Source organism: Bradyrhizobium sp. Kon58 (assembly GCF_055807455.1).
This window is the reverse complement of the sequence record NZ_JBVVOT010000027.1, coordinates 55847-97620: the sequence shown is the minus strand read 5'-3', so window position 1 is coordinate 97620 and position 41774 is coordinate 55847. Positions and strand designations below refer to the sequence as shown.

Sequence of the window (41774 nt, the reverse complement as noted above, 5' to 3'; positions counted from 1 at the left end):
CAGACCGCCGCCACCGACATCGGCCAGGTCAACCGCGGCGCCGCCGAAACCGGCTCGGCCTCGGAAGAGGTGCTGCACTCGGCCAAGACGCTGTCGTCCGAAAGCACCCGCCTGCGCGCCGAGCTCGACCGCTTCATGGGGAATATCCGGGCGGCGTAAGCTCGAAGCGCGCCACGCACTCCGTCGTCGTCCTGGCGAAAGCCAGGACCCATTACCCGAAGTAGCAGTTATCGGGCGACTGCTAACTCCGAGTCATCGCCAAATTGCTCCCTGGGGTGATGGGTCCTGGATCGGCGCTCCGCTCCGCTGCGCTTGTCCAGGACGACGTGGCACTCACTCCCTCCCGAATGCCCGCTTCAGCTCCACCTTTGCCCGCTCCAACCGCGTGCGCTGCGTCTGCGGCAGCGTCTTGCCGGCGCGATTGATGTAGAACGTCAGCATCGACAGCGCCGAGCGGTAGGCGCCGGTCTTGCGGCGCGCGCTGTGCTCGGCCGAGCGCTTCAGCGAAGTCGCGATCTTCTTCGCGCTGGTCAGCTTGAACACGCCTTGTTTGAGGTCGAGCGCGTCGCTCTCCTTCGTCACGCGCTGTGACCAGCGCTTCGGTGCGGCGCGTTTGGTGCTCTTGCGCGCCGCTGTTTTGCGAGCATGTGTCGTCTTTCTGAAATGTGTCGTCTTTCTGGCATGAGCCATGCGTCAACTCCTTGCGGCTCCACCGAAACCAGCGGCGCGAACGGTCGTTCCACGAGGAACCTGCCCTCGCCGCAGACGTTGTCGCAGGTGGCAGGCGGAATGCCGCACCCCCTTTGATCGGATCGCCCCCGTCCACGCCATGTGAACCGGGGCCATGTCCATTGGTCAGATGCAACAACGCGATGGAATTGCAGCGAAGCCCAGCGCCGGACGATGGACCTGTGGTCTCCACGGCGCACGCGGCCGATCGCATCATCGAAACCAGCATTCCCGCACGGCTTGACGCGCTGCCGTGGAGCGGGTTTCACACCCGCGTCGTGCTCGCGCTCGGCATCACCTGGATTCTGGATGGTCTCGAGGTGACGTTGGCCGGCGCGCTCTCCGGCGCGCTGAAACAGAGTCCCACCCTGCATTTCTCCAATCTCGATCTCGGTATTGCCAATTCCGCCTATCTCGCGGGTGCCGTGCTCGGCGCGCTCGGTTTCGGCTGGCTGACCGACCGCATCGGCCGAAAGAAGCTGTTCTTTATCACGCTCGCGCTCTATCTCTCGGCGACGGCCGCGACCGCTCTGTCATGGAATGTCGCGAGCTACGCGCTGTTTCGCTTCCTCACCGGCGCCGGCATCGGCGGCGAATATACCGCGATCAATTCGACCATCCAGGAATTGGTGCCGGCGCGCTATCGCGGCTGGACCGATCTCGTCATCAACGGTAGCTTCTGGATCGGTGCCGCGATGGGAGCCGTGGCGGCCATCGTGCTGCTCGATCCCGCGGTGATCGGCCCCGATCTCGGCTGGCGTCTCGCTTATCTCATCGGCGCGGCCATCGGCCTCGTCGTGCTCTTGATGCGGATGTGGATTCCGGAGAGTCCGCGCTGGCTGATGATCCACGGCCGTCCCGACCAGGCCCACGCCATCGTCGACGAGATCGAGCGCTCGGTGCTCGGACACGACCAGGACATGAGCGACGGGCGCTTCGCCAAGATCCGCCTGAAAATGCGGAGTCACACGCCGATCCGGGAGGTCGTGCACACGCTGTTCTCGGTCTACCGCCAGCGGGCGATGGTCGGTCTCGTGCTGATGATCGCGCAGGCTTTCTTCTACAACGCCATCTTCTTCACCTTTGCGCTGGTGTTGACCGATTTTTACGGCATCAGCGCCGATCATGTCGGCTGGTATCTGCTCCCCTTCGCCGCCGGCAATTTCCTCGGTCCGCTGCTGCTCGGGCGCCTGTTCGATACGCTCGGCCGCCGGACCATGATCATGTTCACCTATGGGACGTCGGGCCTGTTGCTGGCGCTGTCGGGTTATCTGTTTTCGATTGGCGCCTTGAGCGCGCAAGGGCAGACCATCGCCTGGATGGTGATCTTCTTCTTTGCCTCGCCCGCCGCGAGCGCCGCCTATCTCACCGTCAGCGAGACGTTTCCCTTGGAAGTCCGCGCGCTTGCGATCGCGGTGTTTTATGCGGTCGGCACCGGCATCGGCGGCGTGATCGGCCCCGCATTGTTCGGTGCGCTGATCGACACGGGATCACGCACCAGCGTGTTCGCAGGCTATTTGCTGGGGGCGTTCCTGATGATCGCGGCCGCGATCGTGGCGTGGCGCTATGCCGTCTCGGCGGAACGCAGATCGCTCGAAGAAATCGCGCGGCCGCTTGCTTCCATGGAGTAGACTATGAAATCGGAACTGGCTGAATTGGATCAAGAGCGCGCCATGGTCGACGATGATGCACCCGATGCGGTGCCGGTGCCCCACGCGCTCGTGCCGCATCTCAATGAAACAGCGATCCTGCTCGACATCGACGGGACGCTGCTCGACCTGATGCCGACGCCGCGTGAGGTGTGGGTGCCGCCCGGCCTGTCGGAAACACTGAACCGGTTGACGGAGCGCACCTCGGGCGCGCTGGCGATGGTCAGCGGCCGTTCGCTCAACGACATCGACCTGATCTTCGCGCCGGATGTCTTTCGCGCCGTCGCCGGCCACGGCGCGGAGATGCGGCTTTCGGTGGACAACGAAGCGGATGCCGTCAGCGCGCCGCCGCTGGACAAGGAGCTGAAGCGGCGGCTCGCGGCGGTTGCCAAGCTCAGTCCCGGCATTCTGCTCGAAGACAAGGGCTATTCGCTGGCGCTGCATTACCGCCTTGCGCCGCATGCGGAGAAGGCGATCTATGAATCCGTCTCGTTGATCCGCGCCGACCTGCCCAACGCGCCGATCGAGGTGCTGCCCGGCAAGTTCGTTTGCGAGATCAAGCATTCCGGTTTCACCAAGGCGACCGGCGTGCGCGAGTTGATGAAGCACGAGCCTTTCAAGGGACGCCGTCCGATCTTCATCGGCGACGACGTCACCGACGAGACCGTGTTCGCGATCATGCCCGACATGAACGGGCTCGCCTTCTCGGTCGGCCGCCGCGCCATGGGTGTCAACGGGCACTTCGACGCGCCGAACGACGTTCGCGCGTTCCTTGCGCGGCTGCTCGACGACTCAAGGTTAGAATAAGGCGCCGACATCTCGAAGCCACATATCGCGCGCGTAATTCCCCAGCGCGTCGGCTTCATGCTGCGCGTGCCACGGTTCCAAAGCCGACTTTGTGTAGCGAAATCGTCGGGTTGCCTTGAGGTAAACCGGTTCCAACGCGCGCGCCCGAGTTTGGTTTCAATTGGTGCAAAGGATGATCAGGAACCATATTGATGAACGGCAGTTAAATGGGGTGGAATGAAACAGGAGGGGACGACCTGTGAACTTAGTCGTCGTTTCGAATCGCGTCGCGCGCGGCAAGCCCAACGAGCCCATGACGGGCGGTCTCGCGGCGGCGTTATTACCTGTCGTGGAACATTCGGGCGCGATCTGGGTGGGTTCCTCGGGCCGTGTGCGTGACGGTCATCAAAAGGAGCCTTTTGCCGAGATCGAAGCATTGGGTTCGGGCGCGATCGCGACGCTGGATCTGCCGGCGGCGCACTATGGCGGCTATTACGAAGGCTTTGCCAATTCGGCGCTATGGCCGGCGCTGCACTCGCGCAGCGATCTGATCCGCGTCTCGCGTGACGACTATGTCAGCTATCGCGAGGTGAACGCCTTCATGGCGCGCGCCTTGATGCGCTTCCGGAAAGCACAAACCGCGTTCTGGGTGCAGGATTATCATTTCCTCGCGCTCGGCGCGGAGCTGCGCGAGCTCGGCGTCGACGACCCGATCGGCTTCTTCCTCCATACGCCGTGGCCGGTCGCGGCGGTGATGCAAGGTGTGCCCAATCATCGCGAGCTGATCACGGCGATGCTGGCCTACGATCTGATCGGCTTCCAGACCCATGACGATTGCCAGAATTTTCTCGGCTATGTTGCGAGCGAACTCGGCCTCGCCGTCGAAGACGGCGTTGCGATCTCGCAGCATGGCCGGACGCGCTGCGAGGTGTTTCCGATCGGTATCGACGCCGAGAAGTTCGCGCAATACGCGGCGAAATCGGCGTCGCATCCGGACGTCTCGCGGCTGCGCCGCAGCCTCAATGGTGAGCGGCTCGCGATCGGCGTCGACCGGCTCGACTATTCCAAGGGCCTCGTCAACCGCATCAGCGCGTTCGACCGGCTCTGGACCGATCATCCGCACTTTGCGCGCAGCATCTCGCTGTTGCAGATCGCAAATCCCTCACGCGGTGCCATCGAAGCCTATGGCAATTTGCAGAACGAGGTCGCGCGGCTCGTGTCCGACGTCAACGGCCGTCACGGCGAGGCCGACTGGACACCAATCCGCTATCTCAACAAGGGTTTTAGCCAGGCCGTGCTGGCGGGTCTCTACCGCACCGCGCAGATTGGCGTGGTGACGCCGCTGCACGACGGCATGAATCTTGTCGCCAAGGAATACGTCGCCGCGCAAAATCCGGCCGATCCCGGCGTGCTGGTGCTGTCGAAATTCGCCGGCGCGGCCAACGAGCTCGACGCCGCGCTGCTGGTCAATCCGCACGACATCGACGGCATGGCGCGCGCGATCGCGGTCGCGGCCGCGATGCCGCTCACCGAGCGCAAGATGCGCTGGGATGCGATGATGAAGAAGCTGCGCGGCCACACCATCCAGCAATGGTCGGCGGATTTCGTCGCTGAACTGGAGAAGTGCCGGACGGAGAAGGCCGCGGTCGCGCCGCTCGCCAACCAGCCGCCGCAGGCGCTGCGCTGGCTCAAGTCGGCGATATCAGGTGTGCGGTTGATTTAGTCTCCTTCTCCCCGTTCTTGACGGGGAGGGCAGGGCGAAGACGAGAGCCTCAATAGCAATACGACACGCCCTCCAGAATCGCGCACTGCCGTTTGTTCGGCGCGTTCGGATCGTCGAGCGGCACCATGCCCTTGCCTTGGCCGACGAACACGCCGGGCCCGACATGCACCGAACTCTTGTTGCCGATGATGACGCTTTGATGCGGCGTCGCGCTTGAGCGCGTGCCGTCGGGCCAGAGGATGGCATCGCCCGAAAGCATCCCGCGCCGTCCGTCGTCACAGCTGACGTCGACCCCTTGCCGGGTGCAGACCTGTGCGGCGGCCGGCACGGCGAAGGCGGCGGCAAGGGCCGAAATCAGGCTTAGCGCGGCGATGGTGTGGCGGATGGTCATGGAGCCCCTGGTCTTGTTTGGCGGTCTTGAGTGAATCGTCGCACCAAACCCGCCGCCGGTTCAGCCGGCAGGCGGTTCCAGGCGTCGGCGTCGCGACTGATATTGTCTATAAAATACAATATCTTACCGAAAAATCACCCGATTTCCCCGCGATCCCTTGCAAAATCATCGGCGCGCCTTCAAGAGAGTGCGCTCCGGAGAGATGGCCGAGTGGCTTAAGGCGCACGCTTGGAAAGCGTGTGTGCGGGAAACCGTACCGTGGGTTCGAATCCCACTCTCTCCGCCATCAAACGTCTTTAACGCACTGAAGTAATAGGTATTTTCGACTAAAAAGGCGTGTTAGTCCCCAAGTTGGTCCCCAGCTTGTGGTTGATTGTCGTCACGGACGGTTGCGTCCTATAAAAAGTGCCAGGCCGGGAATGCAGTACATCAATACTGTTACACAGTTCGAGCAATTGCACTTCGATTCATCAAGCGTCACCATTTCCGCGCCCCTGCCCGATACCAAGGCTCTGCTCGGCCTCCGCCTTTCATCCGATCAAATAATCGGCCTCTCTGGAGCGCCCCGCGGCTCTACAATCTCGTTCAGCGTTTTGACCAATGCGACCACCTCCGGCAGCGAAGATGTTCCACCCGGGGTGTACTTCAATGTCGAAAACACTACATACCTACGGTCCGCAAACGTTATCGGGGTTTTTCGCGATGGCACGTCAACTTTTGGCGTTTACATCAAAACCGTTGACCTGCTGGCTGGAGGCCCCAAGGGCCTGGCTGCCCGGATGTTGGCGGTCATAGTTCGGCAAGCACTGGCAGTGGGCGGTTTCTCAAAGCTTAGGCTTTTTGCGGCGGGCGGGCGAAATTGGCCGGATATGAATCCGAGCACCGGCGAACGATGGGGCGGGTTTGTCGCGTGGCCCACGTACGGCTTCGATATGGATTTGCTGCCAGGAACCCTAGCCATAGCAAGCTCGTTTCCCCACTACCCCAAGGGCTTGCTTTCTCGACAGAAAGTGAGCGGAGTGCTAAGTCTACCGGGAGGCCGCGAGTACTGGAAATCCGTGGGGGACGGGTTTTATATGGATTTTGACCTTTCTACGCCCTCAACGGAGTCTGTTAAGACTTTGGACTCTTTTCTAGGAAAGGCTGGGTTATGAACTTCAAAGGAACCATTGTTAGCCTTGTCCGCTCCGCCGCGGACACTTTGAGCCATGGCCAGGCGTCGCATCGGGATCAACGGCCCGAGCCCACTATTCCGGTGTATGCTCCCAAGCAGATCACTGACGCGGGCAAGCACATTGATGAGCTGGCTGCTACAAAGCAGCCCTACGCCAACGTACATATCGAGTCCATTGGATAACGCGTGCTCCTATCGCGGCTTGTTGGGGGCGTGGCTCGTTTGTGCTTATGAGTATGATCTAAGTTTTCACCAGGGCTAGGTTTGATTCTCCAATATCATCCGCATCCGTCCATCTCATGGACTGCCTCGACGCCTAGAAATAACCGCCCTGAGTCCCTCGATTGTCAGTGCCGGCTTTTGCTGATGCAACATCGCATGGCAGTTTGGGCAGACCGGTCGCAAGTCTTGGATAGGGTCAAGGGAATAAGCCTCGCCCATCTCGCCCAGAGGCTTGAGGTGATGCACATGAATAAAACCATGGCCAAGATTTCCATAAGTGACGCCAAAATCAAATTCGCAAACTTGGCAGATCGGTTTCCAATGAGAAATACACTTCTTTCGGGCCGTGGGATTACGCTCATAGACATTTACAAGGACTGATCTTCGCTCCCCCTCCACTACAGTCGTATCTTCATCATCGAGTTCTTCCGGCAAAACGTATTCTTGACGGCGGCCATCAACCGAACGAAAGCGCCACCGAACCTTTACCGGCGTGGTGTCCAATACCTCCACTGGTCGTGCTGAACCGGCGAACGTGAATGGATCGCGCTGCCCTTCACGGTAAAACAGGTACACTCGTCCGGTAGGGGTTAGGAGTTTTCGGATATCGGGCTGACGAAGATGCGTGTTGGTTTTTGCGGACCACACTAGGTCGTCACCGACGAAACGATTTTCATAATCGTGCCCGGTGCGACCACTCGTTCCGACATTACAAAAAATAAACCAGTCCGGGCCGTGAGAAGTGTAGCCCGTGTACCATGGGCCGCCAGAATGCTTCGGTATGCCCACTGCGGCGAAGACATCGTTCCTGGTGTAGTAGGCCCCTATGCGGAACGGAAATGGCATCACTCCTTCTCGCTGCGCTGCGTTGCTTGCCACGTAATTCTCTGCGAATGCGATGAGACCGGCTAGGTCTTGAGCGGGATGAGGCGTTCCTTGTCTAGGAGCCCCTTCTTTGGTCGTTGCTGCACTGCGGATATATTCCTCGTGCAAAGGATCTATTCGATCCTTAGCGGAACGATATTCAGCGACACCGCCTGTGAAAGCACAATTCGGCCCGTGTATGGACGCATACGCAGAAGCGGAAACTGACAAACCCGCAAGACGACTGTCCGAGTTCGCGGTCGCTAACATAATCCGAAAGCGTTCATCAACGAAAGTAAAGGTCTCTACCTGGCCTACGTTCAGCCGGAATCCATTGTCCCAAACAGTTGCGGCCAAAGCAGCTGGTGCAATGCTCGAAGCGAGCTGTACCGAATGAATGAAGCGACTCAGAACGATGAGCCTATGGTCAGCATCGGGCAGAATAGACTCGATAACATCCCGTACAGCGAATGAATTCCCAACCATGCTACATCCCCTCTCCGCATCTCGAGCAAAATAATCTACCGGGCTTTTTCGGAGATTGGGACGACTTCCCGTTCCAAGTTCGCCTTCTTAAGCCGCTTTGCGCACCGCATATCAAGAGCACGGGTTGATTTTCCAACTTCGGCTGTACCCCACCCCTCCCTGCAAGTCGCGCTGGACGGTGACTTTCTGTTGCAGTTTGCGCGGTGCCGCGCGGACTAGCTGCGATATCTCTGTCACGGCGTGATTGCCTGTGCCGGTGCCAGATGAAGAGGAGCTTGCGCGGAAACTCCAGCCGCGTCTTAAGAACCTCCGACATCGCCCGGCCCATCCACCGGCACGATTTCAAAGGTCACCGCCTCGCCGTCCGCATTGATGTTGTGGTTTTGCTGGACTGGCTTCCCTTCGAGGGCTTCTCGGTAAGCCTGTGCGGCCTTCCAGTCCTTCATCGCCTCGGCCGCCCATTTGGCGACCATAAGCTCCTGAACGGTCATATCGGCGAGCTGGGTACTATCGAGAGGATGGAGCTGGTTTCTAATCACCACGTCCAGCATCTCACGCATCAAGGTGCTGGTGTTCTTGCTACGTTTTGGACGCCCAGCGGGGTTACCGGACTCGCCTTTCTGAACTGTGTATCGGGATTTGGAAATGGCATTAAGCCACCTGCAAATCACCTGTTGCTCTTTTGTGGATGGGGCCATGATAACACGGCGATTATCTCGGGTGAATCCGCTTCGTATTGAAGTCATTCATCCCCTTCGGTCGCGGATACCCGGTCACGTCGAAGATGCTTTCAAACAACTCGCCGAGAAATGCGTCTTCAGCCTCACGGGTGTTCTCCTGAAGCATCAGCTCCACCTCAACATCGTCCTCCATGAAGTGCCCATGCGTGTTCAGGGTGGCGCCGGAGCGAACCATGCGAAGACCCTTCACCTTGTGCACACCGCCGATGACCTTGTATGGCAGTTCGGCCTTGGCGACATCCCTCATGTATTCGAGCGCGAGGTTCAGGGTTTCAGCGAACACCCGCTCAGCTTCAAGGACGGTGTACCACTTGTCGTCGTCTCGATCGCCGTCCACAATGACTTCAGCATTGATGGCCCACACCTCGCCATTGGCGAAATACTGAGTGATGGCGTGAATATCGCGGGTGCTACCCCTGGGCGACACCACGGCGACACCGTATTCATTCGCCAGTGGATGCAGTTTCAGGTCGTTCGAGCCCGCCGCACCGTACTTGTACACGCTATCCATCATCACGCGCTGGGCCATCGGACGCACCAGGCGCTTCGTGGGGATGACCCGAAGATACAGCACCTTCTCAAAAGGCATTTTCAGGCTGCCACCCAGCTGCCGCGACGTGCCGATAACCTTTGTACGCTCGGCAAAGAACGGCGGTGCCCCCACCCAGGGCGTTTGCTTGAAGGTCGCATTCACCGGCTGGGGGTTGTCCAGGTATCCCCTTAGCGCCTCCACCAGCTTGGCGGCCAGCTTGGGCAGCTCCTGCTTGATTTCTTCCTTCGTCGCCTCCGGATGCAGCCGGTAGGTTATAGGCCAGCGCTTGTGCACGATGTCGAACGGCAGTTCCTCCCGTTTCCCATAGTGCAGGTTCATCACCGCGATGACGGCGGCGTCGCCGAGCTTGCCCATGGCGTAGCCGTATTCAATGGCCACGTTCGGATTGACCAGCTTGCGGGTGGGCAGCTCCCCCTCGCTGCCCTGGACGACGGGCGTGGCGCCGACAGGGGTGATGTCCGCCACAAACACCTTCGCGGCTGCGATTTTGTCCAGGATCGAGGCGGCGATGTCAGGCGAACCGGTCAACCCCTTCGTATCATGGTCAACCTCAAGGTCGGCTTTCCGGGATTCCTCGGGCGCCTCTGCGATCTCTCGGGTCGCCTTGATCTCATCAATCGCCGCCTCCAGTGCGGTCAGGATGAAATCCTTTGCGATGCGACGGGGGTGGTCAGACTGCCAAGCCCAAAAGACCTTCATGGATTCCTCAACAAAAAAGCGCCGGTGGTTCGGCGCTTATCATACCATAGCCGGGATGTGGCGGAAGATTTCGTCAGAAATCCAACGCTTTGGGAAATACCCCGAGGCGCACCAGCCACGCCTCCCGGCAAGGCAGTATCCGCAGTATAAGGATGGCGAGAACGTAGCGCATCAGCGGACCTTGCGCTTTGCGCCCTTGCTCTCCAGCCGCTTCAGCTCTGCCAGGAGCCGCCGGCACTCATTCCGACCATCGACAAAGGCGGATGCCTTGGTGTAGTCGCACGGCGGGATGACGTAACCAGCATCTCGCGCCATGTAGTCGGTGGTGACCCGCCGCTGCTGCAAGCTTCACATGCTTGATGACCGTGCTGCGGTTAAGGCCAGATTCCTTTGCGATGGTTGAGTAGCACGAGCAGCTCGTGGTCATTGCGGCGCCAGCTCTACGGGCACCGCCAGGAGATGCGCTGCTGCAGTTGGAAATCCGAATTCAGTTTGTGGAGTTGGGTTATGTCCAGTACGATCGAGATGATCGTGGACGGTTAGACGATAGTGCGGACCCAGTCCGGTTGAACAGCGAGATCGAGTTGTGTAGAGTTCTGACCTCAACTGGCCGGGGGGCCCAAGATGAAACGTATTTTGCAAGTCGCGGCGGTATTTGCTTTTTGCCTGTTTCCTGCCGCCGTCTTCGCTCAGCAGGGGCCCAGCGATCAGTTTGGGGTTGAAATCAAGAAGCTTGATTGGAAGGTAGGTCCCACGCAGGGCGATATCGCGAGCGTGGCTACCATTGGCGTTGCGAAAGATTCGCTGTTTCTCGGATCAGCAGGAAGTCGGAGGTTTCTGGAACTTAATGGGAATTTGGGCCACGATGGCAACTATACTTTTGCACCCAAAAGCCTGAGCTGGTTCGCCGTATTCAGCTATGATTCGTCCGGTTACGTCAAAGACGATGAGACCCTCGACCCGGATGAGCTCCTAAGCATCTTGAAGAAGACCAACGTCTCCGGGAACGAGGAGCGGAAGCGGCGCGGCTTACAAACTCTGTTGCTCGAAGACTGGTACGTCGTGCCTCACTATGACATCCAAACTAAGCGCCTGGAGTGGGCTACGAAGCTTCGGGAAGAATCTGGGGATGTCACCGTCAACTATACGATCCGATTGCTTGGACGGACTGGAGTAATGAACGCCGTCTTAGTGTCGAGTCCGTCCTCGCTAGACAACGACATCAGGACTTTCAAAACGTCGCTCTCCAACTTTTCGTTTAACCCCGGGCAGCGCTATTCGGAGTTTCGCAACGGTGACAAAATTGCAGAATACGGTCTTGCTGCCCTGATTGTTGGTGGGGCTGCGGCTGCCGCAGCGAAAACAGGTGCGTTCAAGGCCCTTGGAAAGTTTCTTGTGTTTGGCGTGTTCGGCGGGATCGCTGCTGTTTGGGCAGGTGTCCGCCGTTTTTTTGCCAGAAGACCGGCTTGAGCCGGAATGTTCGAAGACCTTGCTGCCTCAACGTTCGGCTTTTGGGTAGTTGCGTGGATTATCGTTTTGGCCGACTCGGCCTTTCTTTTGGAGCCGGGCAAGTTCATGTTCACGGTCCCACGTAGCTTGCGTCCCAAGCTCAGGTCAGCGTCGGTGCCATTTACGCTGAAGAACAAAGAGTTGATTTTCACAATCTGCTCCGTTCCGTTTCGTCTCTTCATCGTTTCAGGCGTCTCGGCTGCGGACCGTGGTGCGCGGGATACGTTGAAGATGCTGTCAACCACCTATAGGCGGGAGCGGCGTGCTCGCTCTCTTGCCGTAGTTGGCTCGGTTGCGTTGGCTTTCCTGATCGCAGGACCTGTGATGGCGGCTGTATGGGGAGTGCAGTTTTCGATCATCGCGTTCTTGCCTCCACTGTACGTATCAGGCATGGCGGCGTCCGTCCTGCTATGGATCGGACGAAAGAGTTTCGGTCTTTCAACGGGTGCAGCGCTAAAAATTTCGGCAGAGTTAGTTGTGTGTCCGGTGTGCGTAGTAAACGTTTTGAAGCGGATATCTTTGGCGCAGAGCTGGCACCCAAATACGTTTTCGGTGGCGCACCTATGCTCTTCGCCTAAGGAAGCTCTGAGCGCTATCAGCGAAAACTTGCAATTTCACGGAGAACAGGTCCATGGATTTGGGTTGGATTGAGTTCGCCGTTATCATTGGGTGTGGGCTGATCGGCTTCCTGCTAGTAAATGCGTTCCTCGAACGTCGCCGAGTAACCGAAGAGAGTTTAGAACGGAAAAGGTCGGAAGCTGAACCCGAGCAGTCAAAAGCAGAAAAAAAGGAGCCATCCGCACCCCAGCGGTTTTGGTGGGAAATATTGGGAGTTAGCCAAGATGCTTCGCCCGACGCCATTAAGACAGCATTCCGGAAGGAGATCGCGCGGTATCATCCTGATCGCGTCGAAGGCCTTGGCAGGGAGCTGCGCGAATTGGCTGAACAGAAGGCGAAGGAGATCAACTTGGCCTATTCCGCAGCGAAAACAGAGCGACGATTTACTTAGTCTGATGAAAGCGCCTGTCCGAACCCAAAATGTCGCCCGATGTCATCGGAGTATGGCTGGGGCGCGAGCCGCATCGCTCTGAGCGCTCCATGATCGGCACAGTCCTAGTGGTGCTGATGCTGGCGATGTCCGGGCACGGCTGTGCAGTGTCGGTGTAGAAGTAACACCGTGAGCCTTGCAATTGATCATGTGGGTGGAAGAGGTGCGGGAACGAACGTGTCGCTATTTGGCCCTGCCAGACTCACTGATGCTGGTTCCGAAGCCGGGCGGCTAAGTCGCGCTCTGCGAGCTGCGCGCGTGAGCGACCGCCGCAAGGCGAGCATGCCCTGCGCGCGACCGGCGGGCTTCATCGAATCGTTCTAAATGGAGAATGCAACAAGCTCGGCACCCGGGCCTGACGCCGAACACGGCGGTCGGAGGCCAGAGCTTGAGCTCCTCCGACCGGCAAATCGATTGTTGGTGACAAGGGGCACCACAGGTGAGGTGTGACCAAAGATAGCGCTGCATCTGCTTGCTGTTGGTCCGGAACCTGGGCCTTCCAAATATTCAACAGTTGAGACCATAAAAGGGGAAAAGGGGGGGCAGCATCACGATGGAAGAGGTGCGTGGGCAACTCAAGCCGAGCCCGCGTTCTCCTGGCGATAGGGCTCTTCTGCGTTGAAATTCCTACGAGCATGCTCGGCTTCTGATACCGCCACGTTAGCGCACTTGAATACGCCAACTCGGAACACTGTGTTCGTCCCAATTGGCGTAGCTGCTGTCAGGTCTATCATCCGGGTTAAAGCTTGGATCGGCAAACAGGCTCAGCTGGCGGCCAATTAACCATATGGACAAGGCAAGCGTCCTTTCTTGGCCGTTCACCTAAAAAGTGTAATAGATTTTTAACTATCGAAGATCGTTGCAAAAAGGGGGTTGCGTTGCAGCGTTGGCTGGCTCTCGTGGCCCTATTGATCAGCGTGCACGCCGCAGGCGCCGGAGAGGTGCACGGCGTCGCGCAAATTGTTGATGCGGACACTATCTACATCGGTAAGACCAAGATCCGCTTCAACGGTGTCGACGCCCCGGAAACGGAGCAGGTCTGCCTTGATGGGGCGGGCAAGACATGGACGTGCGGCATCGAAGCCCGTGAGCGCCTGCGATCCTTCAGTAAAGACCGCGAGTGGTCCTGCCAGCTGAGTGGCACCGACATTTACCGGCGGTCACTCGGTTCCTGCGCCATCGGCGGTGAGAATGTATCTCGATGGCTTGTTCAGAATGGCTGGGCTTTGGCGTTTCGCAAGTATTCTACAGAATTCGTCCCCGATGAAGACTCGGCGCGCCAAAATCAGCGCGGTCTTTGGGGCGGCGCGTTCATCGCGCCATGGGATTGGCGACATCGCAGCAGTTCGACAGTGATTTTTGGGGCGCTCTCCGTTCCTTCGACGGCACAACGAGCTCTGATCTCGAATATGGCGGCGGATACGCAACCGCCGGCGGGCAATTGTTTGATAAAAGGTAATTTGAGCAGTGTGCCGCGATGCATATATCACGTGCCGGGTGGCCGCTTTTACGAACGACTGAGCATGCAGCCGAGCTCTTCGCGCCGCTGGTTCTGCACCGAGACGGAAGCGCAGGCCGCTGGCTGCCGAAAATCGAAGCTTTAGTTGCGGATCACGATGGACCGTTCCCGAACCCGGCTTTCCCCAATCGCGCGGCTCTGGGCCTTGCTGAACAAGCCTCCGCACGACTATCGACCGGCCACAACCGTCTTCATCGATCTAAATGTCGACCGTGTGGCGGACGAACTAAAGCTCACCGAGCTCGGCAAGGAGCGTGGCGCACAGAACTGGCCGGCATCTGATGAACAGACCCTGGACCAAGTCGAACATCTGATTGTGGAGCGGATCGAGGCCCATAAGCAGGATTCCCACTCAGTCTACCAGGACCATCTACATACCTATGACGAAAGGATGACCTCGCTCAGCTTCGAGGAACGCTTCGCCGTCATCCAGCAGACCGCGCCGGAAGCCGTGGGCGATTTCGAAGCGGAAGCGACGATGGGACGCGACGAGCTGTTCGTCCATCGCCGCCGTCTCCATGAATCCGAGCTGGAACGCGAGGCGTTTCGCAAGCGGCATCGTCTGCAGCGGCCGGCACGGCTGGCAACCCCGGGAAAGATCATCCTGAAGGTCGGGCTTCTTGCGATCCTCTTTGTCATTGAGGTCGCAGTTAACGCCGGTTTCTTGGCCAAAGCCAACATGGGCGGCTATATCGGGGCGGCCATCCAGGCCACCACGTTTGCAGCATTGAACATCCTTGCGAGCTTCCTTTGGGGATTGGTCCTCATCAGGCCGATCTACCACCGCAATCTTCTGCTTAAGCTGATCGGAGCGATGTTTTTCGTCGGTTATCTAGGCTTCGCAGTTGCCCTGAACCTTACTCTTGCTCACCTGCGCGAGATGAAACCCAGCCTGGGTGGCGACGTGGGCCAGGAGGTGTTGCATCGCCTCCTGACCGCGCCCTTCGATCTGACCGATGTCAATTCGTGGGTGTTCATCAGCATCGGCCTGGTGTTCTCGCTTGTCGCAATGGCGGACGGTCTCACGTTTTTCGATCCCTACATCGGCTATGCCGGCCTGGAGCGACGCTGGAACGACGCCAGCAGGCAATTCACGGATCTCAAGAGCGATCTGATTGAGAGGCTCAGAGACATTCGGCAGGACGCCACCGAGGTCATGAACGAGGCCTCGGCCGATCTATCCAAACGGCGAACCGAATACGATTCCATTCTTCAGGGCCGCAGCCGGCTCAACCAGCGCTTCGTGCAGCAACAGAATCAGATCGAGACGGCGGGCCGAACTCTCCTCGGCCTGTACCGCGAGGCGAACCGCAAAGCTCGATCAACCCCAGCACCCGCCTCCTTCTCCAGGCCGTTCGTCCTCGAACGCATCGTGTATGCCAATGCCGAGCCCGACTCGACCGCCCGTGATCGGCTGCGCCAGATGATCGACGAAACCCAAGGCCTGTTGAAGGAGCAAATCAAAGCCATCAACGAGGCGTTCGAACGGGCGATGCGCTCGTACCGTGAGATCGATCAGTTCTTCCCGGAGAAGGATAGCAAGAGTGGCTAGACCCAGGCCCCGGCGGCGCGGCTCGCCCGGCATCGGCTGGGCAGGATACCTCGGCATCACACTCTTCCTAGTTGCGGTCTGTTGTGGCGCGGCACTTACATATTTCGCGTTCTTCACCGAGCGGCCGCCGACTGTCGTCCAAGAGACCCTTTGTCCGGTAGACGGACCACGCGGCGTGGCTGTCGTACTGATCGATACTTCCGATGACCTGCCTGACGCTACCCGCCGAGAGGTTCTCGGACTCCTTGAGGAGATCGTCACGACCCTGCCGCCCTACCACAAGCTCGATATCCGGGTTCTCGATGTTGCGGGCCTGCGCAGCCGCCCGCTTTTCGCCAAGTGTAATCCCGGCAATGGGACGGGTCTAAGCGAGTGGACCAACAACATCGAGGTGGCGCGTAAGCGCTGGATCGAGAGTTTTCGTAAGCCGGCATTGGAGGCAATCGATAAGAGTGTCACGCCGGCGCGGGCTACCGCTTCGCCGATCATGGGTGCAATCCAAGATATCGCGATCAGCGACTTTTCCGGCGGCGCCAGCCAAAACATGAAAAAGACCCTCTACGTCATCTCCGACATGATCGAGTCCACGAAGGACTACAGCCAATATCCCCGATCCGGCGACCTGTCCTATCAACGTTTCAGGCAATCCCCCGCCTATCTGAAGTATCGGACCGAGCTCCATGATGCGACAGTTTTCGTACGCCTAGTCAGCCGCCAACTGAACGGCAAGCCTGTTGTGGACGACACGCAGCTCATGGGCTTCTGGCGAGAATGGATCACGGACAATCGTGGCCTAGTCGGCAGCCTCAAGCGCCTGCAGGGAGCATAGCTGATGGCGGCCAGCAATAAAGATAGGCTCTTGCCGCCAGGATTGGTGAGTGGGTTGCTGTTCTTCGCGGTCGTGCTCGTCGGCAGCGGATATATCGTCTTTTCGAAATTTCACGACTTCGCTCCTGTGTTGGTTACGTCGGTTCCGGTCCTGATCATGGTCGGGTATGCGCTCGTCCTCGGCCTGGCCCGGCTCTTTCGTCTCAGGGACGACCAGTCCGGCGACAACCTGTACTACATGGGCTTCCTATTCACGCTGACCAGCCTAGGTGTGTCGCTCTATCAGTTCTCACCGGACAGCGGGTCCGAGCTGATCGTCAGGAATTTCGGCATCGCCATAGCTTCGACCATTGCCGGGGTCGCCCTGCGCATCTTCTTCAACCAGATGCGCCGAGATCCGATTGAAGTCGAGGCGACGGCCCGCCTGGAGCTTGCCGAGGCCTCCCGCAAAGTGAAAGTGGAGCTCGAAAGCACGATCCTTGAGTTCAGCTCCTTCCGCAGGATGACCCAGCAGTCCCTGGGAGATGCGCTCGACGAGCTGAAGGAAACTCTCGGTGAGACCCGGAAGGAACTTGCGGGCGAGATCAAGGACTTCGCCGTCACCGCGCGCCAACCACTTGAGGATGCTTCGAAGCGTTCCGGCGAAGCCCTCAATATGATGAACAGCCAGGCGACGCGAACGTTCGAAGCTATGTCCAAGCAGCTGGTTGAGCAAGGAGACCGGCTGACGAGAAGCACGACCACCATGATAAAGGCCATCGACGCCGTAGTCGGCAAGCTCGCATCGCTGCAGACCCCCGAGCAGATCATCGAGATCAAGCTCGCGCCGATGATCCAGGGCCTTTCCCGCGCGGTAAATTCATTCAACAAGAGCGCCGAGACACAGGCGAAGGCAATGGATGAGAACCTGCGGCAGACGCAAGCTCTCGCGGCTGCTCTGAACGAGCTGATGAACGAGATCCGCGCCGAAAATGCGGAACGGTTTGCTACGGGCCCTTGGGCAGGCCGCGGGCACAACACGTAGGTGGCGAGCATGTCAGTTGTGAACGGCCATATCGTCAGGCAGGACTCCTCGTACCGTCAGGGCCTGGTGCTCGGCCTGACGATGGCAGAGATCATGCTCCTTTTGGTCTTTTGCCTGCTTATCGCCATGGCAACCTTCATCTTGAAGGAGCAGGAGAAGCGCGCAGCTGCGGAAAAACGTGTGGAGCAGTTACTTGCCGACAATCAACGCAGCCAGGATCTGGTTCAGGTGCTCAGCAAGAACGAGGGCCTGGTCGAGAAGCTCAAGGCCATCGCGGGGGGCGATCCAAAGGCAATTGATCAATATTGGCGGGAATTGGTGGAAGGCCGCGCGACCGCCGACGAGTTGCAGAAGTCGGGCATGACGCTGAAGGAGCTCCGCGACCGTATTGAGCAGGTCAAGACACTCAATGCCAATGGCATCGACGTCGACAAGGCTGTCAATGACGCGAATGCGATTGCGGCAATCAACCGTGCGCTTACCAAACCAGGCGAGCCAACGCCATCAACACAGTCGATTATTGAGGCGCTTAATCGGACAGCCCCGGCCGGAGGAGCGGCCGGCCATCTGTGGCCGCCGATCATCAGCCTCAGCGAGGCCGACGGCAACTTCTTCAAGAGCGGGAGTGCCGAGCTTTCGCCACCGTTCCGCGACAGCCTTCTGACCAAAATACCGGCGAAGGTTCTGGAGTACATCAAACAATATGATGTGGACGTGCTCGAAGTTGTCGGTCACACCGATGAGCAGCCTTTAGGCCTGCATCAGTCCAACCTGGACCGGGATCTGCTCACGGTCTTAAAAGGAAAGACGGAGGTCGGAAAACTCATTCCAGCCGACAACGCCGGCCTGGGACTGGCTCGCGCAGTTTCGGTCGTGAGCGTTCTCAAGCAGAACGTCCAACTTGCGAACTACAAGATTATTCCGCTCTCGGGCGCGCAGCTCGTAAATACGGATGAGACGCTCGCAATCGAGGGGATAGCAGCGAACATTCCGGAGCGGCGCCGGATCGAGATCCGGCTTCGGAAGTCGAGCGCCCATGAGGCCACTGCGACCACTGCGCCGCCCGCTCCTGCTCGCGCATCTGGCGTTCGGCCTCGTGCACCGCTCGCTCCAGCTAGTCCGCGTCCGGCGGTAGCTCCTGTACCCATATCCCTGTTGCCTCGGCAACCGTCCCCGGCGCCCAAATCGGCGGCGTCGCCTGTGATCCGATCAGCGCCGGTTTCTCCCGCGCCCGCGCATTGAACGGCTAATCTGCATGGTAAGCGGGCCTCACGCACTCCGGAGGACATGGAGGCGCCTCGGCTTTACGGAAAGGAAGCAGTGCAAAGTGCACTTGTCTTGGCCGATTCGGATCAAGCCTGGAAGAGGGGCAAGCGTTGTCCCGGCTTTGTAGGTCCGCTGGTGCTGGTTCCGGGCGATGCATGCCCGGGCGAGGCTGTGCAGGCGTCGAGCGCGTCAGCGACCGCCGCAAGCCCAGCAAACCGTGCGCTACCCAGCGGACTTCATTCCATCGGTAATGTCTAGAACTGGAGAGTGCAGCAAGTTACATGCGACGGACCCGGTCAGACTGAGGCCTAGGAGGCGCTCGAAGGCAGCGACGCCTCTCAGGCATGGCTAACTGAGGAGCTTCGGGGGTCTCACATTGCTGCTCCCTTCGGCGAGAGTGCATCTGAGTCTGCGGACGAAGGATCGCACCGCAGACTTGGTCGGGAGCGGGCATCGAGATCAGGGCTACCTGGTGAAGTTCTCAAGAGTTTGGTGATGAGGCCACCTCGCGGGGCGGAGCGAAGCTAGACGCGTGTTCGCGTAAACGGATGTTCTGGGGGGTAGAACTTAAGGGACGATGCTCGCGAGTGCGCCGTCCAGTACGTTCGCTCTTGAAAGCCAGGAGTGGCGACAATAACGGCGAAATCGAACAGTTTCTCGCCAGCCAGTAACCGAGAAGGGAAGCCCAATTCAAGGGGAATAGCAGCGAGACCGGGGGAGAACTCCTTGAAGATCGGCATCCGCGGAGGTTGGTACGCAAAACGGACAAACTGTAATTGAATTCCCCGACCATCGTCCCTGTTGCCAATGGTGGTGTAGTCTCCGAAGCGAAGTATCGTCAGGCCTGAATCTATTCCTATATCAACCATTGCGTACTCCGCGGGCTGATCTGAAAGGTTCCTGGCGACAGGACGAAGCTCTATTGGCTTTGAGGTTTCCTCGCCCCGGTCAAATTCGATTTTGACTGTTGTCTTTAGTCCCTTAAACGCGAGCCTTATCTGTAGGTTTGGAGTCGTCGCTCGCCTCATCACGTCTTTGATTTCGTAATCTTCCATCGCTACCGACCGAAGGTCGAAACGCTTGTAATATCGTTTGTCTGGCGCTTGGTGCGGGCCGGTCTGGCTTGAAGGCACCGTCACCACAAAAACGGAACCACCGTTTCGATTGTCGAGCTGAGCAGTGCGAATGTTGCTTATGCGCGGCTGAATTCTTGAGTTGAGAGTTTGCTCTATCCATTCGCGGGTGATCTTTGGGTCGGTTACGCCCGGATCAGTCGCTGTAGGCTTGCGCGTCAACTTATCTTCAGCGACGCCGTAAATAAGCTGTCCACCTGCCGAGTTAGCGAAGGCGGACACATCCTTGCACATTTCATTGATCTGCTTGTCGTCTCGCGCCAGCGCCGGCGAGGCCTTGTAGTCGAGGGTTAATCCTTCTTCGATGCCGTCCGCGACAAGCTTCTGGATGTGAGAATATTCGGTCAGTTTGAGGAAGTCATCGGCCATCGGAGAGCCCTTGTCGGCAAAACAGTTGAACGAACAGAAGCTATCGGCGCTGACGTTTAGGAAAGGAGAAACGCCAGCCGCCCTTCCTGGCGAATAGCGGGCCGGTCAGAGTATCGCGCTGCTGCCTACCGACCGGGCGCCAATTCAATGATCCGCAAAATTCAGGTTAACCGTTTCGGGGTACCCTACCCGAAATATCGAGAGTAGTAGGCGTTTCCCCACTATGCATTGTAGGCCGGGATTCCCCACTACGGATTTCGTCGTTTCGGTGTGGGTTTTCCACACTGAAAGAAGCTGAATTCCCACCCTGGGCTTTTTGTTTCCGTGATGCCGCCCGCGCAGCTTTCGCAATCGACGCCGCCGCTTCGATGCTCTCGATACGCTTCCATTCGTGCGTCCCGTCGCCGCGTTGCCCGTCGATATGGCGGTACGTCAGACGGAACAAATTCGGCTTACGCCACTCTGCATTTCCGGCTCGACCAGGGCGGGTGATTTCAAGGAAACCGAGAGCGACGAGTTCACGAATAGCTGGTGAAATGGATTGGCGATCAATCCCGAACGCTTCAAATTGATCGTATGTGACGGGCAGCTTTCCATTGTCGGTTCCCCCATGATGGGCAAACTCGATTTCCATCCTATCAAGCACTCGTCTCGCGGAAAGGCTCAGTACTGCAAACGCAGGCGATTCAAGCATCTTGATGAGACGGGGCGCAAATTGGCCGCCGATCTGGGTTCGCCGGGCTCTCATCAAGCGTTCTCAGCTAGCAGCGACATCGCGGCAGACGCGTCCGCCGTCGTTCGCAGCATCATCAGACAACTCTCCCCCGCCAACCGCAAAAAGCGCACGAGCGCCCTCAGTAGGCCCGGCAGCGCCCTCATGAGGCCGCCACCAACGCTTCGATTACGCTGACCTTGCTTCGCAGAATGTAGCGTGCATGGCGGCCCGGGAACGTGCCACTATGGCTCTCCCAGGCGGTCTCGATGCGCACGCCCAGCTTGCGCAGATCATGAATGTAGGCCCCCCAACGCGGGGCGGGCGCCTCGACGTAGCTGCACCCTTTGTTGCGAGCATCTATTAACTTCGTGAGTGCCCACGCGTTACGCCCGCGAATGATCAAGGGACAGCCGTCAACGCGCGCATTGAGAGTAAAGATCATCGATTAGCGATCTCCCGTTGGAAAACCGGCGTTCTCGGCGATCATCGCTGCGGTGGCCCGGGATACTCGGCACCGACGGGAAACCCAAGCAACATGGTGCGCTTGAGATGATCCTTCCTGTTCAGCAGCCCACTCAAACAAATCGGGGTGCTGGAAACGGCGAGGAAGATGGCGTAGCCTCATGTAGATAACTCCTGTGGAGGGGTTCTCAGAAAGTGCCCGGCCTCCGTGTTCCAGACGGGGGCCGGGCGTTTTTCGTCATGCGGCGGGGGGAAGTGAGGCAAGAAATGCGCGTAGATCGTCGATCAAGACAACAGTACGCGAGCCGAACTTTTTAGCTCTTAGTTGGCCTTCAGCGATTGCCGCGAAAATTTTAGTCCGGCCAAAGTTTGTCGCGTTGCAGACCTCGCTTATGGATAGGGCCTCACGAGAAATCGGTTCGTATGCTTCCTTTCGCATCCTTTCCTCTCTGTTCACGGGCGGTTGCGTAAGACCAAGAGGATGCGGATGCTCGACCGACAAAGGAAGCGGGCCTGTCTAGTTTCGTCGGGTTCTTTTATGTGACGGCGCGCGGGCCGTCTCCAATGTGAGCTCTTGAGCGCCATCCCAAACCTGAGGCTGGTCTAGTGGGCCGAGCTTGGGAGTATTTAGCCGAGCTTGTTGCCGCTTACAGGCTTCCCGGTACCTCGCCGTCACGGTGTCCGGATGGTTTAGCCACTTCCAATCCTTCAACTTGAGCAGTCGCCGAGCTGCTGCCGTGAGTCCCTTCGTTTTCAGCAGGAGCGCTTCAAATTCAGAAATGAGAGCCTCATCAAGCGCGTCCGTCCATTTCTTACTACCCTTGCGCTGAGATGCGTCCATCTGAACCGTCACCATGCCGGGCACGTGGGCATGGGCCAGAGCCAAAGCGAGTCGTCGCCAGCGTTTCGGATCAGCCGCGTCGATTGAGTACCAGCGAAATAGCAGTACAAGCATCTGTTCCTGATGCTCCTTTATCCGTACGTGCGTGTCTGGATCAATTGGAAGTCCTTTGAGGAACCCGGACCAAATGACAGGCACCACAAGGGGCTTACCGAGAGGACCTTTATACAAGGTCTTACCCCCTTCACCCCGTTTTCGGTTCGATCCGGCAGCCATCGCGTACACCTCCGCGATGCACCCAGCATGTGCGCGGAAACCGAGGTGCGATCGGCTTGTCGGATGGCCGTCCTATCCGCGCAGGATCAATGTCACCTAAGGAGCGATCATGCTCAAGTCTGTAAATCGCGCGCGATGTCAGACCAGCCGTTGATGTGAGCCCAGTGCAATGTTTTTAAGTGAGTAAGCCGGGGGTGTACCCGGAACTTGTGGAGCACCCGAAGAATTAAAAGCGCAGGATTGCACGACATCATCAAAGTTACAGACAGGGCTGTTGGAAATTCGCGGCAAATGGCATCTATGGCTTGCAGATCGCCGCCCGACTTCAATTTGAATCCTCCTCCAGATTGCGTATTGTCATCATAAATGAACTCTAAAGATGCATTCGATGGATGAGTGATACTGCACAGCCTCTGATAATAGAGGAGCGCGTTCGGTAGGGCATGTTTGATGAGATCAATATATGCCGCGTTGTCTTTAGCTTTCAGGACATTTACTTCGCCCTTTTTTGTTCTCATCCATTTCGCGAAGACGAAATGATCAAGAGTGTTCTCGAGCTCGCTGTAGTCGTGCACTTCATAAGATGCGGTGCCCGAAAGGCCTCTGCTGATGACCCGGTGGTGCCTTGCAAGAGCGAACGGAATAGCCAGCAGCCCGTCAACAATGTCACCGGCACTTTCTAAGAGGCCGCGAGCTGAGGCCGCCCAACCCATAAAGTTCTCCGCTTCATACATAAGGCAAGCCGCATCCGCCCAGCGTTTTGTTCGCAGGAGGGCAGCCGTCGCCGCCATATGCGCCTTGTCAATTAGTTCGGCCGCGAGAATGTAGTTCATATCTGATGGCTTAAATTTCGGAGAGCTCTTCAGCTCCTCGAACGTATCATCACGCATGAAGTGATATTCGTGCCCCATTGCGGTAGGCACGATCTCCTGAATTGTTTGCAAAAAGTACGCCGATTCCTTGAAAAGCGTGGCCTGCGAAGGTTTCAAGGCTCCTAGCATGGGGATTCAGGTCCTTAGTTGAACGATTTTGGCGCTCTGCTTGGGCTCGCAATAACCGGCCCACGCTTCCATCAGCTTGCGCCGCTTCTCCAGTGCGTCACTTCGGCGGTACGCCTGCTCCGCCTTGTCCCCAATGACATGCGCCAGTGCCGTTTCGATAAGTTCGCGCGGGAAACTGGAGACATTGCCTGCCCAATCGCGGAAGCTAGAGCGGAAGCCGTGGACGGTGGCGTTGTCAATCTGCATGCGCCGCAGCATCATTTCCATCGCCATATTGGACAGCTGCTTGTTGCGCGCCTGACCGGGAAAGACCAAATCGCCCGCCCTGAGCTTTTCAAGCTGCCGCAGGATTGCAACGGCTCGTGAGGACAGAGGGACACGATGCTCCCGGCCTGCCTTCATCCGTTCGGCCGGCACCGTCCAGATTTTCTTATCAAATTCGATCTCCGGCCACCGCATCCCAAGGATTTCTCCGGAGCGAGCGGCGGTCAGGATGCACAGTTCCAGTGCGAGCGCGGCGCTGGCTTCTCGCTGCCTCAGATCGGCAACAAAGCCGGCAACATCCTCATAGGGCATCGCCGCATGATGGCCGCGCGCCAGCTTGGATGGCTTCGGCAACAGGTGGTCCAGATGGCCGCGCCAGCGGGCGGGGTTCTCGCCATCCCGGAAGCCCCTGGCCTTGGCGGCGTCCAGAACCTTCTCAATGCGCCCGCGCACCCGTGCAGCGGTTTCGGCCTTCGTGATCCAGATCGGCTTTAGGACGGCCAGCACGTCGTCGGTGGTGATGGTGTCCACCGGCTTGGTCCGCAACGGGGCTGCATAGGTCTCCAGCGTCGATTTCCATTGTGCCTTGTGCTTCTCGTTGCGGAAGCCGGTCGAAAGCGCCTCCCTCACGTCATCGGCCAAATCGCCGAAGTTAGGAATGCCACCGTCGCGCTTGCGTTCTTCGATGGGGTTGAGCCCTTCGCCAATCCTCCGCCGCGCGTTGGCGGCCTTTTCGCGGGCATCGGCGAGCGGAACGCTGGCTGCGCTACCCAAGCCCATCTCCTTGGCCCTGCCGCGCCATGTGAAGCGTAGAACCCATTTCCGAGCACCGGTTTTCGAGACAATCAGATAGAGGTTTCCACCGTCGCTATATTTGCCCGGCTTGGCTGTTTCGACTTTGCGCGCGGTGAGCTTGCTGGCCATGCCCCGTCCTCATCCGGTCCCCAACTCAGTCCCCAAAAATAGCACGGCTTTGGGCGAACGGATATAGACGCTGTCGGGCAAGTACGGATACCGGTGCTTTAATCCAGGAGTTTTGACAATCAGTGCTGGATCGTGGCGAACGTCAAAGGCCAACAGTTAGTCGGACACTCTCTCCGCCAGCAGCCCCGTCCGGCCAATCCACACCTCCCGTCCCTCGCGCCCGTTCGCGACACCCTTCCATCGGTGTCGCTGCCGCCATGGCGATGCGGCTGCAGGCAGATGCTCTAGTTTGTCGCTGTCCAAACAGCCGCGTCAAAAGCTAGTCGCGATGCGGAAATCTTGGCGCTAGTTCGCTACGTCATTCAATCAACATGTGGGTCATGGGAAGACCCAAAGGTGCATGAGCGCCTCTCCCGCGCCGTCGGCCGCGACAACGCGGCATGCAGAAACGCGCCTGTACACGATCATGGAACCTCCATAACTTCCGCGGCGCAATTCAGGAGATGCGACGTGGCGAAGAAGACGGCGACCAGGAAGAGAAGTGCTGCGAAGAAAGCGGCGAAGACCTCCAGCAAGAAAAGCGCCGTGCGCAAGGGCAAGGTTGCGAAGGCTGCAACGAAGCCGCTGAAGAAGGCCGCGCCGCGCAAATCGTCGGCACCGCGCCGCCCAAAGGGTCCGGCCTGGCAGTGGTCGGCGGTCGAGACCGCGGCCGCAATCCGCTCCGGCGCCATCTCCGCGGTCGAGACCGTCGAGGCGCATCTGGAGCGGATGCGGGCCGTCAATCCGAGGCTGAACGCCGTCGTCGTCGATCTCTCGGAGGAAGCGCTGGCTGCGGCGCATGCGGCCGACAAGCGGCGCGCCAAGGGCGGCGAACTCGGCCTTCTGCACGGCGTACCGATCACGATCAAAGAGAATGTCGACTACGAGGGCCGTCCGAATTTCAACGGCGTTCCCGCCAACAAGGATCTCATCGCGCCGTCGGATTCGCCCGTGGTGCGCAACCTGAAGAAGGCCGGCGCGATCGTCATCGGCCTCACCAACACGCCGGAATTCTCATTCCGCGGCTTCACTGACAATCCCCTGCACGGGCTGACGCTCAATCCCTGGGATCCGGATATCACTTGCGGCGGCTCCTCGGGCGGTGCGGGTTCGGCGGTCGCCGCGGGCATCGGCACCATCGCGCACGGCAACGACATCGGCGGCTCGCTGCGCTGGCCGGCGCATTGCAACGGCGTTGTGACCATCAAGCCGACGCAGGGACGTATTCCCGCGTTCAATGCAAGCGCAACGGCCGAGCGGCCGATGCTCGCGCATTTGATGTCGGCGCAGGGGCCGCTCGCCCGCCACGTCGCCGACGTCAGGCTCGCGCTGGAGGTGATGAGCCAGCGCGATCCGCGCGATCCCTGGTGGGTGCCGGCGCCGCTGGTGGGGCCGAAGCCGAAGGGGCCGATCAAGGTCGCACTCGCCAGGATTCCTGAAGACATGGACGTCGATCCGTCCGTCGCGGCGACGTTGCGTCAGGCCGCCGATCATCTGGAGCGTTCCGGCTATCGCGTCAGCGAGGTCGACGTGCCCGACATCGACGGCGTCTGGCAGACCTGGTGCGACATCATCACCAACGAGACGATGGTGTTGCAGGAAGCCGGCATGCTGAAGGTGACGTCCGAAGACTTCCACAAGGCGTGGGGCGGCATGAAAGCGAAGGCCAATTTGCTCGACCTCAAGGCCTGGATGCAGGCGACCGCCGCGCGCAACGGCCATATCCGCGCTTGGCAATTGTTCTTCGAGGAGTATCCGGTGGTGCTGGCACCGACCACGGTGAAGCCGATTCCGGGGCCGCGCGAGGACACCGTCAGCCCCGAGCGCGTGCGCGAGATCTTCTGGGGCGAGATCCGCTTCATCTCCGCGATCAACGTGCTGGGCCTGCCCGGCGCCGTGGTGCCGGTGACGGTGCACGATGGCAAGCCGATCGGCGTGCAGCTCATCGCCGGGCGCTATCGCGAGGACCTCGCGCTCGATGCGGCGGCCGCGATCGAGAAGCGCGCCGGCGTGCTCGCCCATCGACTGTGGGAACAGATGGACTGATAGGGAGCGGAGGGTGTTTCCCTCTCCCCTTGTGAGAGAGGGTGGCTCGCCGAGCAGCGGCGAGACGGGTGGGGGGTCTCTCTCCGCTAACGCAAGCTTGGCCGTATGGATAGAGACCCCTCATCCGGCGCTTCGCGCCACCTTCTCCCACAAGGGGAGAAGGGAGTGCAGCGTGGTCGCTGCCGCCAACCGCAAAACTTCATTCATCCAATTTGACTCGAATTTTAGCCAATTCCCCAACAACCATTAGGGTTACTTCCTCGATCTCTAGACGAATTATTGTCCGCTTTACCACCCGCCTCTAACAGAGGGACGGCGGACAACGCACATGCCTCATACAGGCCAATAAGTGCGGCCCGCTCCACGCGGAGGTGGCACGATGCGCAACGAGACGATCGCTATTCACGCCGGCTACGAGCCCGAAGCCACCACGCACGCGGTTGCCGTGCCGATCTACCAGACCGCGGCCTACGCCTTCGACAGCGCCGATCACGGCGCGGCGCTCTTCAATCTCGAGGCCGAAGGCTATCGCTACAGCCGCATCGCCAATCCGACCAGCGCGGTGCTGGAAAAACGTATCGCGGAGCTCGAGGGCGGCGTCGGCGCGCTTGCGGTCGCCACCGGGCAGGCCGCGCTGCATTTCGCCTTCGTCAATGTCGCCGATCACGGCGGCAACATCGTTTCCGTGCCGCAGCTCTACGGCACCACGCATACCTTGCTCTCGCACATTCTGCCGCGGCAGGGCATCACCGGCCGCTTCGCCGAGAGCGACAAGCCCGAGGCGATCGAAAAGCTGATCGACGAGAACACCCGTGCCGTGTTCGCCGAAACCATCGGCAATCCCGCCGGCAATGTCTGCGACATCGAAGCGCTGGCGAAGATTGCCCATGCGCATGGCGTGCCGCTGATCGTCGACAATACCGTTGCAACGCCCATCCTGCTCAAGCCGTTCGACTACGGCGCCGACATCGCCGTGCATTCGCTGACCAAGTTTCTGGGCGGCCACGGCACCACGCTCGGCGGCGCCATCGTCGACTCCGGAAATTTCCCCTGGGCCAAGCACGCCGACCGCTTCCCGGGCTACAACAAGCCGGATGCCTCCTATCACGGCCTCGTCTATGCCGAGCGCTTCGGCCGCACGGCCTATATCGAGCGCGCGCGCAGCATCTATCAGCGCACCATGGGTTCGGTGCTGTCGCCGTTCAACGCCTTCCTGCTGCTCCAGGGCATCGAGACCGTCGCGCTGCGCATGGAGCGCCACTGCGAGAATGCCCGCAAGGTCGCCGAGTTCCTGCGCAAGGATCCTCGCGTGGCCTGGGTCAACTACACCGGCTTCCCGGACAGTCCCTATTATCCGCTGGTGCAGAAATATCTCGATGGCAACGCCTCGTCGCTGTTCACCTTCGGCATCAAGGGCGGCATGGAAGCCGGCAAGTCCTTCTACGATGCGTTGAAGCTGATCACGCGCCTCGTCAATATCGGCGATGCCAAGTCGCTGGCCTGCCATCCGGCCTCGACCACGCACCGGCAGATGTCGGCGGAGCAGCAGCGGGTCGCCGGCGTTTTGCCGGAAACGATTCGCTTGTCGATCGGCATCGAGCATTGCCAGGATATCATCGAGGACCTCGATCAGGCATTGGAAAAGGCCTGCCCGTCCGCGCGCCTGCAGGCCGCGGAGTAGGCGGCAGCGCCGATGACGATCCTGATCGACAGGGATCAAGCCATATCGAGCCCGGCGCTGGTGCCGCGAGCGGGCGATCTGGCGCGCGATCACGGTGGCACCGAGCTCACCATCGGCTTGATCAACAACATGCCGGATCCGGCGCTGAAGGCGACCGAGCGGCAGTTCATGAAGCTGCTGCAAGCCGCTGCAGGTCCGCGCCGTATCCGCTTTCACTGCTTCTCGCTGCCCTCGGTGAAACGTTCGCCGGAAGCGAAATGGCATGTCGAGAGCGAATATTCGGAGCTCACCGAGCTCGGGCGCCGCAAGTTCGACGGCTTGATCGTGACCGGCGCCGAGCCGATCGCGCCCGAGCTCGATCAGGAACCGTACTGGCGCGATCTCACCGAGCTGATCGACTGGGCCAAGGTCAACACGCGCTCGACGATCTGGTCGTGCCTCGCTGCGCATGCCGCAGTGCTGCATCTCGACCGCATCGAACGGCGGCCGCTCGCCACCAAATGTCACGGTATTTTCGACTGCGAAGCCCTGACCAGCGATCCGCTGACGCGGGCCGCGCCTGCGCCCCTCAAGGTCTCGCATTCGCGTCTCAACGAGATCGCCGAGAGCGATCTCGCGCAGGCGGGCTACCAGGTGCTGACGCGTTCGGCAGAGGCCGGCGTCGATATCTTCGTCCGGCAATATGCCAGCCGCTTCGTGTTCTTCCAGGGCCATCCGGAATATGACGCGCTGTCGCTTCAGCGCGAATATCTGCGCGACATCGGCCGTTATCTCGCGCGTGAGCGCGACCATTATCCGCACCTTCCCGTGAGCTATTTTGACGCTGCGACGGAAGAGAAGCTGGTCCGCTTCGAGAAACAGGCAAGGCACCAGCGCCACCCCGCGCTCAGTAACGAACTGCCGGCGCTGAATTTGCGTGCCGATATCGCCGCGGGCAGCGCCGCGGCGGCCTTGTTCCGGAATTGGCTGCAATATCTCGGCGCGGGGACCGACGCGTCGGTGCTTGCGCGTTAGGTCAGGACGACGGGATCGACGTTAGGACTAACGAAGTGTGAAGCTTGCCTCGAGCCGCGCACGAATGCTTCAGTGAGGGGCGGGGCAGACAGGAAATGCGAGTCGTGTGGTCGGCACTCCAGGGACGCGTGAGCAATCGGCTGGCCCGGCATTTCCGCGCCGCGCCGCACCGGCTGCCCGCGCATGCGCCCATGGTGAGCTTCACCTTCGACGATGCCCCCGATAGCGCCGCAGGCGAGGGCGCCGGGCTTCTGGAGCAGCATGACGGTCGCGGTACCTTCTATCTCGCCGGCAGCCTGGTCGATCGTCCCTCGGACCATTGGCACGGCCTGTCGAACGACGCGATTGTGCGGCTTCACCAAGCCGGGCACGAGATTGCCTGCCACACTTTCTCGCACCTGAGTGCGGTCAATCTCGACGAGGCCGCCATGGCCCGCGAGATCGAGCGAAACCGCAGCCATTTTCGCGGCATCGATTCCTCGATCACGCTGGAAAATTTCGCTTACCCCTATGGCATTGCGTCGGTGTGGCGCAAGCCGCAGCTCGCCAAGACCTTCCGCTCGGCGCGCGGCATCCTTCCCGGCGTCAATCGCGACGTCATCGACCTCCAGTTCCTGCGCGCCTCGCCCCTGGTCGATCGCGAGATCAATACGACGGGTGTCGATCGCTATTTCGACGAGGCGGTCGAGAGCGGCGGATGGCTGATCTTCTACGGTCATGACGTCGCCGACGCGCCGAGCCCGTATGGCTGCACGCCGCACCTGATGCGCCATGCGCTGCAGGCCGCCGGGAAGCGCGACATGCCGATCGTCACGGTCGCGGAAGCGCTGCGAAGGATCGGGGCGTAAGAAAGCTTTCTTCCCAAAGGGGAGAGGGGAAGACTCGCGTCTCGCTCCGCAAACAGTCTTGCCACGCCTGCGCGGTCATGCGACTGGCCTTGTGACGAATCTCACGGCCTCAGCCCGACATGCCCATGTCCTCTCCTTCCACCGCTCCGCTGCCTGCGCCGGCCCAGGGCCGCGATGCGCTGTCGGTGCTGCGTTCGGTGTTCGGCCTGCCCGGGTTCCGCGGCGCGCAGGGCGAGATCATCCGGCACGTTACCGAGGGCGGCAATTGCCTGGTGTTGATGCCGACCGGCGGCGGCAAGTCGCTGTGCTATCAATTGCCGGCGCTGCTGCGCGAAGGCTGCGGTGTCGTGGTTTCGCCCTTGATTGCGCTGATGCGCGACCAGGTCGCCGCGATGCTCGAAGCAGGCGTCAACGCCGCCGCGCTGAACTCGTCGCTGACCCCGCAGGAAGCCTCCGACATCGAGCGGCGCCTGATCGCGGGTGATCTCGACCTGCTCTATGTCGCGCCGGAACGGCTGGTGACGCCGCGCTGCCTGGCGCTGCTTGCGCGGGCGAAGGTGGCGCTGTTCGCGATCGACGAGGCGCATTGCGTCTCGCAATGGGGCCATGATTTCCGTCCCGAATATGTCGGCCTGTCCATCATCGCCGAGCGCTTTCCCGACGTTCCTCGCATCGCGCTGACCGCGACTGCCGACGAATTGACCCGCAAGGAGATCGTCGATCGGCTTGCGCTTGCAGACAGTCCGCACTTCGTCTCCAGCTTCGATCGTCCCAACATCCGTTACGAGATCGTCGACAAGCGCAACGCGGTGTCGCAGCTCAAGGATTTCATCCGGGAGCGTCACGCGGGCGATGCGGGCGTCGTCTATTGCCTGTCCCGCAAACGGGTCGAGGAGGTCGCCGCCGCGCTCGACGACGCCGGCATTGCCGCGTTGCCTTATCACGCCGGGCTCGACGGCAGCGTGCGCTCGCGCAACCAGGACCGCTTCCTCAACGAGGACGGCATCGTCATCGTCGCGACCATTGCCTTCGGCATGGGCATCGACAAGCCGGACGTGCGCTTCGTCGCGCATCTCGATCTGCCCAAGAGCATCGAGGCCTATTACCAGGAGACAGGACGCGCCGGCCGCGACGGCAAGCCGTCGGCGGCCTGGATGGCGTACGGTCTCTCGGACATCGTGCAGCAGCGCCGCATGATCGACGAGTCGAGCGGCTCCGAGGAATTCAAGCGGGTCTCGATCGGCAAGCTCGATGCGCTCGTTGGCCTTGCCGAAACGCCGCACTGCCGGCGTCGGCGGCTGCTCGCCTATTTCGGCGAGATCGTGATGGGTGATGGCTGCGGCAATTGCGACAATTGCCTGACGCCGCCGAAAATGCGCGACGGCAAGGTGCTGGCGCAAAAACTGCTATCCTGTGCCTATCGCACCGGGCAGCGCTTCGGCGCGATGCATCTCATCGACGTGCTGATCGGACGCCTGACCGAGAAGGTGACGCAGTTCGGCCACGACAAGCTCACCGTTTTCGGCATCGGACGCGAGCTCAACGAGAAGCAGTGGCGTACGGTGTTGCGACAGCTCGTGGCGATGGGACATTTGCTGAGTGACAGCGAAGCTTTCGGCGCGTTGAAGCTGACGGATTCGTCGCGCGGCGTGCTGCGGGGCGAAACTGAAGTGTGGCTGCGCGAGGAAGCGCCCGGCGCCCGGATCCGTTCGAGCCGCGCCAAGTCCCGCCGCGGTGATCTGGCGCCGGCGGCCGATGCGCCGCAGGGCGATGTCGATCCTGAATTGCGCGCGCGGCTACGCGCGTGGCGCTCGGACATTGCCCGCGAACGTGGCGTGCCGGCCTACGTCGTGCTGCACGACGCCACCATCGACGGCATCGTTCGCGCATGGCCGACCACGCTGGACGAGCTGCGCAATGTGCCCGGCATCGGCGACAAGAAGCTCGAGCATTACGGCGACGAGCTGCTGCAGATTGTCAGGACGCGGTAGGGGCTCGGTTCGTAGCCCGGATGGAGCGCAGCGCAATCCGGGGCAGTTTCGCGGTATTATACGCTTCCCGGATTACGCTGCGCTCCATCCGGGCTACCGACCTCAGCCGTTCCGGAACGCATACCCGTAGCCGTTCAGCGCCGGCGCGCCGCCGAGATGGGCGTAGAGAATCTTTGCGCCCTTCTCGAAATAGCCCTTCTGCGTGAGGTCGATCAGGCCCTGCATCGACTTGCCCTCGTAGACGGGATCGGTGATCATGGCTTCGAGACGCGCGGTGAGGCGGATCGCCTCCTTGGTCTCTTCCGACGGCACGCCATAGGCGGGATAAGCGTAGTCCTCGATCAGCACGACGTCGTCGGCGACGAGATCCTGGCCGAGTTCGACGAGCTTGGCCGTGTTCTGCGCGATCGAGAGCACCTGCGCCTTGGTCTGCGCCGGGGTGAAGGACGCGTCGATGCCGATCACCATTCGCGCACGGCCATCGGCGGCGAAGCCGACCAGCATGCCGGCATGGGTGGAGCCGGTGACGGTGCAGACCACGATGTAGTCGAACTTGAAGCCGAGCTCGGCTTCCTGCTTGCGCACTTCTTCGGCGAAGCCGACATAGCCAAGGCCGCCGAATTTGTGCACGGAGGCGCCGGCGGGAATCGCATAGGGCTTGCCGCCTGCCGCCTTCACCTCCTCGATCGCCTCCTCCCAGCTCTTGCGGATGCCGATGTCGAAGCCGTCGTCCACCAGGCGCACGTCGGCGCCCATGATGCGCGACAGCATGATGTTGCCGACGCGGTCATAGACGGCGTCCTCGTGCGGCACCCAGGCCTCCTGCACCAGGCGGCACTTCATGCCGATCTTGGCCGCGACCGCCGCGATCATGCGGGTGTGGTTGGACTGCACGCCGCCGATCGATACCAGCGTGTCGGCGTTCGAGGCGATCGCGTCGGGGATGATGTATTCGAGTTTGCGCAGCTTGTTGCCGCCATAGGCGAGTCCGGAATTGCAGTCCTCGCGCTTGGCGTAGACCTCGACGTTGCCGCCGAGATGCTTTGACAGCCGCTCCAGCTTCTCGATGGGCGTCGGACCAAAGGTCAGCGGATAGCGCGCAAATTTTTCGAGCATCGTCAGGTCATCCCGATTGGCATTAATGTCTGCGAAAACGCTAGCATCTCTCTGCAAAAAGGTGCTTTCAAATATTGCGCCTCTATTGCGGCCAATCTTGCGGCATTGAGGCCAATGCGTGCTATTTCTTTCGGAATAGATGCCAATTACGGAAGTTCCTTCCATGTCCGCGCGCCTTGACCGTATCGACCTTAAGATGTTGCGATTGCTGCAAAATAACGGCCGGCTCAGCAACGCCGAGCTGGCCGAAACCGTCGCCATCAGTCCCGCCACCTGCCATCGCCGCACCCAGCGCCTGTTCGAGCATGGCTTCATCGCCGCCGTCCGCGCCATGGTCGCGCCGAAGAAGGTGGCAAAAGGCACGCTGGTGATGGTCGGCGTCGTGCTCGACCGCTCGACGCCGGAGAGCTTTGCGATCTTCGAGCAGGCGATCACCAGGCTGAAATTCGTGCTCGACTGTCACCTCGTCGCCGGCGACTTCGACTATTTCCTCAAGATCCGCGTCGGCGACATGGAGGATTTCAACCGCATCCACGGCGAGCAACTGATCGCGCTGCCCGGCGTGCGCCAGACCCGCACCTTCTTCGTGATGAAGGAAGTCGTCGACAACGCGCCGCTGGAGTTTTGATGCCAGCGGCGCGCGAAACGAATTCTCAACCGCCTGTCGCCCCTTCCGCCACCGCCTCGCGTCCGTTTCGCGCACTGCTGCGCAGTGTCGCCTTGTCGCCGTCGAAGGTGAAAGCCCAGGTTGAGGCTTCGCCGAGCCCGACGTATTGGAAATCGACTACGAAGGTGTGCTCGTTCTGCCACGCGCCCTTGGCGGCGCGAACGCCCAGAAAGCCGGGCATGCTCTTGCGGTACAAGCCGTCGAGCCCGATCGGCCCGTCAAGCTGGCGCTGCGCAGGATCGCCCGCGGCCGTCTTCACAATGTAGCGCGGGTTCTCGTCGGTCAGGAACAGTGCGACTGATTTAATGCCGAGCGAATTGTCGGAGAACTTGTAAGTCTTGCCCGAGATCGCGGCGGCGATCGCCGGCGTGGCGCCGACCCCGGTCGGCTTCTCGGTCGAAACGTCGGCGATCGCCTCGGCGAGTTGATCGGCAGCGCTGGGGTTGGCTGGCAACGCAGAATCGGATTTGACCGCTCCGGTTATGTCGTCGGCCAGTCTGCCGAATGGACAAAAATCCCGCGCCGTCATCACCGCGACGATGTCCTGTTCCGGCAATACCATGATCGTCTGGCAGTGATATCCGACCGCCATGTAGACGTGCTTGCCGGGAATCGACCAGAACTGGTTGGCGTAGCGTAGCGCGGGTTCAGATCGCGCGTTCATGTTGATGTTGGCATGGCTGACGGAATGGAGAAAGTCTGCTGGCAGCAGTTGCTTGTCCACCCACTCGCCGTTGCGCAGATAGAGATAGCCGATCTTCGCCATGTCGCGCGGCCGCATCGCGAGGCCGAAGCCGCCAATCGGAAGCCGTTGCGGATCCCGGCGCCAGAACGGAGAAGCGATGCCGAGCGGGCCGAACAGCCGCTCGTTGGCGTAGTCCGCGATGTTCTTGCCGGTGAGCTTGCTGACGATCGCCGACAGCAGATGCGAGCCTCCGCTGTTGTAATAGAAGTTCTCGCCCGGTGCATGTGCCATCGGGCGGTCGAGAATGAACTTGACCCAATCGGAACTTGCGCCCATGTCCCGCAACGACTGCTCGCGGCCGCCTTCGAACCCCTCGTCCCAGTTGAGGCCACTTGTCATGTTGAGTAGGTGCTGGATGGTGATGGCTTTCTTGCGCTCATCGACGTCGGCAACGCTGCGATCGGTAAAGAAATCTAGCACCGGATGGTCGAGACGATCCAGCAGGCCCTGCTTGTAGGCCATTGCCATCAGCGTCGCGACCACCGCCTTGGTAGAGGAGTTGATTGCGTGCGGCATGTCGGCGGTAAACGGCGCGTAGTATGCATCGAGCACGATGCGGCCGTGGCGTGTCACCAGCAGGCTGTCGAAGCTGCGCGTTGTGCCGAACGCAACCAGTTTGGCTAACGCAGCCGAATCCATGCCCTGCTCTTCCGGCGTGGAGGTCTGCCATTGAGCGGTCGGCCAGACCACCTCGGTAGCCTGTGCGCTTGCGGTGCCGGAATAGACTGACGTGAGCAGGACAAGCGCGCCAAGCAGGGCAGTGGTTCGCGATGAAAGCCTGACGACGCAATCAGCCACCTGCATGCTCCTATCTTGAGTGTTGTCATTGCGCACAGGCATATACCGCAGGCGGCATCTGCTCAATGATACAATCTTCTGGAATGCCGGCGAGGAGCGGAGGTCATAAATCAGTGTCAAGCTTAAGACATTGCGATCGCAAGAAGAATTGTGGCCAGTCCGGCAATCGAAAACTGCCGAGACGAGCGCAATCAGGACGTGCCCGGATCAGATCGCGTTGCCTGGAGTGCGCCAGACCGGCACGTTCTTGGTCGTGAGAGAAGTCGTCGATAATGCGCCGCTGGAGTTTTAGCGGGCGCACTTGATGCGCGATCCACATCATGAGAGATTCAGGTGATGCAGCCATATCCCTTCCGCCACCTCAATCCGGCCGGACCGGCCTATCGGCGCGGTTGGGTCGACGAGGCGGTCGCTGCGATCGAGGCCGACCAGTGCCGCACGGCCGACACGCATTTGATCCGGCTGATCGTGCCGGCGCTCGCTGGCATCGACATCTATCTGAAAGACGAGTCGACGCACCCGACCGGCAGCCTGAAGCACCGGCTCGCGCGCTCGCTCTTCCTTTACGCGCTCTGCAATGGCCACATCCGCGAAGGCACGCCTGTCGTCGAGGCCTCGTCGGGATCGACCGCAGTGTCGGAAGCCTATTTCGCGCAGATGATCGGCGTGTCCTTCTATGCCGTGATGCCGCGCACGACCTCGGCGGAGAAGATCGCCGCGATCGAGCACTACGGCGGTAACTGCCATCTGATCGACGACGGCCGCGCGCTGTATGCGGAGGCCGGCGCGCTGGCCGCACGGCTGGGCGGCCACTACATGGACCAGTTCACCTTCGCGGAACGCGCCACCGACTGGCGCGGCAACAACAACATCGCTGAATCCATCTTCACGCAATTGCAGGGCGAGCCGCGCCCACTGCCGGACTGGATCGTGATGGGCGCGGGCACCGGCGGCACCTCGGCCACCATCGGACGCTATTTGCGCTATCGCCAATATCCGACGCGGCTGTGCGTCGCCGATGTCGAGCATTCCGCTTTCTTCGACTGCTTCAGCTCGCAGGACCGCTCCCATGTTTGCGACCGCCCCTCGCTGATCGAAGGTGTCGGGCGGCCGCGCTGCGAGCCCTCCTTCGTGCCGGGCGTGGTCGACCGCATGATGAAGATCCCGGATGCGGCGACGATCGCGGCGATGAACGTGCTATCGCGCCGGCTGCGCCGCGCGGTGGGGGGCTCTACAGGCACCAATTTCCTGGCGCTGTGCCGGCTCGCCTCGGACATGCGAAAGGCGAATCAGACGGGATCGCTGGTGACGCTGATCTGCGATTCCGGCGAGCGCTACCGGCAGACCTATTATGAGCCCGCCTGGCTGAAAGCGCGCGGTCTCGATCCAGCGCCGTTCGAGGCGGCCTTGTCGTCGTTCCTCGATACGGCGCAGCCACTGGCGCTCGAGTTCGAAGACGTAACGAATCCGCAGAACTTGCGACATCCTGGCGCCTGATAGCTGGCGCTTCCCTGCCATTTGCAAAATTGCACGGCCGTCACGGCAACTTCACTTGCCTTGCGCCGTCGCGCGGGCGAGCCTCGCGCCTCTCAACGAGGAGACCCGCCGTGCGCCTTCCCATTCTCGATCCGAAAGACCTGAGTGCCGAACAGAAGCCGCTCTATGACGACATGCGAGCGGGTATCAAGGACCACTTCAAGGGCTTTGTGAACATGCGCGACGATGGCGCGCTGCTGGGGCCCTGGAATCCATGGATCCGCGAGCCGCGCTTCGGCAAGCCAGTGTGGGAGCTGGTCAAGGCGATCGCCGCGAACCCGCTGCTGCCGGCGCCGGTGCGTGAGGTCGCGATCCTCGTTACCGGCTCGCATTTCCGTTCCGGCTACGAGCTCTATGCGCATGTGCTGGTCGCCGAGCAGCGCGGCCTCTCCGACGAGAAGCTCGCGACCATCGTCGCCGGACAGCGGCCGGTCGATCTCACCAAGCAGGAAGCGGTCGCCTACGACGTGGCGTCCGCATTGGTCAGCGGCGGCGTGCTGCCGGAACTGACTTATCGGGCCGCGGTCAAGGAATTCGGCGAGCACGGTGCGGCCGAGCTGTCCTATCTCGTCGGCGTTTACTGCATGGTGTCGGTCACGCTGAACACGTTCGACGTGCCGGTGCCGGACTAGATCTGCGGTGCGATCACTCCGCCGCCTTGTTCATGGGCGGCGGGGGCGACCAGGCGACGCAGCGGTTGCGGCCTTCGGCCTTCGCCTGGTAGAGCGCGTGATCGGCCGCGCTCATCAAGGCGTCGATGCCGGACATGCTGACACTTGCTTCCGCAATGCCGATGCTCACGGTGACGCCGAACTGAATTTGGTCGGCGGCGATCTGTGCGCTCATCACGCGTTTGCGGATTCTCTCGGCGACGATTCTTGCACGCGACAGGCTGGTTTCGGGCAGCAGAATCGCGAACTCCTCGCCACCGAAGCGGCCCACGACGTCCGATTTGCGCTTGCCATCGAGGCATGCGGCGGCCACGGCCTTGATCGCCTCGTCTCCGACCGCATGGCCATAGCGGTCGTTGACCGACTTGAAATGGTCGATGTCGAGCATCAGGACCGAAACGGAGCGGTAGTAGCGCTGGAAGCGGCTCCATTCGGCCTCGAGCGAGCCCAGCAAATGGCGGCGGTTATAGAGGCCCGTGAGCGGGTCGGTGGTGGCCAGACGCTCCAGCATGTTGGCCTTGTTGGTGAGATCGGTAATATCGACATAGGTCAGCATGCGGCCGCCGTTCGACATCGTGGTGCAGTGGGCCCTGATCCGCCGCGCATCCGGCGTCTGGAGGTCGCGCACATGATCGCCCGCCTTGACTTCGGCGACGCGCTTGACGGGAAATTTCGCCAGTTCGTTCGCCGGCAGATCGGGCGCGCTCGCACGGTGCACCCGGCTCACCAACGATGCATAGGTCGGGCGGGCGGCGGCTTCATGTTCGCTCACCTCCCAGAACCGCCGCATGCGCCGGTTCATGAAGCTGGCGTTGAGATCGCGGTCGAGCAGCAGCACGCCGTCCTCGACGTTCTCGAGGGCGTCGCGCAGCAATTTCAGCTCGTCGGAGTAGCGCACGATGTCGGTGACCGGCGTATAGGTCAGCATCCGCCCGCCGTTGGGCAGAGGCGTGCATTGCATCCGAACGACGTCGCCGCTGGTACGGCGCAGGTCGCGCGGCGACGCATCGCCTATCTGTATTTGACGGACGCGCTCGGCGACATAGGCCTCCAGCTCGGCCGGCGGAATCTCGTAGGCGAGCGTATCGCGGCCATGATGCATCAGCGTCACGAATGACGGGTTGCTGTTGGCGACTTCGTCCGGCAACAGCCACATCTGCCGGAACGCCCGATTGATCAACTGCGCGCGGAGATTGGCGTCCAGCAGCACGATGCCCAGCGGGACGAAATCAAGCGCTGCGCGGAGCGCCAGCATCTGTCCGCGTATCAGCGAATCGGTCGGCCGCTCCTGCTCGTCCACGGCCTTCGGCTCGACATGGTCTTCCGCTCCGAGCGCAACCCCGACCTGACGGTCCGACCGCCAGAGCACACGGCAGGAGAGGATCTCCTGGCCCGCGAGCCGGAGCTGGAATTGGTCGGGCACGCCGAGGCTGGTCTGCACCTCCAGCGTCGCGCCGTCTTCGGACATCCGGCGCACGATGCAATCGATCGTCGACTGACCGAAGTTGAAGAAGATCTGGCCGGCGAGGAACGTTCGTTCCGATACCAAGCGGGGCATTCCCAACCTCCCAAGCGGAATTGGCTCAGTTTGCCGCAAGCTTATTTGCCGAAAGGTAAGGCGGTGGGCGATTACGCGAGAGAGCTAACAATTGGTTCACGCATCCGGCGTCGTTTACGTCAGCGGAGAGCGCGAAAAGCCCTTCATCATCAACGATGAGCGGGAGCGGCCTTGCTCCGATATCCGTGAAAATGCGGACGCTCCGCTTTACGGAAAATCCACCACGGTCCGCAGTCAGCTGCGCAGCGCGTAGAGCGGCGTCCGCAACGTTACGCGTTTCCCCTGATGGCGGAACTGCCTGCTGGATGGAATGTGATCGCCCGCGTGGTCAAGCGGTGTCCGCAATCGGTGGACGGTGCGAATGCACGCAGGTACGTTGCCGTGACCGCACGGACACAACCCCCGCCAGAGTGCAGGCCGGACAATGGAGAACGATAGCCATGGACACGTCACGCCGCATCCTGCTCGCCGGACTGGCGGGACTCGCCGTTGTGCCGACCGTCGCAGGAGCCGCGCCCTCGACCGCGGCCGATGACGTGACGGTCGCCGAAGAGCGCTTTGCGCGCATGATCGCGGCTGCGCATGCGCCCGACGTCACCTGCGTGCGACAGGCCGAGCGCTATGCGGACGCGCATTGGCCGAACTACGTCGCGGCGGCGCGTTCCGTCATCGAGGCGAGAGCGTGAGGCATTCTCTTTGCTCTCCCGTCGCGGGAGACGGCAACACGAAGTGCCTCACGTCCCCACGGCCCGCCTGACCTGCTCACCGATCTGCGACAGCACGAGCTGCGCCTGCGGCAGGATTGCGCCCATGGCGTGGAAATTGTGAACCATGCCCTCGTGGCAGACGTGCTCGACCGTGACGCCCGCGGCGAGCAGCTTGCGGGCATAGGCATTGCCCTCGTCGCGCATCGGGTCGTACTCGGCGGTGTGGATGATGGCGGTCGGCAGGCCCGCAAGCCGTGTCGCGCGCAAGGGCGAGATGCGGGGATCGGCGGCATCCAGGTGCTCGGGCAGATAATCCGCGAGATCGGCTTCGATCGTGATGCGGTCGATCAGGTGGCCCTCGGCGAACGCCTCGCGCGAAGGCGAGGCCTCCTCGAAATCCAGCACCGGGCAGATCAGGCATTGCGCGACGATGGAAAGGCCTGCGCTCTGCGCCGCCTCCTGGCACACGATGGCAGCCAGCGTTGCACCGGCGGAATCGCCGCCGAGCACCAGACGCCCGGCGTCGATGCCGAGCGATGCGGCCTCGCGCGCGACCCATTCGGTGGCGGCGACCGCATCGTCCACGGCGGCGGGGAATTTGTGCTCGGGCGCCAGCCGGTAATCGACCGAGACGAGACGGCAGCCGGTCGCGTGCGCCAGCGCCGCCGCGATGCGGTCGTGCGTGGCAATGCTGCCGGCGACGAGTCCGCCGCCGTGAAAGAACACGAAGCCGGGCGCGCGATCATCGGCGCCTGCGGGTGAATAGAGACGATAGGGCAGCGCGCCGCCGGGACCAGGCAGCGCGCCGTCGGACGTCGTCACGTCAGGCGCATCGGCGCGCGCAAACTGCATCAGCTTTGCCAATGATTGCCGCCGTGCCTCCACGTTGGGCCGGCTCCGCGCCTGCGGCGCAGCCGCAGCCATCATGGTCAACAAACGCTTTGCGAGCGGATCGAGCGGCATGGTGCTTCCTTTCCCCTTCCGGGAGGGTAACTCACCATTTTCCCGCAGGGAATCATTTAGAAATTGCGCCCAATAGTGGCGCTATAATGCGGCACCACGCCAAGGGAGAGGCCGGTCATGGCCGAGATCAAAAAACCCATCGCATATTCGCCGAGCTGGACCTTCTTCGAGGACAAATGGCATGACGGCAATGTGCCGATCATGGGTCCGCGCACGCATGCGGCCTGGCTCGGCTCGGTCGTGTTCGACGGCGCGCGGGCGTTCGAAGGCGTCGCGCCCGATCTCGACCGCCACGTCGCCCGCGCCAATCAATCCGCGGTCAGCTTTGGCCTGAAGCCGCTGGTCGATACCGGCACCTGGCTGACACTCGCAAACGAGGGCATCGCACGCTTCGCGCCGAATGCCGAGCTCTACGTCCGTCCGATGTACTGGGCGCGGAACGGCTCGGGCGGCGGCGTGCTGTTCGACCCCGAGACCACCGATTGGTGCCTGTGCATCTACGAGGCGCCGATGCCAAAGCCGGTCGGCAACGCGATCACGCTGTCGCCGTTCCGTAGGCCCACCGCCGAATGCGCCCCGGTCGACGCCAAGGCCGCCTGTCTCTATCCGAACAATTCGCGCGCGCTTGCCGAAGCCGCCTCGCGCGG

General features: G+C 60.9%; 38 protein-coding genes, 1 tRNA gene and 1 pseudogene (1 of these 40 cut by a window edge). 24 read left to right on the top strand and 16 right to left on the bottom strand.

Going from position 1 to position 41774, the window contains the following annotated elements:
• Positions 1-333: 333 nt before the first annotated feature.
• On the bottom strand, positions 334-690 hold the full coding sequence (locus AC0L20_RS31265) for a DUF3175 domain-containing protein (RefSeq protein WP_473294423.1): 357 nt from the start codon (positions 688-690) through the stop codon (positions 334-336).
• A gap of 182 nt (positions 691-872) precedes the next feature.
• Between AC0L20_RS31265 and AC0L20_RS31260 the strand changes: the two genes are divergently transcribed.
• The 3 genes from AC0L20_RS31260 to AC0L20_RS31250 all read left to right on the top strand — a co-directional run bounded on the left by AC0L20_RS31260 (position 873) and on the right by AC0L20_RS31250 (position 4887).
• Positions 873-2360 carry an MFS transporter gene (locus AC0L20_RS31260; RefSeq protein ID WP_473294422.1) on the top strand — a complete coding sequence of 496 codons (1488 nt, stop codon included), beginning with the start codon at positions 873-875 and terminating at the stop codon, positions 2358-2360.
• 3 nt (positions 2361-2363) lie between these two features.
• Positions 2364-3185 (top strand): trehalose-phosphatase, encoded by an 822-nt coding sequence (gene otsB, locus AC0L20_RS31255; RefSeq protein ID WP_473294421.1) that lies wholly within the window; start codon positions 2364-2366, stop codon positions 3183-3185.
• Positions 3186-3423: 238 nt separating this feature from the next.
• Entirely contained in the window at positions 3424-4887 is a 1464-nt protein-coding gene (locus AC0L20_RS31250) for a trehalose-6-phosphate synthase (protein ID WP_473294420.1), read from the top strand.
• Between the two features lie 49 nt (positions 4888-4936).
• Here AC0L20_RS31250 and AC0L20_RS31245 read toward each other — a convergent pair whose 3' ends face one another.
• Positions 4937-5278: a hypothetical protein gene (locus AC0L20_RS31245; protein ID WP_473294418.1), complete on the bottom strand. Its 342-nt coding sequence runs from the start codon at positions 5276-5278 to the stop codon at positions 4937-4939.
• A gap of 196 nt (positions 5279-5474) precedes the next feature.
• On the opposite strand from AC0L20_RS31245, the gene AC0L20_RS31240 reads away from it, so the two are divergent.
• Together AC0L20_RS31240 and AC0L20_RS31235 are read left to right on the top strand one after the other, a co-directional pair.
• Positions 5475-5564 (top strand) — tRNA-Ser (locus AC0L20_RS31240).
• A gap of 133 nt (positions 5565-5697) precedes the next feature.
• A complete protein-coding gene (locus tag AC0L20_RS31235; protein WP_473294417.1) occupies positions 5698-6432 on the top strand; it encodes a hypothetical protein in 735 nt (244 codons plus the stop codon).
• A gap of 317 nt (positions 6433-6749) precedes the next feature.
• On the opposite strand, the gene AC0L20_RS31230 is transcribed toward AC0L20_RS31235, so the two are convergent.
• The 4 genes from AC0L20_RS31230 to AC0L20_RS31215 all read right to left on the bottom strand — a co-directional run bounded on the left by AC0L20_RS31230 (position 6750) and on the right by AC0L20_RS31215 (position 10361).
• Positions 6750-8024 (bottom strand): HNH endonuclease, encoded by a 1275-nt coding sequence (locus AC0L20_RS31230; RefSeq protein ID WP_473294416.1) that lies wholly within the window; start codon positions 8022-8024, stop codon positions 6750-6752.
• Between the two features lie 299 nt (positions 8025-8323).
• The gene (locus tag AC0L20_RS31225) at positions 8324-8722 is read right to left on the bottom strand and encodes a DUF5681 domain-containing protein (RefSeq protein WP_473294415.1); all 399 of its coding nucleotides are present in this window, start codon (positions 8720-8722) and stop codon (positions 8324-8326) included.
• A 13-nt stretch (positions 8723-8735) separates the two neighbouring features.
• Positions 8736-10016 carry a hypothetical protein gene (locus AC0L20_RS31220; RefSeq protein ID WP_473294413.1) on the bottom strand — a complete coding sequence of 427 codons (1281 nt, stop codon included), beginning with the start codon at positions 10014-10016 and terminating at the stop codon, positions 8736-8738.
• Between the two features lie 171 nt (positions 10017-10187).
• Complete coding sequence (locus tag AC0L20_RS31215; protein ID WP_473294412.1) at positions 10188-10361, bottom strand: hypothetical protein; 174 nt, start codon at positions 10359-10361, stop codon at positions 10188-10190.
• A 279-nt stretch (positions 10362-10640) separates the two neighbouring features.
• On the opposite strand from AC0L20_RS31215, the gene AC0L20_RS31210 reads away from it, so the two are divergent.
• From AC0L20_RS31210 to AC0L20_RS31175, 8 genes are all read left to right on the top strand, one after another.
• Entirely contained in the window at positions 10641-11486 is an 846-nt protein-coding gene (locus AC0L20_RS31210; protein ID WP_473294411.1) for a DUF2167 domain-containing protein, read from the top strand.
• 6 nt (positions 11487-11492) lie between these two features.
• Entirely contained in the window at positions 11493-12176 is a 684-nt protein-coding gene (locus AC0L20_RS31205; RefSeq protein WP_473294410.1) for a hypothetical protein, read from the top strand.
• The gene (locus tag AC0L20_RS31200; RefSeq protein ID WP_473294409.1) at positions 12157-12534 is read left to right on the top strand and encodes a J domain-containing protein; all 378 of its coding nucleotides are present in this window, start codon (positions 12157-12159) and stop codon (positions 12532-12534) included. Before AC0L20_RS31205 ends, AC0L20_RS31200 begins: the two co-directional genes overlap by 20 nt.
• Positions 12535-13451: 917 nt before the next feature.
• The gene (locus tag AC0L20_RS31195; protein WP_473294407.1) at positions 13452-14177 is read left to right on the top strand and encodes a thermonuclease family protein; all 726 of its coding nucleotides are present in this window, start codon (positions 13452-13454) and stop codon (positions 14175-14177) included.
• Positions 14178-15644: a hypothetical protein gene (locus AC0L20_RS31190; RefSeq protein ID WP_473294406.1), complete on the top strand. Its 1467-nt coding sequence runs from the start codon at positions 14178-14180 to the stop codon at positions 15642-15644.
• A 175-nt stretch (positions 15645-15819) separates the two neighbouring features.
• Entirely contained in the window at positions 15820-16473 is a 654-nt protein-coding gene (locus AC0L20_RS31185; protein WP_473294405.1) for a hypothetical protein, read from the top strand.
• A 3-nt stretch (positions 16474-16476) separates the two neighbouring features.
• On the top strand, positions 16477-17496 hold the full coding sequence (locus tag AC0L20_RS31180; RefSeq protein WP_473294404.1) for a hypothetical protein: 1020 nt from the start codon (positions 16477-16479) through the stop codon (positions 17494-17496).
• Between the two features lie 9 nt (positions 17497-17505).
• Positions 17506-18738: an OmpA family protein gene (locus AC0L20_RS31175; protein WP_473294402.1), complete on the top strand. Its 1233-nt coding sequence runs from the start codon at positions 17506-17508 to the stop codon at positions 18736-18738.
• Between the two features lie 548 nt (positions 18739-19286).
• Here AC0L20_RS31175 and AC0L20_RS31170 read toward each other — a convergent pair.
• From AC0L20_RS31170 to AC0L20_RS31145, 6 genes are all read right to left on the bottom strand, one after another.
• Complete coding sequence (locus tag AC0L20_RS31170; protein WP_473294401.1) at positions 19287-20264, bottom strand: AlbA family DNA-binding domain-containing protein; 978 nt, start codon at positions 20262-20264, stop codon at positions 19287-19289.
• 166 nt (positions 20265-20430) lie between these two features.
• A complete protein-coding gene (locus AC0L20_RS31165; protein ID WP_473294400.1) occupies positions 20431-20898 on the bottom strand; it encodes a hypothetical protein in 468 nt (155 codons plus the stop codon).
• Between the two features lie 241 nt (positions 20899-21139).
• A complete protein-coding gene (locus AC0L20_RS31160) occupies positions 21140-21421 on the bottom strand; it encodes a winged helix domain-containing protein (RefSeq protein WP_473294399.1) in 282 nt (93 codons plus the stop codon).
• Between the two features lie 537 nt (positions 21422-21958).
• Entirely contained in the window at positions 21959-22558 is a 600-nt protein-coding gene (locus tag AC0L20_RS31155) for a hypothetical protein (RefSeq protein WP_473294398.1), read from the bottom strand.
• A 113-nt stretch (positions 22559-22671) separates the two neighbouring features.
• Positions 22672-23547 carry a hypothetical protein gene (locus tag AC0L20_RS31150; protein ID WP_473294397.1) on the bottom strand — a complete coding sequence of 292 codons (876 nt, stop codon included), beginning with the start codon at positions 23545-23547 and terminating at the stop codon, positions 22672-22674.
• Positions 23548-23565: 18 nt separating this feature from the next.
• Positions 23566-24747 (bottom strand): tyrosine-type recombinase/integrase, encoded by a 1182-nt coding sequence (locus tag AC0L20_RS31145; protein WP_473294396.1) that lies wholly within the window; start codon positions 24745-24747, stop codon positions 23566-23568.
• Between the two features lie 510 nt (positions 24748-25257).
• Between AC0L20_RS31145 and AC0L20_RS31140 the strand changes: the two genes are divergently transcribed.
• The 5 genes from AC0L20_RS31140 to recQ all read left to right on the top strand — a co-directional run bounded on the left by AC0L20_RS31140 (position 25258) and on the right by recQ (position 32366).
• Positions 25258-26832 (top strand): amidase family protein, encoded by a 1575-nt coding sequence (locus tag AC0L20_RS31140; RefSeq protein WP_473294395.1) that lies wholly within the window; start codon positions 25258-25260, stop codon positions 26830-26832.
• A 379-nt stretch (positions 26833-27211) separates the two neighbouring features.
• Positions 27212-28513 (top strand): O-acetylhomoserine aminocarboxypropyltransferase/cysteine synthase family protein, encoded by a 1302-nt coding sequence (locus tag AC0L20_RS31135; RefSeq protein ID WP_473294394.1) that lies wholly within the window; start codon positions 27212-27214, stop codon positions 28511-28513.
• A gap of 12 nt (positions 28514-28525) precedes the next feature.
• Positions 28526-29527, top strand: coding sequence for a homoserine O-succinyltransferase MetA (gene metA, locus AC0L20_RS31130; protein WP_473294393.1), 1002 nt, complete (start codon positions 28526-28528; stop codon positions 29525-29527).
• A 104-nt stretch (positions 29528-29631) separates the two neighbouring features.
• A complete protein-coding gene (locus AC0L20_RS31125) occupies positions 29632-30375 on the top strand; it encodes a polysaccharide deacetylase family protein (RefSeq protein WP_473294392.1) in 744 nt (247 codons plus the stop codon).
• 125 nt (positions 30376-30500) lie between these two features.
• Positions 30501-32366, top strand: a complete 1866-nt coding sequence (gene recQ, locus AC0L20_RS31120; protein ID WP_473294391.1) for a DNA helicase RecQ — start codon at positions 30501-30503, stop codon at positions 32364-32366.
• A gap of 102 nt (positions 32367-32468) precedes the next feature.
• On the opposite strand, the gene AC0L20_RS31115 is transcribed toward recQ, so the two are convergent.
• A complete protein-coding gene (locus AC0L20_RS31115) occupies positions 32469-33482 on the bottom strand; it encodes a 1-aminocyclopropane-1-carboxylate deaminase (protein WP_473294390.1) in 1014 nt (337 codons plus the stop codon).
• A gap of 163 nt (positions 33483-33645) precedes the next feature.
• On the opposite strand from AC0L20_RS31115, the gene AC0L20_RS31110 reads away from it, so the two are divergent.
• Entirely contained in the window at positions 33646-34110 is a 465-nt protein-coding gene (locus AC0L20_RS31110) for an Lrp/AsnC family transcriptional regulator (RefSeq protein WP_007599137.1), read from the top strand.
• 25 nt (positions 34111-34135) lie between these two features.
• Here the strand turns inward: AC0L20_RS31110 and AC0L20_RS31105 are convergent, their stop codons facing one another.
• Complete coding sequence (locus AC0L20_RS31105; protein ID WP_473294388.1) at positions 34136-35698, bottom strand: serine hydrolase domain-containing protein; 1563 nt, start codon at positions 35696-35698, stop codon at positions 34136-34138.
• Between the two features lie 205 nt (positions 35699-35903).
• On the opposite strand from AC0L20_RS31105, the pseudogene AC0L20_RS31100 reads away from it, so the two are divergent.
• The 3 genes and pseudogenes from AC0L20_RS31100 to AC0L20_RS31090 all read left to right on the top strand — a co-directional run.
• Positions 35904-35984 (top strand): annotated as a pseudogene (locus AC0L20_RS31100) (AsnC family transcriptional regulator); the annotation flags it as partial.
• Between the two features lie 44 nt (positions 35985-36028).
• A complete protein-coding gene (locus AC0L20_RS31095) occupies positions 36029-37189 on the top strand; it encodes a PLP-dependent cysteine synthase family protein (RefSeq protein ID WP_456766683.1) in 1161 nt (386 codons plus the stop codon).
• 110 nt (positions 37190-37299) lie between these two features.
• Complete coding sequence (locus tag AC0L20_RS31090; protein WP_027568030.1) at positions 37300-37860, top strand: carboxymuconolactone decarboxylase family protein; 561 nt, start codon at positions 37300-37302, stop codon at positions 37858-37860.
• Positions 37861-37873: 13 nt separating this feature from the next.
• Here AC0L20_RS31090 and AC0L20_RS31085 read toward each other — a convergent pair whose 3' ends face one another.
• A complete protein-coding gene (locus AC0L20_RS31085; RefSeq protein WP_473294386.1) occupies positions 37874-39457 on the bottom strand; it encodes a sensor domain-containing diguanylate cyclase in 1584 nt (527 codons plus the stop codon).
• 440 nt (positions 39458-39897) lie between these two features.
• On the opposite strand from AC0L20_RS31085, the gene AC0L20_RS31080 reads away from it, so the two are divergent.
• On the top strand, positions 39898-40143 hold the full coding sequence (locus AC0L20_RS31080; protein ID WP_473294385.1) for a hypothetical protein: 246 nt from the start codon (positions 39898-39900) through the stop codon (positions 40141-40143).
• Between the two features lie 48 nt (positions 40144-40191).
• Here AC0L20_RS31080 and AC0L20_RS31075 read toward each other — a convergent pair whose 3' ends face one another.
• Positions 40192-41127 (bottom strand): alpha/beta hydrolase, encoded by a 936-nt coding sequence (locus AC0L20_RS31075; RefSeq protein ID WP_473294384.1) that lies wholly within the window; start codon positions 41125-41127, stop codon positions 40192-40194.
• 117 nt (positions 41128-41244) lie between these two features.
• On the opposite strand from AC0L20_RS31075, the gene AC0L20_RS31070 reads away from it, so the two are divergent.
• Positions 41245-41774 carry the 5' portion of a branched-chain amino acid aminotransferase gene (locus AC0L20_RS31070; RefSeq protein WP_473294383.1) on the top strand. 358 nt of this gene lie beyond the right edge of the window, so 530 of the gene's 888 nt are visible here — the first part of the coding sequence; the start codon lies at positions 41245-41247; its stop codon lies beyond the right edge, outside the window.

Bases quoted from the DNA above. Each gene is read 5' to 3' on its own strand.
- AC0L20_RS31155 (WP_473294398.1), bottom strand. From the start codon at position 22,558: ATGGCTGCCGGATCGAACCGAAAACGGGGTGAAGGGGGTAAGACCTTG.
- AC0L20_RS31260 (WP_473294422.1), top strand. From the start codon at position 873: ATGGAATTGCAGCGAAGCCCAGCGCCGGACGATGGACCTGTGGTCTCC.
- AC0L20_RS31245 (WP_473294418.1), bottom strand. From the start codon at position 5,278: ATGACCATCCGCCACACCATCGCCGCGCTAAGCCTGATTTCGGCCCTT.
- AC0L20_RS31235 (WP_473294417.1), top strand. From the start codon at position 5,698: ATGCAGTACATCAATACTGTTACACAGTTCGAGCAATTGCACTTCGAT.
- AC0L20_RS31225 (WP_473294415.1), bottom strand. From the start codon at position 8,722: ATGGCCCCATCCACAAAAGAGCAACAGGTGATTTGCAGGTGGCTTAAT.
- AC0L20_RS31175 (WP_473294402.1), top strand. From the start codon at position 17,506: ATGTCAGTTGTGAACGGCCATATCGTCAGGCAGGACTCCTCGTACCGT.
- recQ (WP_473294391.1), top strand. From the start codon at position 30,501: ATGTCCTCTCCTTCCACCGCTCCGCTGCCTGCGCCGGCCCAGGGCCGC.
- AC0L20_RS31200 (WP_473294409.1), top strand. From the start codon at position 12,157: ATGGATTTGGGTTGGATTGAGTTCGCCGTTATCATTGGGTGTGGGCTG.
- AC0L20_RS31110 (WP_007599137.1), top strand. From the start codon at position 33,646: ATGTCCGCGCGCCTTGACCGTATCGACCTTAAGATGTTGCGATTGCTG.
- AC0L20_RS31265 (WP_473294423.1), bottom strand. From the start codon at position 690: ATGGCTCATGCCAGAAAGACGACACATTTCAGAAAGACGACACATGCT.
- AC0L20_RS31165 (WP_473294400.1), bottom strand. From the start codon at position 20,898: ATGGAAATCGAGTTTGCCCATCATGGGGGAACCGACAATGGAAAGCTG.
- AC0L20_RS31230 (WP_473294416.1), bottom strand. From the start codon at position 8,024: ATGGTTGGGAATTCATTCGCTGTACGGGATGTTATCGAGTCTATTCTG.
- AC0L20_RS31080 (WP_473294385.1), top strand. From the start codon at position 39,898: ATGGACACGTCACGCCGCATCCTGCTCGCCGGACTGGCGGGACTCGCC.
- AC0L20_RS31210 (WP_473294411.1), top strand. From the start codon at position 10,641: ATGAAACGTATTTTGCAAGTCGCGGCGGTATTTGCTTTTTGCCTGTTT.
- AC0L20_RS31105 (WP_473294388.1), bottom strand. From the start codon at position 35,698: ATGCAGGTGGCTGATTGCGTCGTCAGGCTTTCATCGCGAACCACTGCC.
- AC0L20_RS31180 (WP_473294404.1), top strand. From the start codon at position 16,477: ATGGCGGCCAGCAATAAAGATAGGCTCTTGCCGCCAGGATTGGTGAGT.
- AC0L20_RS31095 (WP_456766683.1), top strand. From the start codon at position 36,029: ATGCAGCCATATCCCTTCCGCCACCTCAATCCGGCCGGACCGGCCTAT.
- AC0L20_RS31085 (WP_473294386.1), bottom strand. From the start codon at position 39,457: ATGCCCCGCTTGGTATCGGAACGAACGTTCCTCGCCGGCCAGATCTTC.
- AC0L20_RS31170 (WP_473294401.1), bottom strand. From the start codon at position 20,264: ATGGCCGATGACTTCCTCAAACTGACCGAATATTCTCACATCCAGAAG.
- AC0L20_RS31145 (WP_473294396.1), bottom strand. From the start codon at position 24,747: ATGGCCAGCAAGCTCACCGCGCGCAAAGTCGAAACAGCCAAGCCGGGC.
- AC0L20_RS31220 (WP_473294413.1), bottom strand. From the start codon at position 10,016: ATGAAGGTCTTTTGGGCTTGGCAGTCTGACCACCCCCGTCGCATCGCA.
- AC0L20_RS31205 (WP_473294410.1), top strand. From the start codon at position 11,493: ATGTTCGAAGACCTTGCTGCCTCAACGTTCGGCTTTTGGGTAGTTGCG.
- metA (WP_473294393.1), top strand. From the start codon at position 28,526: ATGACGATCCTGATCGACAGGGATCAAGCCATATCGAGCCCGGCGCTG.
- AC0L20_RS31115 (WP_473294390.1), bottom strand. From the start codon at position 33,482: ATGCTCGAAAAATTTGCGCGCTATCCGCTGACCTTTGGTCCGACGCCC.
- AC0L20_RS31135 (WP_473294394.1), top strand. From the start codon at position 27,212: ATGCGCAACGAGACGATCGCTATTCACGCCGGCTACGAGCCCGAAGCC.
- AC0L20_RS31075 (WP_473294384.1), bottom strand. From the start codon at position 41,127: ATGCCGCTCGATCCGCTCGCAAAGCGTTTGTTGACCATGATGGCTGCG.
- otsB (WP_473294421.1), top strand. From the start codon at position 2,364: ATGAAATCGGAACTGGCTGAATTGGATCAAGAGCGCGCCATGGTCGAC.
- AC0L20_RS31160 (WP_473294399.1), bottom strand. From the start codon at position 21,421: ATGATCTTTACTCTCAATGCGCGCGTTGACGGCTGTCCCTTGATCATT.